This window comes from Stutzerimonas stutzeri (assembly GCF_019090095.1).
GTDB lineage: Bacteria > Pseudomonadota > Gammaproteobacteria > Pseudomonadales > Pseudomonadaceae > Stutzerimonas > Stutzerimonas stutzeri_AN.
Window position 1 is genome coordinate 2,035,758 of the sequence record NZ_JAGQFP010000002.1, and the last position, 56,757, is coordinate 2,092,514.

Here is a 56,757-nt window from a genome sequence, read left to right on the forward strand (position 1 = left end):
CGGCCGGGTCCTGGTCGAACGGGTCGAAGGCTTCTGCACGCCGGACGATTGGTTGCGCGCCTACACCGAGATCAACGAGTTCGAAGAGCAGCTGGTGGACGCGGGTGTGGTGGTGGTCAAGTTCTGGCTGTCGATCGACAAGGAGACTCAGCTCGAGCGCTTCAAGGAGCGGGAGGATACGCCGCACAAGCGCTTCAAGATCACCGAAGAAGACTGGCGCAATCGGGACAAGTGGGATGAGTACGGGCATGCCGTGGCGGACATGGTCGACCGCACCAGCACTGAAATCGCGCCCTGGACGCTGGTAGAAGCCAACGACAAGCGCTTCGCCCGGGTCAAGGTGTTGCGCACGCTCAATGAAGCGCTGGAAGCCGCGATCGGCTGAGCGGGCGGCGTGCGCGGGCGCACGATGGTCGACCATATCCCCGCTGAATGGTCGTCGCCTTCGGCGAATGGCTGGAACTATGCTCCGGCCATCGTCAACAGACGGGCCGCTCTCGACGCGACCCGCCCAACCATTCGAGGTATGCCATGCGTGAAGTAGTGATCGTCGACAGCGTACGGACCGGCCTGGCCAAGTCCTTCCGCGGCAAGTTCAACATGACCCGGCCTGATGACATGGCGGCCCATTGCGTCAATGCGCTGTTGTCGCGCAACAATCTGGACCCCAAGTTGGTCGAGGACTGCATCGTCGGCGCCGGTTCGAACGAAGGCGCGCAGGGCTACAACATCGGCCGCAACGTGGCGGTGCTGTCGAACCTCGGCATCCAGTGTGCCGGTATGACGCTCAATCGCTTCTGCTCCTCGGGCCTGCAGTCGATCGCCATCGCCGCCAACCAGATCGCCTCCGGCTGCAGCGACATCATCGTCGCGGGCGGGGTGGAGTCGATCACCCTGACGGCCAAGAGCAAGAACACCGATAACCTGTACAACCCGATCCTGCAGGAGCGGGTACCGGGTATCTATCACAGCATGGGCCAGACCGCCGAGCTGGTCGCCCGTCGCTACAACGTCACCCGTGAACAACAGGACCTGTATTCGCTGCAAAGCCAGCAGCGCACCGCACGCGCCCAGGCCGAGGGGCTGTTCCAGGACGAAATCGTGCCGATGAACGTCCGCTACTACACCGAAGACAAGAACACCGGTGAGCGCACCGAGCACGAGGGCGTGGTCGATCGTGACGATTGCAACCGCCCGGACACCACGCTGGAAAGTCTCGCGGGCCTCAAACCGGTATTTGCCGACGACGGTTCGGTGACCGCAGGCAACGCCTCGCAACTGTCCGATGGCGCTTCGATGACGCTGGTGATGAGCCTGGACAAGGCGCTCGAGCTCGGCCTCAAGCCCCGCGCGTTCTTCCGTGGCTTCACCGTGGCCGGCTGCGAACCGGAAGAAATGGGCATCGGTCCGGTGTTCTCGGTACCACGCCTGCTCAAGGCGCGCGGTCTGCAAGTCAGCGATATCGACCTGTGGGAACTCAACGAGGCCTTCGCCTCGCAGTGCCTGTACTGCCGCGACACGCTGGAAATCGACAACGAGAAGTTCAACGTCAACGGCGGCTCGATCTCCATCGGCCACCCGTTCGGCATGACCGGCTCGCGCACGGCGGGGCACCTGGTGCGCGAACTTCAGCGCCGCAACCTGCGTTACGGCGTGGTGACCATGTGCGTTGGCGGTGGCATGGGCGCCGCGGGGCTGTTCGAAGCCGTGCGTTGAGGGCGGAAAGCGTACAGGGGGTTGGTACGTGCCGGTTCAACCCTCCTTGGAGCACTGTGCGGTGGGCGGAAGCATCTCGACGATGCGCCTCGGCCCTACGCCTGCGCTGCGTGAATCGGCTCGTGGGAGCGGTCTCGACCGCGAAACAGCCGGGCTCTGGTGCAATCATTCGCGGTCAAGACCGCTCCCACGCGTACCTCTGCCGTTGTCTGGCAGGTCTCTGGCCTGAAGCCCTGCTCACATAAAGCTGGGCTTCAGGCCACCGTAACGGCGTGGCAGACGGGCAGCACGTCGTTGCCCGTACGTGAATCGGCTGGTGGGAGTGGTCTCGACCGCGAACAAACCGGGCTCTGGCGCAATCCAATCGCGGTCAAGACCGCTCCCACGCGCATCCCTTGGTAATCAGCTACGGCTGGACTCCAGCATCGTTTCCGGGCGCACCCACTGGTCGAACTCCTCGTCGCTCAGATACCCCAGGGCCAGCGCCGCTTCGCGCAGCGTGGTGCCTTCGGCATAGGCCTTCTTGGCGATTTCGGCCGCCTTGTCATAGCCAATGTGCGGGTTCAGCGCAGTCACCAGCATCAACCCTCGCTCCAGATGCTCGGCCATCCGCGCCTTGTCCGGCTCCAGGCCGACGATGCAGTGCGTATTGAAATTGCGGCAGCCGTCGGCCAACAGGCGAACCGACTCCAGCATGTTGTGCACGATGACCGGCTTGAACACGTTGAGCTGCAGATGCCCCTGGCTTGCGGCGAAGCCGACCGTGACGTCGTTGCCCATGACTTGGCAGGCAAGCATGGACAGCGCCTCGCACTGCGTCGGATTGACCTTGCCCGGCATGATCGAACTGCCCGGTTCATTGGCCGGCAAGCGCACCTCGGCGAGGCCGCCGCGCGGACCGGAGCCCAGCAACCGCAGATCGTTGGCGATTTTCATCAGCGTCGTGGCCAGGGTTTTCAGCGCGCCGGACAGCGTCACCAGCGGCTCATGCCCGGACAATGCCGCGAACTTGTTCGGCGCCGAGACGAACGGCAGGCCCGACAGCGCGGCCAGTTCGGCGGCGATGGCGTCGGCGAAGCCGTGCGGCGCGTTGAGTCCCGTGCCGACGGCCGTGCCACCCTGTGCCAGTTCGAACACGGCCGGCAGCGCGTGGCGGATGGCCTGCTCGGCGAGATCCAGCTGCGCCACGAATGCCGACAGCTCCTGGCCGAAGGTGACCGGCGTCGCGTCCATCATGTGGGTGCGCCCAGTCTTGACCAGATCGCCATGGCGGGCTGCCTGCTCGGCGATACCGCCGGACAGCTCGGCGATGGCGGGCAACAGGTCGTGATGAACAGCGCGGGCGATGGCGATATGCATGGCCGTCGGGAAACAATCGTTGGAGCTCTGCGCGCGATTGACGTGGTCGTTGGGGTGCACCGGGCTCTTGCCGCCACGTGCGCCGCCGGCCAGCTCGTTGGCGCGTCCTGCGATCACCTCGTTGACGTTCATGTTGGTCTGGGTGCCGCTGCCGGTCTGCCAGACCACCAGCGGAAACTGATCGTCATGCTGGCCGCGAAGCACTTCGTCGGCCGCCTGTTCAATTAGCCGCGCGATGTCTGGCGGCAGGTCACCGATGCGATCGTTGACCCGGGCTGCGGCCTTCTTGATCAGCGCCAGGGCGTGGCATACGGCCAATGGCATACGCTGCTCGCCGATGGCGAAATTGCTCAACGAGCGCTGGGTCTGCGCGCCCCAGTATGCCTGTTCCGGTACTTCGACCGGGCCCAGGCTGTCGGTTTCGGTGCGGGTCATGCCGTGCTCCATCGATTGGGTCTTCCCGTTAGGTCGCCTTCCAGCGGCACTGGTTCAATCAGCCGGGCGGGCTGTTCCTTGAGCGATTGGAGCTCCGCGCGCAGAATGTGTCCACTGTGACCCCTCTTTCGTTCGGCAAGGATTACCCCATGCATATTTTTCGTACCCTCGGCCTCTGCAGCGCGCTCTCCATGGCACTGCTCGCGGGCCAGGCGAACGCCGACAGTGCCAATCACGCGGCCCAGGCCGAGCGCTTTCTGGAGCTGGTCAATGCCGATCGCCTCTCGGTGCCGGTCTACGCCCAGGTGCAGCACATGTTCGCTGAACGCTTCGAGCAGACCCAGGCGCCGGAGAGCAAGCGGGCGCTGCTCGAGCGTTACCAATCCAAGGCCGATGCCGCGCTCGACAAGGCGATTGGCTGGGAGCAGGTCAAGCCCGACCTGGTTGCGCTGTACACCGAGACGTTCAGCGAACCGGAGCTCACGCGACTGAACGAGTTCTACGAATCCGAACTGGGCCAGAAGATGCTCAAGCAACTGCCGCAACTCAATGCCCGCTCGGCTCAGGTGACCCAGGCCAAGCTGGAAAGCGCCGTGCCCCAGGTGAACAAGCTACTGGCTGAGATGACAGCCGAACTCGACACCCAGAACCAGAAGAAGCCTTGAGAGAGCCTTGCCCGCCATGTCCAAACTATTCACGATCGAAAATACCCTGCAGTCCGCTCTGCAGCCGGTGTATCTGCAGGTGCTGGATGAAAGCCACATGCACAGCCGTGGGCAGGAAACCCACTACAAGGCGGTCATCGTCAGCGAGCAGTTTGCCGGTCTCAATGCGGTCAAGCGCCACCAGAAGGCCTATGCCGCCATGGGCGAGCTGATGCAGCAGATCCATGCGCTCGCGCTGCACACCTACACCCCCGAAGAGTGGGCGAAGCAGGGCGCGGCGCCCGACTCGCCGGTCTGCGCCGGTGGGCATAAATAAGCGTCGAGCGAACCGCCTGGCTGGCGCTTGAAGCCTGCCACGCGTTTGTTGATAGAATGCGCGCCGCGCCGGCTCACGCCGGCGTTGTCGTTTTCGTGTTCCCGGTCCGCCCTTTGACAGGCCGTTGAAAAAACGTAGGCGAGGCAGGCAAGACAAGGCGAAAAGACCCGAGGAAGCGGAGTTTACGAGTGTAAATGAGCATTCCGAGGCCTTTTCAACGCGGTCTTGCCAACGCAGGTAGTTTTTCAACGGCCTGTTTGGGTGACCACTGGAGGAATAAACCCGCATGACCCAGAACATCGTCGTCGCGGCGCTGTACAAGTTCGTCTCCCTGCCGGACTACGTCGCCTTGCGTGAACCCCTGCTCGACGTCCTCAACGCCAATGGCATCAAAGGCACGCTGCTGCTGGCCGAGGAAGGCATCAACGGCACGGTATCCGGCAGCCGCGAAGGGATCGACGCGTTACTCGCCTGGTTCGGCGCCGATGCGCGCCTGGCCGATATCGATCACAAGGAATCCTATTGCGATGAGCAGCCGTTCTATCGCACCAAGGTGAAACTGAAAAAGGAAATCGTCACCCTGGGTGTGCCAGGCGTGGACCCCAACCAGCGGGTCGGCACCTACGTCGAGCCGAAGGACTGGAATGCGCTGATCGCCGATCCCGAGGTGCTGTTGATCGACACCCGTAACGATTATGAAGTGGCCATCGGGACCTTCGAGGGCGCGATCGATCCACAGACCAAGTCGTTCCGTGAATTCCCCGACTACATCAAGGCGCACTACGACCCGGCCCGGCATAAGAAGGTCGCGATGTTCTGTACCGGTGGCATCCGTTGCGAGAAGGCCTCCAGTTACATGCTTGGCGAAGGCTTCGAGGAGGTTTATCACCTCAAGGGCGGCATCCTCAAATACCTGGAAGAGGTCCCCCAGGAAGAAACTCGCTGGCGCGGTGACTGCTTCGTTTTCGACAACCGCGTGACCGTACGCCATGACCTGACCGAAGGCGACTTCGAACAGTGCCATGCCTGTCGCACGCCGATCTCGCTGGAGGATCGCCAATCGGAGCACTACGCTCCAGGCATCAGCTGCCCACATTGCTGGGATAGTCTCAACGAGAAGACCCGCCACAGTGCCCGTGAGCGGCAAAAGCAGATCGAGTTGGCGCTCAAGCGTAACCAGCCGCACCCCATCGGTTACAACTACCGCAAGCAGGGTGCGTAAGCGACACCGCTTGGCCAGATGATGGCGCGCAGTTCGCGCTCCACACGACAGAACCGGAGCCCGAAATGCGCAGCCGACTGATCTATGTGATGGACCCGATGTGTTCCTGGTGTTGGGGGTTCGCGCCAGTGGTGCACGCCCTGATCGAGCAGGCGCGCAGCAAGGGCGTCGAGGCCGATCTGGTGGTCGGCGGCCTGCGCCAGGAGCGCACCGCGATGGACGCGGCCGCCCGCGAACGCACCCATTCCTACTGGCATGCGGTGCACGAGGCGAGCGGCCAGCCCTTCAATTTCGACGCGGGACTGCCGGACGGTTTGGTCTATGACACTGAGCCGGCGTGCCGGGCCCTGGTGGCGGCGCGTAGCCTCGACCCCAAGTCGGCCTGGGTCCTTGCCGGTCTGATCCAGCAAGCGTTCTATGTCGAGGGATGCAATGTCACGCTCGTGCCGGAGCTGGTGCGGCTCGCCGAACGGGCGGGTATTCCCCGTATCGAGTTCGCCGACCGCTTCGACTCGCAGGCGGTGCGCGATGCCACCGTGACGGACTTCGACTGGGCGCGCAATCTTGGAATCGCCGGCTTCCCCACCTTGCTCGCTGAGCACGGCGGACAGCTGGCGTTGGTCACCAACGGGTTCCAGCCGCTCGACGCACTGTCGCCCCTGCTGGACCGGTGGCTGGATCACAATGCCCATGCCTGATCAGCTCAGTTGGGCGGAGATCCGTCGCCTCGCGCTTCACCATCGCAAAGCGCTGATTCTCGCCAACCTGGTCGCAGTACTGGCGACGCTGTGCAGCGTTCCGATCCCCTTGCTGCTGCCGTTGCTGGTCGATGAGGTATTGCTGGGTCAAGGCGATACCGCGTTGCAGGTGATGAACACCGTCTTGCCTGACGGCTGGCAGACGGCGGTTGGCTACATCGGCCTGATGCTTGTCGCGACCTTGCTGCTGCGAGCCTGCGCGCTGATTTTCAACGTGCTGCAGGCGCGTCTGTTCGCCCGATTGTCGAAGGATCTGGTCTATCGCATCCGTATCCGCCTGATCGAGCGGCTCAAGCGCATCGCCCTGAGCGAATACGAGAGCCTGGGTGGCGGGACGGTGGCCGCGCACCTGGTCACCGATCTGGAAACCATCGACAAGTTCATTGGCGAGACCCTCAGCCGGCTGTTGGTTGCCGTGCTGTCGATCGCTGGCACGGCGGCGATCCTGCTGTGGATGCATTGGCAACTGGCGTTGCTAATCCTGCTGTTCAACCCGCTGGTGATCTACGCCACGGTGCAGCTGGGCAAGCGCGTCAAGCACCTGAAAAAGCTCGAGAACGACAGTACCTCACTGTTCACGCAGGCGCTCACCGAAACCCTGGACGCCATCCAGGAGGTGCGTGCCGGGAATCGCCAGGGATTCTTCCTCGGACGTCTCGGGCTGCGGGCGCGGGAAGTGCGCGACTATGCCGTCGCTTCGCAATGGAAAACCGACGCCTCGAACCGGGCCAGCGGCCTGTTGTTTCAGTTCGGCATCGACATCTTCCGCGCCGCGGCGATGCTGACCGTACTGTTCTCGGACCTGTCGATCGGGCAGATGCTGGCGGTGTTCAGTTACCTGTGGTTCATGATCGGCCCGGTGGAGCAGTTGCTCAACCTGCAGTACGCCTTCTACGCAGCCGGTGGTGCGCTGAGCCGCATCAACCAACTGCTCGCACGGGCGGACGAGCCACAGCACGCCGGCGGCCAGGATCCTTTCGCTGGGCGCGAGACCGTCGACATCGAGGTCCAGGGGCTGCGTTTCGCCTATCAGGACGAACCGGTCCTGGAAGGTCTGGATCTCTCCATCGCGGCGGGTGAAAAGGTCGCCATCGTCGGCGCCAGTGGCGGCGGCAAGAGCACGCTGGTGCAGCTGCTGCTCGGCTTGTATCAACCGCAGGCCGGGCAGATACGCTTCGCCGGTATCGACATGCGTGACATCGGTCTGCCTACCGTTCGCGATAACGTTGCCGTGGTGTTGCAGCATCCCGCGCTGTTCAACGACACGGTACGTGCCAACCTGCTGATGGGGCGCGAGCGCGACGATGCGGCGTGTTGGCATGCGCTGGAGATCGCTCAGTTGGCCGAGACCATCCGCCAGCTGCCTGCGGGGCTCGACAGCATCGTCGGTCGGTCCGGTGTGCGCCTGTCCGGCGGGCAGCGGCAACGTCTGGCGGTGGCGCGCATGGTGCTGGCCGAGCCCAAGGTGGTCATCCTCGACGAGGCCACCTCGGCCCTGGATGCGGCCACCGAATATGCGCTGCATCAAGGGCTGAATCGCTTCCTGCAAGGGCGGACGACACTGATCATCGCCCACCGTCTGTCCGCGGTGAAACAGGCCGACCGCGTGCTGGTATTCGATGGTGGGCGCATCGCCGAACAGGGCGGCCATCAACAGCTCATCGCCGACGGCGGGCTCTACGCCAAGCTTTACGGGCACCTTCAGCAGCATTGATCGTGAGCCTCGAATCCGGCTCGAAGGTGGCTAACTGCTATTAAATCCTGATTAAATTGCTCCGCTTTGGCATTCAACTTTTGTCGTAAGCGGCCGACTCCATGAGCGCGCATACTTTTTAAGGATTTTCTGATGCAGCCCCTCGATCTATTCGCCAACCTGTCCATGGGCAAGAAGTTGCTGCTTGGCTTTGCCCTCGTCCTGCTGCTGACGCTGGGTGTCGCCGGAACCGGTTTCCTGACCGTCAACTCGATTCTCGATCGGTCCTACCAGGTCAATCAGCTATCGCGCATCAACGCCGCGATTCTCGAGGCGCGCGGCCAGGAGCGCGACTACGCGCTGACCCGAAGCGAGGCGTCCGCCCAGGCATTGCGCGGCACACTCGAGCGGCTGAACCGCGAGCTGGATGCCTTGGACGGCCTCTCCGAGCAGGAGCAGGAAGCGGTGCAGCAGATCCGCCGCAGCGCCGCCGTTTATGCCAAACAGTTCGATGAGTACGGCGTGCTGATCAATCGTGGCCAGTCACTTCGCGCACGCATGGACGACACGGCGCAGAAGAGTCGCGAGGAGTTCGAATACATCGAGCTGGACATGTACGACGCCGTGCGCGTGTTGCGCCTGCAGGGCGATCACCTGAGAGGCAGCGATCCGCTGACCATTGCCGAATCCGCATCTGGCCTGACGAAAAAGATCCTCGATCTGCGCACCTTCGAAAACATCTTCATCAACAACAACGCCCAGGCGGCGGTGGATTCCTGGAACGAATCCTTCGAAGACGTGACCACCATCGGTAACAGCCTGAAAAACTGGCTCGATGACGAGCAGAAAGCGACCATGGATGGCGCTCTTGCCGCGCTGGCCAGCTACCAGCGGGCATTCAACGAGTTCCGCAGCAATCGCGGCGCCCGCGTCGCGCTGGAACAGGAGATGGTCGGCCAGGCGCAAAGCGTCGTCGATGCGGCAGGCAAGATGATGGCCGATGCGACCGCAGCCATGGAAACCCAACGCAGCAGCGCCTACATGCTGCTGGGGATCATCACCGTGCTGGCCGTGGTGATCGGCCTGGCGGCCGCGGCAGTCATCTCGCGCATGATCGTTGGGCCGCTGCGCTACACCGTGCAGCTGGCTCAGCGGGTGGCGGACGGTGATCTCAGCCAATCCGAAACCGTCACTCGACGTGATGAACTCGGTCAGTTGCAGCAGGCGATGTATGCCATGACCGGAAGCCTGCGCGGCCTGATCGGACGGATCGGCGGCGGCGTCGGCCAGATCGCCGCGGCGGCCGAGCAGCTGTCGGCGGTAACCGCCCAGACCAGCGCCGGTGTGCAGAAGCAGCGGGAAGAGACCGATCAGGTGGCGACTGCGATGCACCAGATGGCCGCGACCGTGCAGGAAGTCGCCCAGAATGCCGAGCAGGCATCGCTTGCGGCTCGTCAGGCCGATCAACAGGCGCGTCAGGGTGATCGGGTGGTTCAGGAAGCCATTGGCCAGATCGGCAACCTCTCCGGTGAGGTCGAGCATTCGGCCCAGGCGATCGAAGAGCTGAACGCTGAAAGCGGTCGCATCGGCAGCGTACTGGAGGTGATTCGTGCCGTCGCCGAACAGACCAACCTGCTGGCGCTCAACGCTGCCATCGAGGCCGCACGCGCAGGCGAACAAGGCCGGGGCTTTGCCGTAGTGGCGGACGAAGTCCGTGCATTGGCGCGCCGCACGCACGATTCCACCGAAGAGATCGAAGGCCTGATCAGCAACCTGCAACAGGTGGCGCAGAAGGCGGTCGAGCAGATGCAGACCAGCCGCGACCTGACGCAACGCACCGTCGATCTGGCCGGCGAAGCGGGTGTGGCGCTCGGGCGCATCACCGAATCGGTCTCCACCATCGAGCAAATGAACCAGCAGATCGCGGCGGCAGCGGAAGAGCAGAGCGCCGTAGCGGAAAACATCACCGAGAGCGTGACGCGCGTCCGGGATATCGGCGAGCAAAGCGCCAGCGGCAGCGAGCAGACCGCTGGCGCAAGTGCCGAATTGGCGCGCCTGGGTGTGGAGTTGCAAGGGCTGGTGGCGCGCTTCCGCATCTGAGTTTCAGCTCCGTTCGTATCGAGCCCCGGTCATGCCGGGGCTTTGTCGTTTCTGGCGCTGAACTCCATCGATCTACCGGCGATCTAGTACAAGACGCGGCTGCGGTCGCCTGTTCTGGAGACGCCCCTTGAAAGCCTCATCGCAGATTGCCAACCGCTCCTGTCCCGGGAGTGCCTCTTCATGAAACCCACTGCATTCGCCACTGGCGAATCACGCCTGCGCCAAGCGATCGGCGGGCCGGCACTGTTTCTGTTCATCCTCGGCGATGTGCTGGGCGCCGGCGTCTACGCGCTGGTCGGCAAGATTGCCGGCGAGGCCGGGGGGGCCGTCTGGGTGCCGCTGCTGGTTGCGCTGGGTTTCGCGATGCTGACCGCCGCGTCCTATGCCGAGCTCGTCACCAAATATCCCCGCGCGGGTGGCGCGGCGGTCTTCGCCGAGCGCGCGTTCGGCAAGCCGTTACTGTCCTTTCTGGTCGGCTTCTGCATGCTCGCTGCCGGTGTGACCAGTGCCGCCGGCCTGTCCCTGGCCTTCGCCGGCGACTACCTGAGCGCCTTCATCGAGACCCCGGCAGTGCCGACTGCGCTGGTATTTCTCGGCGTGGTTGCACTGCTCAATGCACGAGGGATCAAGGAGTCGCTCGGGGCCAATACGGTGATGACCGTGATCGAGGTGTCGGGCCTGCTGTTCGTCGTCGTGCTGGCGGCGCGTTTTCTGCTGAGCGGGCAGGGCGAGCCTGCTCGGGTGCTGGCGTTCGCACCCGGCGTATCGCCCGCCATCGCGGTGCTGGGGGCGGCGCTGATCGCGTTCTACTCGTTCGTCGGCTTCGAGGTGTCGGCCAACGTGGCCGAAGAGGTCAAGGACGTCCGCCGCAACTACCCACGCGCGTTGTTCGCTGCGCTGCTGACTGCGGGCCTGGTCTATATGGGCGTTGGCATGGCGGCGACCGCCGTGCTCGCACCCGCTGCGCTGAGTGAATCGTCGGCGCCCTTGTTGGATGTGGTACGCGCAACCGGCTATGCGGTCCCGGACTGGCTGTTCGCCGCCGTGGCGCTGGTTGCGGTGGCCAACGGCGCGCTGCTGACCATGATCATGTCCAGCCGGCTGGCCTATGGCATGGCCGATGAAGGGTTGCTGCCGTCGGCGCTGACGCGGGTTTTGTCGAAGCGGCGCACGCCCTGGCTCGCCATTATCGTCACCACCGTGCTGGCGATGGCGCTCACCGTGACCGGCACGCTGCGCGCGCTGGCCGAAACCGTGGTGCTGTTGCTGTTGTTCGTGTTCATGAGCACCAACGTGGCGGTACTGGTGCTGCGCAAGGACAAAGTGGCTGCGCCGCACTTCCGCACCCCGACGATCCTGCCGTACCTGGCCATCGGCTCCTGCCTGGTCCTGCTGTCTCAGCAGAGCGCCGGCACCTGGTTGCGTGCGGCCTTGCTGATGGCTGTGGGTGCAGCGCTTTACGGTCTGGGCCGCTGGCAGCAGCGCCGCCGCTAGCGACTCTGCAACTCAGCAGCCCATTGCGCCAGCGGGATCGGCTGGTGCTGCGTCCAGATGCGTTGCCAGAGCTGCTCGAGCTTGCTGGTGTCGCCGCGCTCGGCCGGCCAGCGCTCGACGACCGGCGTCAGCCTCCAACCTGGCCCCTCACGCTCGGCCAGGGCAAAGCGGAAGGGGTGGTAGCCGGTCATGCCAAGCCGCAAGTCGGTCACCAGCAGGTGCCGGTCGACCTCGTCATAGCGCAGCACGCCGCCAGTGAACCAGTTCAACCGGGCATGCTGCGGGGACGCCGCTAGCGCCTCGGCAAGCGCCGGATGGCGGGGCAGGCGAATCAGCTCGGGCGGATCGACATCGAACCAGCTTACCAGCGCCTCGTAGTAATGGTCGCCATCGAGGGCGATCACCCGCCAGAGCAGGCTGTTGAACGGCGTCGGCGTACTGAACACCTGGCTGGGGTGAATGCCCGATGCCGCCATCGCGGCGTCCACGCGGTGCTCTGCCAGCTGTTTGCCGGCCAGGGTGAAGGCCAGGTACAGCGAAGACAGCACCAGCGCGATCGACGCCCAGCGTGGGCGGCGTCCTTTCAGACCGAAGGCGGCACCGGCGAGGACCGCCCCGAGCAGCGGCAGGCTGTAGAGCGGATCGATGATGAACACGCTGGACCAGGCCACGGGCGGCGTCGGCAGCGGCCAGAACAGCTGCGTGCCATAGCTGGTGAAGGCGTCGAGCAGCACATGGGTGATCAGCACCAGCCAGATCGTCAGAAGCAGCCGGCCGCCGCTGTAGCCAGGGTCGGGTCGTATGCGTCGAGCCAGCCAGGTCAGCGCCACGGCCAGCAGGCTCAGGGTGAACAGCGAATGGCTGAAGCCACGGTGATAGGTCATCTGGGCCACGGCGTCGCCATAGTCGATGACCACGTCGAGGTCCGGCAAGGTGCCGAGTACGGCGCCATACAACAACGCCTTGCGTCCTTGCCAGCGGCCCAGCAAGGACGCCTGGACCGTGGCGCCGAGCAGCGCCTGGGTGATCGAATCCATAAGGGGTTCCGTCTGTACCGGTTGGCCAGGGAGCCAAGGTAGCCGAACCGGCCGGCCGCCTGTGGCGCGAAATCATATAAAAACGTGTCCGCGCTGCCCGGCTCGTGGACAATGGGCATTCATTCCAGACGCAGAAGGGCCGATGCTCGAGATATCCAACAGCGTCCAGCTGCCCGACAGCGAGATCGAGTTGACCGCGATCCGCGCGCAGGGCGCCGGCGGGCAGAACGTCAACAAGGTATCCAGCGCGCTGCACCTGCGCTTCGATATCAATGCCTCGTCGTTGCCGCCGTTCTACAAGGAACGTCTGTTGGCGCTGCGCGACAGCCGGATCACCGGTGATGGGGTGATCGTCATCAAGGCCCAGCAGTACCGCACTCAGGAGCAGAACCGCGCCGATGCTCTGGCGCGCCTGGCCGAACTCATCCGCAGTGTCGCCAAGGTGGAAAAGGCCCGCCGCCCGACGCGCCCAACGCTGGGCTCGAAGAAGCGGCGTCTGGAAGGCAAGAGCAAGCGCGGGGCGATCAAGGCAGGGCGCGGCAAGGTGGACTTCTAGCCAGGTCCGGACAGGGCGTCAGGGCGTCCCGCCTAGCCCGTGCCGGTGCGCGGCTCGACGATATCGTCGTCGAGCACATCGTCGTCCAGCGAGTCGCGGGTTTCGCTGCCCTTGTCCTCGCCCTCCGGGGTATCGGGCATCAGCTCCAGCACGGTGTGACTGGTGCGCAGAATGGGCGTGAAATGCCCGTGCGGCTCGGTAACCAGGTCGACCACGCGGCGCGAGCGGTACCAGGAATAGAACGCCAGGAACGCCAGGGTAACGGCGAAGAACACCGGCAGTGCCTTCGGCCCGAAAAAGCTCATCAGTCCCCCGGCGACCACCGGGCCGAAGGCGGCACCGAAGCCGTTGGCCAGCAGCAGGCCGCTGGAGCCGGACAGAATCTCATCGGGGTGCAACTGATCGACCATTTGCGCGACGGCGATCGAGTAGATCGAAAACGCCAGGCCGCCCCAGAGGAACATCATCCCCAGCAGCAAGGGGCCAGACGTCAGCGGGGTGATCAGGCCGCCGAGCACGGCGGCAATAGCCACGACGCAGAGCATGACCTTGCGACGGTCATGTTTGTCGGAGAACAGCCCGATCGGCCATTGCAGCACGGCGCCGCCGAGGATGGTCACGCTCATCAGCAGACCGACGCCGGAGGCATCGAAGCCACTCTGCGAGGCATAGACCGGCGCCAGGCCCCAGAACCCGCCAAGCGTCAGGCCGGAAATACCCGCCGCCATCAGCGGCAAGGGCGCGATACGGGCCAGCTGCAACAGGTCGGTGGCCGGCATGTCGGGCTGCGCCGGCTGCGCCTGACGCGTCAGGGTGACCGGCATCAACGCGGCACAGATGAGGATCGCCGCCAGCGCGAACAGCGTGAAGTTCATCGGGCTGTCGAGGCTCAGCAGCTGCTGGGCCGCCGCCAGCGAGCCAAGGTTGACGGCCATGTACAGGGCGAACACCTGGCCGCGCTTCTCACCGCTGACCTGTGCGTTGAGCCAGCTCTCGATGACCATGTACAGCGTGACCAGCGCCACCCCGTACATCAGTCGCAGCACCAGCCACACCCACGGGTTGACGATGATCACGTGCAGCAGCACGGCCACCGACGCCAGCGCGGCGTAGAAGGCGAAGGTGCGAATATGGCCGATCCGGCGGATCAGCGACGGCGCCAGCCAGGTGCCAATGAGGAAGCCGGCGAAGTAGCCCGACATCAGCAGGCCGATCAGGCCGGTCGAATATCCCTCGGCAACGCCACGCAGCGTCAACAGCGTATTCAGCAGGCCGTGGCCGAGTAGCAGTAAGGCAACACCGGCCAGCAGCGAACTGATCGGGGCTAGTAAGGACGTCATGGCAAACAACCTTAAGCAAGTAAGTCCATTTTTTTGGCAGAGTGCTCCGATCAGGAGTGCTCCACCGTGATCGTAATCAAGTGTATGAACGTCCGAGGCAGTGCCCATAGGGTGTGCCTCGGCGCATGCAGCTTGGGCAGCACTTTTCGCCGAGGATTCAAAACGAAGCGCATTTCCTGGCCCAAGACTGCGTACCTCATTGCCTTTGCCGCCCGACGGCAACGCCGCGCCGCGAAGCCGTGACGGCGCCAGCCGACCTTGCAAGCTTGGCCCAGATTAGCCGTGTTGTCCTGGGCGCAAGGTCGCGATCAGTGCTCGGACACTGCCGGGCAGGGCCTCGAGCTCGCGAACCAGGATGCTGCGTTCGCGGACGGCCCAGGGTTCGTCCAGTGCCACCAACGCCAGTTGCATGGTTCGGCTGTGCCGGCGCGCGGCGGATTCGGGAATGATACCGATCCCGACACCTGCTTCGATCATCCGGCATACGGCTTCGAAACTGGACAGCTGAATCCGCAGCGACAGGGTACCGCCGAACTTTTCGACCTGATCGCGCAGAAAGCTGAGCAGCGTGCTGCCTTCGTGCAGGCCGATGTGCTGATAGCTGAGCGTCTGACGCAGCGTAACCCGAGGCAGCGTCGCCAACGGATGGCCCAGGGGCACCGCCAGCAGCAAGCGGTCAGTACTGAAATGCAGCGCCTGCAACCCCTCGGCCTGCACCGGGCCGGCGATGATACCCATGTCGGTGCTGCCGTCCAGTACACCGCGCACGATGTCCCGGCTCAGACGCTCCTGCAGGTCCACCGTCACCCCGGGGCGCTCGGCGAGAAAGCCGGCGAGTACTTCCGGAAGAAATTCGGTGACGGCGGTGGTGTTGGCGAAGATGCGGATATGCCCGGTCGAATCGGTACTGTATTCGGTGAACTCGCCCTTCAGGTAGTCGACCTGGCGCATGATCAGCCGGGCATGTTGCAGCAGCTTCTGCCCGGCCGGTGTCAGCGCCACGCCACGGCTGTCGCGGTAGAGCAGGCGGCTGCCGAGCTGTCCTTCGAGCGCCTTGACCCGGGCGCTGGCCGCCGCCGGTGACAGGTGCGCCCGACGCGCGCCCTGGGTCAGGCTGGGCGACTCGGCAATATGGATAAACAGGCGCAGGTCGGAGAGATCGAAGTGCATCGCGGTGTTCGCTGACGGGATGTAGCGTTCAGCTTAGCCGAACGCTGCTGTCAGTAAATGCCAATTCCCGAACGCGGCCAGCCGACGCATTCTACGGCAACACCACGGAGCCGGAGCCTGCGATGACCGATGTAACCGCCTGGATAGGTCGCACCGAAGAGGTCCACGACCAGCTCAGCCGCAACCTGCTGATGCGGATCGCCGCGACCTTGAATGAGCCCACCCCAGGCCATGGCGAACCGTTGCCACCGCTGTGGCAGTGGTGTTTCTTCCAAGAGCCCTTGCCCGAAAGCGGCCTGGGCGAGGACGGCCACCCGGCACGCGGCGGCTTCCTGCCGCCGGCTGACAACCGCAACCGGATGTGGGCCGGTGGCCGCGTCGAGTTCTACGAGCCTCTGACGGCTGGTGCCGAGGCGACGCGGGTGTCGACCATCAAGCACATCGAGGAAAAACAGGGGCGCACCGGCGCGCTGCTGTTCGTCACGGTACAGCACGAATACCGGCAGGAGGGGCGTCTGGCGATTCGCGAAGAACAGGACATCGTCTACCGCGAGCCGAGTCCGCCGAAATCCAACAGTGGCGAGCCGATGATCGCCGGCCATTGGCGCGAAGCGGTAGCGCCGACGCCGACGCTGCTTTTCCGCTATTCGGCCGTGACCTTCAATGGCCATCGCATCCATTACGACTGGCCCTATGTCACCGAAGCCGAAGGCTACGCCGGGCTGGTCGTTCACGGTCCGCTGATCGCCACGCTCAACTTGCGCGCCTTCTGCCGCGCCCATCCGGACGCCCGCCTGCGTCGCTTCGCCTATCGCGGCCTGCGCCCGCTGACGGTACCGCAGCCGTTCGAAGTGGGCGGCCGCATCGTCGAGCCGGGCGAGGCCGAGCTCTGGGCCGGCGATCACAACGGTCTGGCGCAGAGGGCTGAAGTGGAATTCGAGTGACGTGTATGGCGGGACTCCGGCCCCTCACCCTAACCGTCTCCCCAGGGGGGGCGAGGGGACTGATCGGTGTCCGGCTTCTGGATCGGTGACACGCGATGCCGTCTGCCCAGGCATGACTTCCGACGTACACCGGATAGCTCCCTCGCCCCTCTGGGGAGAGGGGGCGCCCTCTCTAACAACGAGAACGTATCGAGATGACGACGAATCACAACTACCAAGGCGCCAGGCACGAAGAACTGAACTTCATCCGCGAAGGCGTGCGCGCCCTCTGCGCCGAATTCCCCGCCGACTACTGGCGCAAGCTCGACGAGGAGAAGGGCTTCCCGGAAGCCTTCGTCAAGGCGATGACCGAGGCCGGCTGGCTCTCAGCGATGATTCCAGAAGAATTCGGCGGCTCGGGCTTGGGTCTGGCCGAAGCCTCGGTGATCCTCGAGGAAGTGAACCGCTGCGGCGGTAATTCCGGCACCATCCACGGGCAGATGTACAACATGTTCACCTTGCTCAGGAACGGTAGCGAGGAGCAGAAGCGCACCTACCTGCCCAAGCTGGCCAGTGGTGAGTTACGTCTGCAGTCCATGGGCGTGACCGAGCCGACCACCGGCACCGACACCACCAAGATCAAGACCACGGCGGTGAAGCAGGGCGACAAGTACGTCATCAATGGCCAGAAGGTGTGGATCTCGCGCATCCAGCATTCGGACCTGATGATCCTCCTGGCGCGCACCACGCCGCTGGCCGAGGTGAAAAAGAAGTCCGACGGCATGTCGATCTTTCTCGTCGACTTGCGTGAGGCCATCGGCAACGGCCTGACCGTGCAGCCGATCGCCAACATGGTCAATCACGAGACCAACGAGCTGTTTTTCGACAACCTGGAAATCCCCGCCAGCAGCCTGATCGGCGAGGAGGGCAAGGGCTTTCGCTACATCCTCGACGGGCTGAATGCCGAGCGCACCCTGATCGCCGCCGAATGTATTGGCGACGGCCGCTGGTTCATCGAGAAATCCGCGCAGTACGCGCGCGACCGTGTCGTGTTCGGCCGGCCCATCGGGCAGAACCAGGGGGTGCAGTTTCCCATTGCCGAGGCGCACATCGAGGTGGAAGCCGCCGATTTGATGCGCTGGCGCGCCTGCGAGGAATACGACAGCGGGCGCAACGCCGGAGCGGCGGCCAACATGGCCAAGTATCTGGCGGCCAAGGCCAGCTGGGAGGCCGCCAACGCCTGCCTACAGACTCACGGCGGTTTCGGCTTCGCCAACGAATACGACGTCGAACGCAAATTCCGCGAGACGCGGCTGTACCAGGTCGCGCCGATTTCCACCAACCTGATCCTGTCGTACGTGGCTGAGCACCTGCTTGAGCTGCCGCGCAGTTTCTGACGCTGCCAACAGGCGATGCATCCGAGCGGATTCGGGCAGACGCGTGGAAAAGGCTTCGCCGTTTTCCACCCTACGGCGGCAGGTTTGTAGGGTGGATGTCGCGAAGCACTTCCACGCGGGCTTTGATCAAGGAGAAACCATGCAAATCGACCACCTCGACCATCTGGTCCTCACCGTCGCCGACCTCGACGCAACGGTCGACTTCTACACCCGCATGCTCGGCATGCAGGCGGTGACCTTCGGCGAAGGGCGCCAAGCGCTGGCGTTCGGCAACCAGAAGATCAACCTGCACCAGGCAGGCCGCGAATTCGAGCCCAAGGCCGAGCGGCCCACGCCGGGTTCGGCAGATCTCTGTTTCATCGTCGCCACACCACTAGAGCAGGTGATCGCGCATCTTGAGGCGCAGCAGGTCGCTATTGTCGAAGGACCGGTCAAGCGTACCGGAGCCACCGGACCGATCCGCTCGGTGTACCTGCGCGACCCCGATTCCAACCTTATCGAACTGTCCAACCTGATGGAGCCCGGCGCATGAGCCAGCACACCCAGGCGTTGACTGAATTCCTCGCCGGTTTGACCTACGAGCAAATCCCTGACGCCGTCCTGGCGCGCACCGAGGATTTGTTCCTCGACTGGCTCGGCTCGGCGCTGGCCGGCGCAGGCGCGCATCCGATTCCCCTGTTCGAGCGCTACGCCGCCAAGATGGGCCCGGTCGATGGCCCGGCGCGCATCCTGGTCAATGGCCAGAGCAGCTCGGCCTATTTCGCCGCGCTGGTGAACGCCGCCAGCTCGCACCTGGTCGAGCAGGACGACCTGCACAACAGCTCGGTGCTGCACCCGGCGACGGTGGTCTTTCCCGCTGCGCTGGCGGCGGCGCAGGATCTCGGCAAGTCCGGCCGGGAGCTGTTGGTGGCCTCGGTGGCTGGTTATGAAGCCGGCATTCGTATCGGCGAGTTTCTCGGCCGCTCGCATTACCGCATCTTTCACACCACCGCGACGGTCGGCACCCTGGCCGCGGCAGTGGCCGTCGGCAAGCTGATGGCCTTCGACCAGCAGCAGTTCACCCATCTGCTGGGCAGCGCCGGTACCCAGGCCGCCGGACTCTGGGAATTTCTTCGTGACGCGGCGGATTCCAAGCAGCTGCATACCGCCAAGGCGGCTGCCGATGGCCTGCTCGCCGCCTACCTGACGGCCGAGGGCCTGACCGGCGCGCAAAACATTCTCGAAGGCGAGCAGGGCATGGCTGCGGGCATGTCCAGCGACGCCGATCCGTGCAAATTGTCGGATCGCCTCGGCAGTCGTTGGGCACTGGCCGAGACGTCTTTCAAGTTCCACGCCTCCTGCCGCCATACCCACCCGGCCGCCGATGCATTGCTCGAGCTGATGCAGCGCGAAGGGCTGCGTGCCGAGGACATTGCGTCGGTCACCGCCCACGTGCATCAGGGTGCCATCGATGTGCTCGGCCGCGTGAACGTTCCGCAGACAGTGCATCAGGCGAAGTTCAGCATGGGCACGGTGCTCGGCCTGATCGCGTTGTATGGCAAGGCCGGGCTGACCGAATTTCATAGTCATGCGCTCAGCGATCCGCGTGTTGGCGCGTTCCGCGAGAAGGTCGCGATGACTCTCGATTCCCAGGTGGATGCCGCCTATCCCGCGCGCTGGCTCGGCCGTGTGACGGTCGAGACGACCGACGGCCGCACGCTGCACGGCGCCATCGACGAACCCAAGGGCGATCCGGGCAACACCCTGAGCCGCACCGAGCTGGAGGACAAATTCCGCCGCCTGGTGCAGTTCTCCGCTGCGCGCAATCCCTCTGAGGCAGACGAAATGATCGAGACCGTCTGGCGGCTGCGTGAGGTCGACGATCTGGGCGTTCTGCGGTGAGTGGGTAGGGTGGGCTTTAGTCCACCGGCAGGCAGATTGGTGGGCTGAAGCCCACCCTACATGGCTGGCCTGACTCGTAAGGTGGATGACGGCGAAGCCTCATCCACCAACGTGGGGCCAGAGTCCCCAGGGGCTTGAACAAACGCGTGGAAATGGCTCCGCCGATTTCCACCCTACGCCGAATGTGCAGGAACCGAACATGAACGACACTCAAGCCAAACCCCGCCCGCTCGACGGCATCACCGTGGTCAGCCTCGAACACGCCATCGCCGCACCGTTCTGCACCCGTCAGTTGGCTGACCTCGGCGCGCGGGTGATCAAGATCGAGCGGCCGGGCGCCGGTGATTTCGCGCGCGGTTACGACGAGCGCGTCGATGGCCTGGCCTCGCATTTCGTCTGGACCAACCGCTCGAAGGAGAGCGTGACGCTGGACATCAAGCAGGCGGCCGCCAACCAGGTCGTCGATCGGTTGCTGGCCAAGGCCGACGTGCTGGTGCAGAACCTCGCGCCGGGTGCTGCCGCGCGCATGGGGCTGTCGTTCGAGGCGCTGCATGAGCGCTTCCCACGGTTGATCGTCTGCGATATCTCCGGGTATGGCGTCGGAGGCCCCTACGAGCAGAAGAAAGCCTATGACCTGCTGATCCAGAGCGAGGGCGGCTTCCTCTCGGTTACCGGCGGGCCGGGCGACGACCAGATGGCCAAGGCCGGCTGTTCGATCGCCGATATCGCCGCCGGCATGTACGCCTACACCGGCGTGCTCTCGGCACTGATGCTGCGCGACAAAACGGGCGAGGGCAGCCGCGTCGACGTTTCCATGCTGGAAAGCCTGGTCGAATGGATGGGCTACCCGCTGTACTACGCCTACGAAGGCGCACCGCCACCCCCGCGCGCCGGTGCCGCGCACGCGACCATCTACCCCTACGGGCCATTTCCGACCGGCGACGGCGGCACCGTGATGCTGGGGCTGCAGAACGAGCGCGAGTGGCTGCTGTTCTGCGAGAAGGTCTTGCTGCAGCCAGCGCTGGCCTTCGACGAGCGCTTCTCCAGCAACTCGCTGCGCTCGGCGCATCGCGAGGAACTACGCGCGATCATCGTCGCGTCGTTCGCCGAACTCAGCGCAGAGCAGGTGATCGAGCGCTTGGACGCCGCGCCCATCGCCAATGCGCATGTCAACGACATGGCGGGCGTCTGGGCGCATCCACAGCTCAAGGCTCGCCAGCGCTGGAGCCAGGTCGGCAGCCCGGCAGGAGAGCTACCGGCGCTGTTGCCGCCGGGAAGCAACAGCGCCTTCGCGCCGCGGATGGACCCGATTCCGGCACTGGGCGAGCACACCGAGCAGGTGCTGGCCGAGCTCGGCTATTCGCCTGACGAAATCCAGCGCCTGCAGGGCGCGCGATGAGCGTGTCGATGACGCCTGCAGGCTGGCGAAACGAGCGCAGCTCTGGCTGGGCAGGCCTGTTAACGAGCCAAACCGCGCCTGCCACGCCATGCGATACGCGGACGCGCGCTTGCCCCCGTCCGAATCGCCTTGCTGGCGAGCCGGGACCGAGATGCACCGCCGCGCCGGGACCCCAGGCGAACCGTGCCCGCCAAAGACTGGATGAACTCAAGGAACTGCCATGAATACTCGCACCATTCGCTCCGCGCTGTTCGTTCCGGCAACCCGCCCTGAGCGTATCCCCAAGGCACTGGCAAGCGGCGCCGATGCGGTGATCGTCGATCTCGAGGACGCGGTCGCCGACGGCTTGAAGGCCGAGGCGCGTGGGCATCTCGATGCCTTTCTCGCCGCCAACCCCGACGCTCAGGTCCTGGTGCGCATCAACGCCGACGGCCACGCGCAGCAAAGCGAGGATCTGGCGGTCTGCGCGGCCCGGCCCGGCGTCATCGGCGTATTGCTGCCCAAGGTGGAACGCGCCGCCCAGGTGGTGACGGCGGCAGGATGCGGCAAACCGGTCTGGCCCATTGTCGAGAGCGCCAGGGGGCTCGCCGCGCTGCCTGAGATCGCCGCGGCCAAAGGCGTCGAGCGGCTTTCGTTTGGCGCGTTGGATCTCGGGCTGGATCTTGGTCTGGCCAGCGGCACGGCTGCGGCCGAACGCGTCCTCGATCAGGCGCGTTATTCGCTGCTGCTGCACAGCCGGCTGGCCAATCTGGCGCCACCACTGGACAGCGTCTTTCCCGATATCCGAAATCTGGACGGGCTCGCCCGATTCGCTGCCGACGCCCGCGACATGGGCTTCGGCGGCGTGCTGTGCATTCACCCCAGCCAGGTGGCTGTGGTGCACGAAACGTTGATGCCCAGCGCTGACGAACTGGCCTGGGCGCAACGCGTCCTCGCGGCCGGTGCGTCAGGCGAGGGCGTCTTCGTGGTCGATGGGCAAATGATCGATGCACCGGTCATCGGCCGTGCCCGTCGCCTGCTGCAACGTGCCGGGCAAGCGGTCCCCTGACCGCGACGCGGTGCCCGCAAACGTACCAACCGACAAAAACAAGAGGGGTACTTTCATGCTGAGTAACACGCTCAAGACACTCGCCTGCGCGTTTTCTTTTTCCATCGCCGCTCTGGCGCATGCCGAGCCCATCGTCATCAAGTTCTCCCATGTGGTGGCGGACAACACGCCCAAAGGGCAGGGCGCGTTGTTGTTCAAAAAGCTGGCCGAAGAGCGCCTGCCGGGCAAGGTGACGGTGGAGGTCTACCCGAACTCCTCGCTATTCGGCGACGGCAAGGAAATGGAGGCGCTGCTGATCGGCGATGTGCAGTTGCTGGCGCCTTCGCTGGCCAAGTTCGAGCAGTACGACAAGTCGATTCAGATCTTCGACCTGCCGTTCCTGTTCGACGACCTGGCCGCTGCCGACCGTTTCCAGAGCAGCCCGCAGGGCAGGGCGCTGCTGACCGCCATGGAAGACAAGAACATCACCGGCCTGGCCTACTGGCACAACGGCACCAAGCAGATGTCCGCCAACAAGCCGCTGCGCGAGCCCAAGGACGCGCGCGGGCTGAAGTTCCGCGTGCAGGCCTCGCGGGTACTGGAGGAACAATTCAAGGCGGTGCGGGCCAACCCTCGCAAGATGAGTTTCGCCGAGGTCTACCAGGGCCTGCAGACCGGCGTCGTCAACGGCACCGAGAACACCTGGTCGAATTACGAAAGCCAGAAGGTGCATGAGGTGCAGAAGTACATCACCGAGTCCGACCACGGCCTGATCGACTACATGGTGATCACCAACACCCAGTTCTGGAAGGGCCTGCCGGATGACGTGCGCAGCGAGCTGGAGCAGGTCATGCAGGAGGTAACCGTCGAGGTGAACCGTCAGGCCGATGAGCTGAACCAGAAGGCCAAGCGCACGATCGCCGAGTCGGGCAAGACCGAGATTATTCGGCTGACCCCGGAGCAGCGCGGGGAATGGCGCGAAGCGATGCGGCCCGTGTGGAAAAAGTTCGAAGGCGAGATCGGCGCGGACCTGATCGAGGCGGCCGAGGCGGCGAACCAGCCCTGATCGAGCTTGGCCAACCCTTGGCCGGGTTGCTCAGCGCTACCTGCCGAGCGTTCTGTTGAAACCTGGGTGCGAGACCCGCTGAGTCCGGCAAGCTGGCCTCGGTTCGCCGCTACGTTCGGACGAGGGTCAGTGGCGGGGGCCTTCGTCCGGCATGCTCATCAGCTGCCGTTCCATGTTCCAGTCGAACGGCTCGTCGTTTTCCTCGGCTTCGTAGCGGCGCTCTTCCAGGCGCTGGAAGATCTCGATCTCTTCGTCCGGCATGAAGTGCAGGCAGTCGCCGCCGAAGTACCAGAGCAGGTCGCGTGGCACCAGGTGGGCTATCTGAGGGTAACGATGGAAGACCTGGCAGATCATGTCCTGACCCATGTGCCGCTCTTCCGGCACGTTCTTCAGGTTCATGATCAGCTCGTCGAAGCGTTCGAGAAACAGCGCATGGCTCTCTTCCGAGACCTGTTCGGTCTCGCCCATGGCAAGCAGGATGCCGCGCAGATGGGCCAGAAGAGCCAGGTTGTGGTCGTGATAAGGATTGGCCATGGTTCACCTGTGTCGATTGGGCGCGCGATTATACGGGCGCCGGGATTAATTGGGGCGTGTGCTGTTGACTCGGCGGGCCGCCCTGGGTTCGGTATCCGCCCGGGGCGATCGCCGGACGGTAGGCTGAGGAAGGCTCTAAGCTGCTGGTTCAAGCAAATCGGCGACGACAATCCGGCAGGGCTTCTCGCGTTTGCAAGAGGCCTGACGGGGTGTCGTGGCTTGCCGTCTGAACTGCGGGGGTCAGCGAACTTTCCCCTCGCTTGGCTCCAGTTGCTCCTTGGCAAAATCGTCGACGCTGATGACCTTGCGCCGCGCCGCTTCGGCCGCGGTGAGTTGCTCGGCTTCCGCGGCGTCCAGCACGCCGGCAGCCAGGGCCGCGCTGATCAGATCCTGGTTCGCGGCTGGCTGGAATGCGCCGCTTTTCAGCGTCTGGTGGATTTTCCTTTGCAGTGGCTGGGCGGCAGCCAGCGCGTCGTAGGCCTCGCGCAGCGCGCCGAAGGCCTCCTCGGCACCTTGCGGGCGATACACGCCGTCGAGTATCTGCTCCAGCGCCGGGTCGCCTTCCGGACGGCCGAGTATGGCCGCGACTTCAGCGTCCAGCTCGTCGGACGGCCCCTTGTGACGCGCCCCGAACGGGAAGACCAGCAGCTGCAGCACGCCGCCAAGCAATCGGTTGGGGAAGTTGCTCAGGGTGTCGGCCAGCGCACGCTCGGCCTTGCACAGGCAATCTTCCAAGGCCCAGCGCAACAGCGGCGCCTGCTCGATCGGATGGCCGAGGTCGTGATAGCGCTTGAGCGCGGCGGACGCCAGATACAGGTGGCTGAGCACGTCGCCCAGCCGCGCCGACAGGCGTTCGCGACGCTTGAGCTCGCCGCCCAGCAGCATCATCGACAGGTCGGCGAGCATCGCGAAGGCGGCGGCGATGCGGTCCAGCGCACGAAAGTAGGGCCGCGTCAGGCCCGTGCCCGGTGCCTTGCCAAACAGGCCACAGGTCAGGCCGAGCACCAGGGTGCTGGCCGTGTTGCTGACGGCGAAGCCGATATGTTGCATCAGCAGCGTGTCGAACTTCTTCACCGCTTCGTCACGGTCGGGTTCATGCACCAGTTCCATCTCGCGCAACACGAACGGATGGCAGCGGATCGCCCCCTGACCGAAGATCATCAGATTGCGCGAGAGGATGTTGGCACCCTCGACGGTGATCGAGATCGGTGCCGACAGCCACAGCCGGCCCAGGTAGTTGTTCGGCCCCATGATGATGCCTTTGCCGCCGTGGATATCCATGGCGTCGGTCACGCACGCGCGGCCCCGTTCGGTCAGGTGATACTTGAGGATGGCCGAGAGCACCGAGGGCTTCTCGCCCAGGTCCACCGCGTTGGCGGTCAGGATGCGTGCGCTGTCCATCAGCCAGGCGTTGCCACCGATCCGCGCCAACGGCTCCTGAATGCCTTCGAAGGCGGCCAGCGGCACGTTGAACTGCTCACGGATCTGCGCATAGCGGCCCGACACGTAGCTGCAGGTCTTCGCCGCACTGACGCCGGTGGCCGGCAGCGAGATGGAACGGCCCACCGAGAGGCAGTTCATCAGCATCATCCAGCCTTTGCCGATCATGTGGCGCCCGCCGATGATGGCTTCCAGCGGTACGAAGACGTCCTTGCCCCAGTTCGGCCCGTTCATGAAGGCGGCGCCGAGGGGAAGGTGACGGCGGCCGATCTCGACGCCGGCGGTATCGGTCGGGATCAGCGCGAGGCTGATGCCTAACTCTTCCTCGTCACCCAGCAGATGCTCGGGATCGTAGGTCTTGAAGGCGACGCCGAGCAGGGTGGCGACCGGGCCGAGGGTGATGTAGCGCTTCTCCCAGTTCAGGCGCAGGCCGATGACTTCTTCACCTTGCCACTGCCCTTTGCAGATCACACCGCTGTCGTTCATGGCGCCCGCATCGGAACCGGCGTAGGGGCCGGTCAGGGCGAAGCAGGGAATATCGGTGCCGTTGGCCAGGCGTGGCAGGTAATGGTTGCGCTGCTCCTCGGTGCCGTAGTGCAACAGCAGCTCGGCGGGGCCTAGGGAGTTGGGGACCATGACGGTGCTGGCCAGATCGCCGCTGCGAGTGGCCAGCTTCATGACCACCTGAGAATGTGCGTAGGCGGAAAAGCCCTTGCCACCGTATTCCTTGGGAATGATCAGGGCGAAGAAACCTTCCGCCTTGATGTAATCCCAGGCCTCCTGCGGCAGGTCCAGGCGCTGGCCGACCTCCCAGTCGTTGACCATCGCGCATAGCGTTTCGGTGGGCCCGTCGATGAACGCCTGTTCTTCCTCGCTGAGCGTCGCCTTGGGATAGCCGAGCAGGGTGTTCCAGTTCGGTCGCCCGCTGAACAGCTCACCGTCCCACCAGACGCTACCGGCGTCGATGGCATCGCGCTCGGTGTCGGAAATCGGCGGCAGGACCTTCTTGAACCAGTCGAACATGGGGCCGCTTAAGTACTTGATGCGCAGGTCGGTCACCAGCAGTGGCACCGCGACGGCGATCAGCAGGAGCCAGAGAATCAGCATCAGCCAAGCCGGCGTTTCGTCTGCGGCGCCCATCAGCAGCAGATATCCGGCGACAATCGCCAGCGCCGGCACGGGCGAGACACGCAGGTGAGCGATCACGGCGATGCCGAGCAGTAACACGAGCAACCAGAGCAGAGTCATGGAGTTTTCCTTGTTAGGCGTTTGGCGTCTTGGTTGAGCATAGGCACTGCGTCCGGGGCGGTGAAGGGACTGTTTGCCGCGATTGGTTTCAGATAATGACCGGAACGGTGGGGGTGAGTTCTGACGTTGCCATTCGCCGCGGGCTCGCGGTTCCCCCGAAGATGTATGGGTAGTGGGGTTCGTGGGTGGCTGCGTTCGGGGCGAAAGTTTGGATTGGCGTGGCCGCCATTCGCCGCGGGGTCGCGGCTCCCACATAGAGAAGGGGGCGGGAGCTGGGCGTTGTGGGTGGCTGCGTTCGGGGCGAAAGTTTGGATTGGCGTGGCCGCCGTTCGCCGCGGGGTCGCGGCTCCCACACAGAGATGGGGGTGGGAACTGGGCGTTGTGGGTGGCTGCGTTCGGGGCGAAAGTTTGGATTGGCGTGGCCGCCATTCGCCGCGGGGTCGCGGCTCCCACACAGAGATGGGGGTGGGATCTGGGCGTTGTGGGTGGCTGCGTTCGGGGCGAAAGTTTGGATTGGCGTGGCCACCATTCGCCGCGGGGTCGCGGCTCCCACACAGAGACGGGGGTGGGATCTGGGCGTTGTGGGTGGCTGCGTTCGGGGCGAAAGTTTGGATTGGCGCGGCCGCCGTTCGCCACGGGGTCGCGGCTCCCACACAGAGACGGGGGCGGGAGCTGGGCGTTGTGGGTGGCTGCGTCCGGGGCGAAAGTTTGGATTGGCGCGGCCGCCGTTCGCCACGGGGTCGCGGCTCCCACACAGAGATGGGGGTGGGATCTGGGCGTTGTGGGTGGCTGCGTTCGGGGCGAAAGTTTGGATTGGCGTGGCCGCCATTCGCCGCGGGGTCGCGGCTCCCACAGTGCTGGGGGCGGGAGCCGGCCGTTGTAGGAGGCCCGACCTCGGGCCGAAGCTTGGCGGCGCAGTTGCAATTGCCTCGCGCCGCCCTTATCTAGTCTCAATCTCCCTGCGTTGTGTGCATTCCCCTATGAGTACTGCTCTATCCATTCGGCAGTTGACCAAGATTTACGGAAACGGCTTCGAAGCGCTCAAGGGCATCGACCTCGATGTGTCAAAAGGCGACTTCTTTGCCTTGCTGGGCCCCAACGGCGCTGGCAAGTCCACCACCATCGGCATCCTCTCCACGCTGGTGAACAAGACCAGCGGCACGGTGAACGTCTTCGGGCATGACCTCGACCGGGATCCCGGTGGTCTCAAGCGTTGCCTGGGCGTGGTCCCGCAGGAGTTCAACTTCAACCAGTTCGAGAAGGCCTTCGACATTCTGGTGACCCAGGCCGGCTACTACGGCATCCCGTCGAAGATCGCCAAGGAACGCGCCGAGCAGTACCTCAACCAGCTCGGGCTGTGGGACAAGCGTGATGTGTCCTCGCGCATGTTGTCCGGCGGCATGAAACGCCGCCTGATGATCGCGCGGGCACTGATTCACCGTCCGCGCCTGCTGATCCTCGATGAGCCCACCGCGGGCGTCGACATCGAGCTGCGCCGTTCGATGTGGTCCTTTCTCACGGAGCTCAATCGCGAAGGGATCACCATCATCCTCACCACGCACTACCTGGAAGAGGCCGAGCAGCTGTGCCGCAACATCGGCATCATCGACCATGGGCAGATCGTCAAGAACACCAGCATGCGCGAGCTGCTCAAGCAGCTGCACGTCGAGACCTTCCTGCTCGATCTGAAGGAGTCGCAGCTGGTCCCGCCGGACCTCGGCCCTTATCCGGCGAGGCTGGTTGACCATCACACGCTGGAAGTGCAGGTCGACAAGAGCCAGGGCGTGACGGACCTGTTTCGTATGCTGTCGGCGCAGGGTATCGAGGTGCTGAGCCTGCGCAACAAGACCAATCGCCTGGAGGAACTGTTCGTGTCGATGGTCGAGAACAACCTACCCAAGGGGGCCAAATGAACGCTGAATTCCGGCCCAATCTGGTTGCCCTGCAAACCATCGTTCACCGCGAGATCCGCCGCTACACCCGCATCTGGCCGCAGACCTTGCTGCCGCCGGCGATCACCATGGTGCTGTACTTCGTGATTTTCGGAAACCTGATCGGTTCGCGGATCGGCGAGATGGGCGGCTTCAGCTACATGGAGTACATCGTGCCCGGGCTGATCATGATGTCGGTGATCACCAACTCCTACAGCAACGTGGTGTCCAGCTTTTTCAGCAGCAAGTTCCAGCGTTCCATCGAAGAGCTGCTGGTCTCGCCCGTCTCGCCGCACGTGATCCTGATCGGCTTCGCGCTCGGTGGCATCACACGAGGTCTGGCGGTGGCGCTGATCGTCACCTTGCTGTCGATGTTCTTCACCGATCTGCAGGTGCATCACCTGGGCGTGACGCTGCTGGTGATCACCCTGACCTCGACGATCTTCGCGCTGGGTGGCTTTATCAACGCGGTGTATGCACGCAACTTCGATGACATCTCGATCATTCCGACCTTCGTGCTGACGCCGCTGACCTATCTGGGTGGCGTGTTCTACTCGATCAATCTGCTCTCGCCGTTCTGGCAGACTCTGTCGCTGGCCAACCCCATCCTGCACATGGTCAACGCCTTTCGCTACGGCATCCTTGGCGTGTCGGACATTCGCATTGGGGTCGCGATCAGCTTCATGGCCGTAGCGGCCGTCTTGATGTACCTGTTGTGCATCAGGTTGCTCAAGAGCGGCCGCGGCATGCGACAGTGACCGGCGGCTGGCGTATGGGCCGATGCTAAACGGGGCGGGAACCGATACACTTGCGGTCATTTTTCGTACAGGTTCCCGCCATGCAACACCCCGCCGAACGCTCACCGCTGGGCAAATCCAGCGCCTATATCGCGACCTACAGCCCTGAGCAGCTGTTCCCGATTTCGCGCGCGCCGAAATGGGCCGAACTCGGGCTCAGCGCCGACACCTTGCCCTATCACGGCGTCGATATCTGGAACTGCTACGAATTGTCCTGGCTGCTGCCGTCCGGCAAGCCGGTCGTCGCGATCGGCGAGTTCAGCATCCCGGCAGACTCGCCGAACATCATCGAGTCCAAATCCTTCAAGCTCTATCTCAACTCACTGAACCAGTCGGTGTTCGACAGTCGCGACGCGTTGGCAAAGGTACTGACGTACGACTTGTCGGCCGCCGCGGGCAAGCCGGTCGGTGTGCGGCTGCGGACGCTGGACGAAGTCGCGCAGGAGGGCGTCGTTCCGCCGGCGGGGCAGTGCATCGACGAACTGGACGTCAGCATCGAGCACTACGATTCACCACGGGCGCAACTGTTGAGCTGTGACCCGGAGCACCAGACGCAAGAATGGGTGCACAGCCATCTGCTGAAATCCAATTGCCCCGTGACCGGCCAGCCGGACTGGGGTACGGTCATCATCGGCTATCGTGGCGCGGCGCTGGACCGTGGCAGCCTGCTGGCCTACCTCGTGAGCTTCCGCCAGCATGCGGACTTCCATGAACAGTGTGTGGAGCGGATTTTCCTCGACCTGCAGCGCCTGTTGCAGCCCGAGTGGCTGACGGTTCAGGCTCGCTACGTGCGTCGCGGCGGGCTGGATATCAATCCCTGCCGAAGTACCCGGTCGGAATCACCGGATAATGGCAGGCTGGTTCGGCAGTAAAGAGAACGCCCGCGCGTGATGCGTCACGTACGGGCGTCGTTTTTGCTGGGAGCGGACGTCTCAGATGCCCATATTCGCCAGCGTCTGCATGATATTGCGCAGGGTCATCGCCGTGTTCGGGTGACTGACCTCGAACCGCTCGACTGCCAGGTTCACGCCGTCGACCAGCGAATCGTTCTGCTCGACCATCCCCTCGTTGGCCAGGCGTAGCTCGATGTCATGGGCTATCGCTTGCAGCGACGCGCGCTCTTCTTCCGACAGCGGTGCGTCCTGGGCCAGTTGACTACGCAGCTCGGCGAGCTGCGACTGCAGATCATGTTCCGGCATGTTGCTTCCCTCGATGTTTCGGGTGGCGAATTTGCCAGCGCTCGATATGAAGAAGGTTAAACCAGCGGGCTGGGCTTGTCCCGGCTTTGATCCGAGGACCGCCGGTGAAGTTCGCTGCCCGCGTGTCCGCCGGCTGCCGAAACGCCGGGGATTCGATTTATACTCCAGCGCTTTGTAGGCAGATGCCACCATTTCGGAACAAGGGGAAGGCCGCGATGCACATGATCGGCAAGGATTGGATCGGATATTTCAAGGTGGCCCTGGTGGGCGCGCTGGCGGTGTTTGGCAGCTCACTGCAGGCCGCCGAGGAGGATCCCTGGGAACGCGTGAACCGTGCGATCTTCCGCTTCAACGACACGGTCGATACCTACTCGCTCAAGCCGTTGGCTCAGGGCTATCAGAAGGTCACCCCGGATTTCCTCGAAGACGGCATCGGCAACGTCTTCAGCAACCTGGGTGATGTGGTGGTGCTCACCAATGATCTGCTGCAGGGCAAGGTTCGCGATGCCGGGATCGACACCAGCCGGATCCTGTTCAACAGCACTTTCGGCGTGCTCGGCTTCTTCGACGTCGCCACGCGTATGGGGCTGCAGAAGAACGATGAGGATTTCGGCCAAACCCTAGGCGCATGGGGCTTGGGTAGCGGACCTTATGTGGTGTTGCCGCTGCTGGGGCCGAGCACCGTGCGCGACGCCGCCGGGCGGGTGCCCGATGCGTTCCTGCAACCGTACCCTTATATCGATCACGTCCCCACTCGCAACGTGACCCGAGCGGTCAATGTGGTGGACTTGCGCGCGGGCCTGCTTTCGGCCGAGAAGATGATCACGGGCGACAAGTACATCTTCGTTCGTAACGCCTATTTGCAGAACCGCGAATTCCGCACCCAGGACGGCCAGGTCGAAGACGATTTCTGATCGTTGTTGCCCCGGCAATCGGCCGCGCCCAGCCGGTGGGCGCGTGCCATGCCTCGCCAACAGGCGATGCCGCTCAGTTCATCGAGAGGATGGCCAATCCCAGGCTCTGCCGGCCATCTTCATGCGTACCGACTCGTACCACCTCGGTTTCAGCGTCCAGCCCTTTGAGTTCGTTGTGTTCCGACGGGATATGGACGCTGACCTTGTCGCCCATTTGCAGGTTGGTCGCGGCGAGGACCTGCATACCAGTACTGGACAGATCCAGGCATACGGCGTCATAGCGCTGACTGCCCTGTGTCAGGGTGATCGCGGTTTCGATCTGCATGCGAATGAAATCGCGTTTTTCACTGTAGTCCCGATCATTCAGGGTCATTGTTTTCATCCTTTGGGTTCTGGTTGCACGCGTTCTTATAGCGCCCGTCAATTCGCTCTGTAAAGCACAGGCGGAGCGGCGGCGCCTGGCTTGAAACGCCGATCGTATGGGAGTACCGTCTGCGCCTTGAAAAGATCCCTTGCCCAGCGCTCGCGCGGGGCCGATGCTTTCGCCAACGTCCTGGCGATACCGCCTGGTAGGAACATGCACAACCCAAGCGCGACGCTGCTGATCATAGATGACGACGATGTGGTACGAGCCAGTCTGGCCGCCTATCTCGATGACAGTGGTTTCAAGGTGCTGCAGGCGCCTAACGGGCCGCGAGGCATAGAGCTGTTCGATGCCGAGCATCCCGATCTGGTGATCTGCGATCTGCGCATGCCGCAGATGGACGGACTGGAGCTGATTCGACTGATCAGTGAACGCCAGGTCGATCTCCCGGTAATCGTCGTTTCAGGTGCGGGCGTCATGAGCGATGCGGTCGAGGCGTTGCGTCTGGGGGCGGCTGACTATCTGATCAAACCCCTCGAAGACCTGGCCGTGCTCGAACACTCGGTCCGTCGAGCGCTCGATCGCTCACGGTTGCGGCTGGAGAATCGGCGCTATCGTGAGCAGCTGGAAACGGCGAATCGCGATCTCCAAGCCAGTCTCCACCTGTTGCAGGAAGACCAGGACGCCGGCCGGCAAGTGCAGATGAATATGCTGCCGGTGACACCCTGTGGCCTCGACGATTTCCAATTCGCTCACCAGATCATCCCCTCGCTTTATCTGTCGGGCGATTTCGTCGATTACTTTCGGGTGGACGAGCACCGCATCGGCTTCTACCTGGCCGACGTCTCGGGGCATGGCGCCTCCTCGGCGTTCGTCACCGTCCTGTTGAAGTTCATGACCACGCGCTTGTTGTATGAGTCCCGGCGGGGCGGGGCGCTGCGAGCGTTCAAACCTTCCGAAGTGCTCGATCACATCAACCGTGGGCTGATCAACTGCAAACTGGGCAAGCACGTGACCATGTTGGGCGGGGTGATCGACCAAGAGCGCAACATCTTGCATTACAGCATCGGCGGACATCTTCCGATGCCAGTGCTCTATACCGGCGGCGAGGCGCGCTATCTGGAGGGGCGGGGGCTGCCGGTTGGCCTGTTCGTCGAAGCCACCTACGATAATTACGAGATCGAGCTGCCAGCCTCGTTCAGCCTGACGTTGCTTTCCGATGGCATTCTGGACCTTTTGCCTGGGGAAACCCTCAAAGATAAGGAAGCAGGTCTGCCTGGGCTGGTTTGCGAAGCCGGCGGTACGCTGGAAGGGCTGCAGCGAGTGCTGGGTCTGGCCGATCTGGAGGATATGCCTGATGACATCGCGTTGCTGGTATTGAGCAGGAACCTTGCATGAGCACTGGTAAAATCCAGTTCGCCGAGCAGGATGGCACCTTCATCCTGAAGTTCGTCGGCGAGATACGACTGACGCTATGCTCGGCGCTCGACGCAACTATCGAGAAGATCTTCTCGTCGCTGAATTTCTCGGCGATCGTGATCGACCTTACCGAAAGCCGCAGTATCGACAGCACCACACTAGGCCTGCTGGCCAAATTGTCCATTCTGTCCCGGCAAAAGATCGGCATGTTGCCCACGCTGGTGACCACGCACGCCGACATCACCCGGCTCTTGCAGTCGATGGGCTTCGATCAGGTGTTCAACATCGTCGATCAGCCGTTGCCATCACCCGAGCAGCTGGCGGATCTGCCCAGCCAGGATCAGTCCGAAGAGGTCGTCAAGACCAAGGTCCTGGAGGCTCACCGTATTCTGATGAGCCTCAACGACTCCAACCGCGAGGCGTTTCGTGACCTCGTGACGGCGCTGGAACGGTCCTGATTCAGCACCTGGCATCAATCCTCAATCCGACTTGGATGTTCATGATTGCCGGCACCGGTTGCCGCTGAGGTGTGGTGCCGCTTCCTCGCCATGGCCCTGCCATGACTCGTCGCGGCGCCGCGACGTTCGACCCCGAACTCAGCCGCCGAGTAGCGCCTCGAGCTTTTCCTGGTCTCGAGCAAACTGGCGGATACCTTCGGCGAGCTTCTCGGTGGCCATCGGATCCTCGTTCAAGCCCCAGCGGAAGCTGTTCTCGTCCAGCGCAATGCGTGGCTCGGACGCACGTCCAGGTGCCAGCTTGCGTTCCAGCGGCCCTTCGGCCTGGGCCAGCTGGCCCAGCAGCTCGGGGCTGATGGTCAGGCGGTCACAACCGGCCAGCGCTTCGATCTGGCCGATGTTGCGGAAGCTTGCGCCCATCACGACGGTTTTATAACCGTGGGCCTTGTAATAGTCATAGATGCGGCTGACCGACTGCACGCCGGGATCTTCGTCGCCCGTATAGTCGCGGCCTTCATGCTTCTTGTACCAGTCGTAGATACGGCCAACGAACGGCGAGATGAGGAACACACCGGCATCGGCGCATGCCGCCGCTTGGGTAAAGCAGAACAGCAGGGTCAGGTTGGTCTGGATGCCGGATTTTTCCAGTCGCTCGGCGGCACGGATGCCCTCCCAGGTGGATGCCAGTTTGATCAGCACCCGATCGCGCGAGACGCCAGCTTCTTCATAGAGGCCAATCAGGCGTTCGCCGCGCTGGACCATTGCCTCGGTATCGAAGGAGAGTCTCGCGTCGACCTCGGTGGAGATGCGCCCGGGGATCAGTTTGAGGATTTCCTGTCCGACCGCCACGGCAAACAGATCGCAGCCCAGCCCGATGTCGCCGGCGCAGCGCGACATCGCAGCCTGCAGGTGTTCCGCGTAACGGGGCAGGGCGGCCGCCTTGAGCAGCAGGGAGGGATTGGTGGTTGCGTCTACCGGCTGCAGGCGGGCAATCGCATCGAGATCGCCGGTATCGGCGACGACGGTGGTGAACTGCTTGAGTTGTTCCAGTTTGGATGTCATGGGGCGCTCTATCCTCTGAGTTGACCTGACCTTACCCGAGGCCACCGAGCCACTCAACGGGCACCGGGGCGGGGGGACAGGACTTGGATTGAAAATGATCCCAGGTGTTCCTCGGTGAATGAATCAATGCCCCTCGAGCAGGCTGGTCGCCTGATCCAGCAGGGCCAAGGGGTCTTTGGTCTTGTGTATGTCTACCGAGAGCAGTTGGCGGAAGCGTCGAGCACCCGGAAAACCTTGGCCAAGCCCTAATACGTGACGGGTGACGTGATGCATCGACCCGCCCGCGGCCAGGTGGCGTTGAATGTAAGGGCGCATCCGTCTCAGCGCCTCGGCGCGGCTGATGGTCGGCGCGTGGCTTTCGAACAGTCTGGCATCGACCTGCGCGAGCAGGTACGGGTTGTGATACGCCTCGCGGCCGAGCATCACGCCATCGAAGCGTTGCAGGTGCGCTTCGCATTCCTCCAGGGTCTTGATGCCACCGTTGAGGATGATCTCCAGATCGGGGAAGTCGTCCTTGAGCCGCGCGGCGACGTCGTAACGCAGCGGCGGTACCTCGCGGTTCTCCTTGGGCGACAGCCCTTCGAGGATGGCGATCCGGGCATGCACGGTGAAGCTGCGGCAACCGGCTTCACGCACCTGCCCGACGAAATCGCAAAGCTCGGCATAGCTGTCGCGCCCATTGATACCGATTCGGTGCTTGACCGTCACGTCGATCCCGACGGCATCGCGCATGGCCTTCACGCAGTCGGCGACCAGTGCCGGGTGGCCCATCAGGCAGGCGCCGATCATGTTGTTCTGCACGCGGTCGCTGGGGCAGCCCACGTTGAGGTTGACCTCGTCGTATCCCGCCGTTTCGGCCATTCGCGCGCAGGTTGCGAGGTCGGCGGGCACGCTGCCGCCGAGCTGCAGCGCCAGGGGATACTCCAGCTCGTCATGACGCAGGAAGCGTTCAGTGTCGCCGTTGATCAGCGCGCCGGTCGTCACCATCTCGGTATAGAGCAGCGCATGTCGGGACAGCTGACGCAGAAAGAACCTGCAATGCCGATCAGTCCAATCCATCATCGGTGCGACGGAAAAACGACGGGACGGTGAAGGGAGGCTGGGGACTGGCCTGGGGCTAGGACTCATGCGGTATTCCGGTTGGATTCGAAGGTGCCGGCGTCGCGGCGCGACCGATTCAGCGCGCGGCAAGAAGCCGGAATGGCGCCGGATCGTCGGCGATTCGAATCAAGCACAATGGTCGGCAAGTTTATCAGAGAGCTGAACCCGCGCGGGTGGCGGCTGCAGTGCCTCGCCGCTGTATGGCTTACCACGCGCGGGACGCAGGGACCGGCCTATCGGCTAGGGTTGCATAGAGCATGCGGCCGGCTGATGCCAAGAGCGGTGCGGTTCTCGCCGGGACGGGCGGACGCCCTGTCCGTATATATGCTGCGGAGGTTGGCTGAAAAATGGGCGGCAGGCAGCAGAACGCTGGATCAGGCCAGGGCCACGGCGGTGGTCTCATGGCAATGGACGCTGCCGCCCAGGCTGCTGCGGCGGCGCTTGCAATGGGCGATCCGCTCGGTGCGCTTAAGCGGATCGCCCTGCGCGACGACGCGACAGCGCTCGCGCTTCGTGGCATCGCGATGGCTCAACTCGGAGAGTTCGTCCGCGCGAAAGCACTGTTCAGAGCCGCCGCGAACGCCTTCGGAATCGGCGCGCCGGTGCCGCACGCCCGTTGTCTCGTCGCCGAAGCCGAGGTGGCGCTGGCCGCACGCGACCTTGGCTGGCCGGCACGGGTGCTCACCGAGGCGAGGGAAACGCTCGAGACACATGGCGACCAGGCGAACGCCACTTATGCACGTCTGCTGGAGTTGCGTCATGGGTTGCTGATCGGTCGTGTCGAGGAGGCAGAGCGAGCGCTCCGTGAGCTGGACCCCGCCGTGCTGGCACCAGCGTCGCGGGCCATCTACGAGTTGATCATCGCAAGCCTGGCGCTTCGTGACTTTCAGGCTCGGCCGGCGCGGCAGGCGCTGGCCCGGGCGGAGCGTGCCGCGAAACAGTCAGGCATTCCCGCACTGGGCGCGGAACTGCGGCGCGCGATGGCGATGCTGGAGGCGCCCGCGGCTCGTCTGATCAGCACTGCCAGCGAGCGGTTGGTGCGGCTGGATGAGGTGCAAGGCATTCTGTCCTCTGGGTCAGTCGTTGTGGATGGCTGTCGTCATGTCGTGTGCAAGGCGGGCAAAGTTGTCTCGCTGGCGAGGCGGCCGGTGTTGTTTACGTTGATGCGCGCGCTCGCTGAAGCCTGGCCGGATGACGTCCCGCGAAACGCGCTGATCCAGCAAGCGTTTCGTACCAGGTTCGCCGACGAGTCGCACCGGGCTCGGCTGCGTGTGGAGGTGGGGCGCCTGCGGGCAGTGTTGAGCGCGCTGATCAGCGTGACGGCCACGAAGCGGGGCTTCAGGCTGACGCCGCTCGACGCGCATGGTGTTGTCGTATTGGCCCGTCCGGTCGAGGAACCCCATGCGGCGCTGCTCGCTTGTCTCGCGGATGGGCGTAGCTGGTCGAGCGCGGGGCTTGCCCTCGTGCTCGGCACCAGTCAGCGGTCGGTGCAACGCGCGCTGGGCACTTTGGCCAGCGCGGGCAAGGTACAGTCGTTCGGCACCGGCCGGTCGCGGCGCTGGATGGCACCGCCGATGCCCGGTTTCGCGACGACCTTGTTACTCCCAGGTGCAATGCTGATGTGAATAGGATTTCTCCACCAGCCAAAGGAGGAATAACGCAATGAAACGATCAGTAGCTCAGATCACTCGCGAATACGGGCCTTTTGCGGAGGTCGACAGCGTGCACGGCGTCAGCTTCGATGGGCGTCATGTCTGGTTTGCGAGCGGAGAAAAACTGCACGCGCTGGACCCGGCCAATGGCCAGACCCAGCGCTCGCTCGAGACCCGTGCGGACGCCGGTACGGCGTTCGACGGCCAGCACCTGTACCAGATCGCGGGCGATCGCATCCAGACACTCGACCTGCAAACCGGGGCTGTGCTCGCCTCGATTCCGGCCCCTGACGATGCGTCGGGGCTCGCGTGGGCGGAAGGGTCGTTGTGGGTGGGGCAGTATCGCGGTCGCAAGATCTACCAGCTGGATCCGCAGACCGGCACGGTGCTGCGCACCATCGAGTCCAACCGCTTCGTCACAGGGGTTACCTGGGCGGAGGGTGATCTCTGGCATGGCGTCTGGGAAGAGGGCGAGAGCGAGCTGAGGCACATCGACCCGACGACCGGAGAAGTGCTGAACACAGTGGAAATGCCTGAGGGAATCGGTGTGTCGGGGCTCGAATACGACGGCAACGGCGGTTTCTTCTGCGGCGGCGGTGGCAGCGGTAAAGTCAGGGCCGTCCAGCGTCCGCGCTAGCGTCGGCCTGCTTGAGCGCCGGAAAGCCCACCGCTGGGCTTTCCGGCTCGTTCATCCTGCCGGGGCCGCCGTCATTGCTGGATGACGTTGGCCAGGTTGCCGCTGCCATTCTGGACGATGCTGGCCGAAGCACCCTCGTAGGTCAGCGTCTCCTGTCGCAGACTCGCCTGGTTTGCGTCACCTGACTGGCTGATCAGCGCTTCATGGTTATGGAAGCCCTGATAGGCGTCGATCAGGTTGCTCGAGCCGATCTGTGCGATATCCAGACGGTTGTCATCACCGACCTGTGTGACCGTGACCTGGTTGTCGATGCCCTCCGAATAACCGTCGATGTGCGAGCCGTGCCCAGCGAAATGGGCGGTCAGCTCGTTGCCCGTGCCCCGCTGGGCATAGTTCAGCGTGCTGTAGCCGTCGCCAGCGCTGATCTGGGCGAGGTTGGCGGTGCCGGACTGATGGAGGATGACATCACCGGCGGGGTAGCGTCCCGACGTTTGTTGAATATCGGCCTGGTTGGCGACGCCGTCCTGCTCGACCGTAGCGGTCCCGCCTCCGAGGCCCGAGCTCAATTGCTGCAACTGCACCAGATTCGCGGTGCCGGTCTGCTGGACGTCCGCCGTGCTGAAACCGGTTTGCTCGACCTGCACGGTGTTGCCCTGCCCAAGGGAAACCACCTCCAGCTGGTTGTTGACCCAGGTCTGCCGGGCATCGAGCAGGTTGCCGCTGCCCTCCTGGCGGACCGTCGCGTTGGCGGCGAGGTCTCCCGAGTATTGGAGTTGCTCGAGGCGTGCGGCATTGGAGTCGCCTGACTGTGAAATCTCCGCGCTGCCGAGGCCGGAGGCGCTCGCATGGACCTGGTAGATCTCGGCGACATTCTGCACGCCGTTCTGCTCGATGCGCGCCAGACTGCCTTCTCCCGCATTGCCCGATTGATCGGTCAACGCATCGTTGGCCGTGCCGTTCTGGCGAATGAAGGATTGCTGCATCGTCCCGCTTTGTATCTGCTGCGCCACGTTATCGGTGCCGATCTGTTCGATCTCTGCCACATGCTCATTGGCCATGAGATTGCCGCTTATCACCAACAGGAGGGTGGCAGCGAGAGGCGTCATCTTGGACATTGGAATCTCCCATGCTCAGTGGATAGGGCTCCGTACACCAAAGAAGCGAAGCAATGAGAGTGTTGTTGAGTTGCCGCTGCCTCGAAATAGACCGAAGGGATCAAATGGCCGCGGGCCGGGTATTAGTACCGCGCCGGCACGTGGCGAGGTGGTGAAGCGGAGCAGCCTCATCGCGCCGACCATCGGCGTGCACGAATGGTCCGGCCACCGTTCGATATCGGTAGGGGCCACCAGGGCCTCGTTGCGAGGTGATGCATGCAAGGCGAAATCATGGTGGACACCGCGGTCTTGGCCGCAAACGATTCGGACGCGGATACCGTGCTGCCTGGAGATCCTGATGTCGCGAGCATTAACGACACGCCCATGTCGGATCCTGAAGACCCCGAGCTCAGCGACGAAGACATCGATCTGTTCGAAGACGATCCGAGCATTCCAACCGAGTAGCGGTGCACGGCGGCTTGCAAAAACGGCGTTCGTCGTACGCCAAGCCACAGCGGTCTGCCTGGCCTGAAATGCAAAAACCGCAGCCATCCGAGGGAGGGCTGCGGTTTGGTTGTCAGGCCGGTATCGACCTGAGCGGTGTCATGCGATCAACGGTTGAACGCGGCACCGGTGCCGACCACAGTAGCCGACGGCAGCAGTTGGCTGATGAAGCGGTTCCAGCGAGTGATCCCTGCTGGCCCGACGAAGACCACATCCTGCGGCTGCAGCGGGAAGCTCTTGGCCAGCGCAAAGGCGGTCGGCGAGGCAGCGTTCAGCTGGAATACCTTGGCCGGCTCGGTGGCAATGTTTTCCGCTCCGCGGATCACGTAGACCGCTTCGCCATCGGCGGTGTCCTGGCGAATGCCGCCGGCCGTGCCGATCGCGTCCATCAGGTTGTAGCTCGAGGCCTTGAAGTTGACCGCTTGTGGCTGAGTAACCTCACCCAGTACGTAGATCTTCTTCTGATCGTTGTAGGGCAGGTGAAGCTGGTCGCCATCTTTCAGATACACGTCGTTCAGCCAGGAATCCGGACGGTTCAGGTCGTCGAGATTGAGCATGTACTCGCGACCGTCGCGCTTGAGGATCAGACCGGACAGGTCAGCCGTAGCGGTATCGACGCCGGCCTGGCCAATGGCCTGGACCAGAGTCATCGGGGCGGTGGTGACAGGCACCTCGCCGGCGGTGTTGAACGCACCCGACAGTACGACGCGCTGGCTGCCATAGCGCAGCAGGGCGACGTCAACTTGCGGGCTGTCGATGTAGTTGGCCAGGCGACGAGCAATCTGGGCGCGCAGCTCTTCGATGGTGCGGCCAGCTGCTTCGATGTTGCCGATGTACGGATAGAACAGGGTGCCATCCGGGCGGACCAGGCGGCCGTTGGCGTCCAGCTGCTGTTGCGGGCCGGACGGCGCGGTCAGCTCGGGGTGATCCCAGACGGTGATGTAGAGAAGGTCATTTGGGCCGATGCGGTAGGCTTCGGGTTTGAAATCGAGCAGTTCCTGTTTGCTGGAGGTGCCCCGGTCGGAAGACAGTTCGCCTTTCAGGATTTCAGGCGTGATGCGGATCAGCTGTACGTTACCGTCCTGCGATTTCGCGCCGTCCTTGAACTCATCCGGGTCAAGGTACTGACCGGGCGAAAACACACATCCCTGGAGCGCCAGAACGGAAGAGAAAGCGAGAGCAAATATTGGTTTCATGGTTCTTCATCCTTGACGGAATAGTTGTTTTTACGAAGTGAAACGGCGGGATTCACTTTTAGCTGAAGGAGCGAGCTGATGGATTCGTCCGCTGCAACCGATGGGTGATCAGTTCGAAAGCGCGTGTGGACGATTCATTTCGCTGCTCCTGTTGTTGCTACCGCAAAGCGCTGGAAGCAGTACGTCTCCGAGATAGATCTGAGGACCGTTCCGTGTGAGTCATTGTTCAATTCGCTCAACCCGTCCACGCCTTTCGCAGGCCTCGGAACGGGTGCCTTGCTGCTCACAGTAGCCATAGACCGCTCCGTTTCATTGGGGTTCAAGGCGGTGCGCATAAATCGCGGCGGTGTTGGATGCGGGCTGGCGGGTTGGTCAGCCGAGCCTGTCTAGCGCGCTGGCTGAGCAACATTGGCCGCGTTCAGGGGGCCACCCGCTTGTCGTTCAAATAGCTGAAAACCGGGCGTCTCGAGCACCGAGGGCGACGCTGCGACGGTCGATCGGAAGGGCAGGGGGTATGCAAAAGGCGGCCAGCCAGGCCGCCATGACTACTGAAAATCACGAGGGCCCGGTCAGTTGGACGTCGGGTTTTCGATCATCCAGCGCAAGGTTTCGCGCAGTTCGATCTGGGGAAGATCGCCTATGAGCGAGTCCAGCTTCGTTCGACAGCCGAACAGGTTCTTGACGTCGGCACTGCGCACGAATGCCGGATTGACCCGGACTTCCAGACGATGGCCGGAAATGGCCGCGGCCTGCTGCAGCACGTATTCCAGCGTGTATGCCGAGCCCGAACAGATGTTGACGGTTTCGCCAATGGCTGCGGGTGTTTCGAGCAAGCGTCTGTAAGCCTGGACGACTTGGCGTACGTCGCAGAAATCGCGTGCGATATCCAGGTTGCCCAACTCGACGACCTCGGCACGACGACGTGTGTGCGCGACGATCTTGGGGATGAGAAATTGTTCGGCCTGGCCGATGCCGGTGTAGTTGAACGGCCGCGTGATGATCAGTGGCAACCTGCCGACATACAGTCTCGCCAGAAACTCCATGGCCGCCTTGCTCACGGCATAGTCGTTGGCCGGGGCAAAGGGGGAGGACTCGTCCAGTACGCCTTCGGTCGCATTGCCGTAGACGTTCGCACTGCTGGCCAGCAGCACACCTTCGACGCCCGTGGCGGTGACCCGTAGTGCCTCGAGTAAATGGCGCGTCCCGAGCAGATTGGCGTTGTAGATGGCGTCCGCATCGGTGTGCGCGACGAAAGACACCGCAGCCAGATGCACCACATAGGTCGGCCGGATTTCCAACAACAGCGTTCGCAGGGTCTCGGCATCATTCAGCGAACAGCAGTGAATGGCCGAAACCGCCGAAGGCAGCTCGTCTACGGGGCGACGATAGCTGAGGCCGTGAACCTCGTAGCCGTGGGCTGCGAGTTCTTCTGCCATATAGCGGCCGGTAAACCCGGTGACGCCGGTAATCAGCACTTTGCGCATGATCTTCCCGATAGGATGAATTCCAATTTCAGTGGAGCGCTCCATTCCAGGTATAGGCATGGGATGTTGCGTCCTGGTTACGGCTGCCCGACAAGCTATGAGGCTACTGTTCGCGCCGCATCTTCATTCGTTGGATCTGAAAAAAAAACGCAGCGGAGTCCGAAGGCAGGCTCCGCGCGGTACCACTGGCAGACCACGCACAGAAGCGCGTGCACGGTGCGCACCACGAAGGTGATGCACAGCCCGGCAGCTCGTCTCCGGCGCGGTGCCATCGATCGTCAGGCCGAAGCCGTCAGAAGGAAAAGCCCTGTTGATTGCGACGCAGGTCTGCGTCGACCATCATCCGGCACAGCTGCTCCAGCGTGGTCTTCGGCTCCCAGCCCAGCACGTCCTTGGCCTTTTGCGGATCGCCGATGAGCAGGTCCACCTCAGCAGGACGATAGAACTTGGGATTGACCCGCATGACGACCTTGCCGGTCGCTGCGTCGATCGCCTGTTCCTGTTCGCCAGTACCTTCCCACTGCAACTCGGTGTCGACCGCTTTGAAGGCCAGGGTCACGAAGTCGCGTACGGTTTCGGTGCGGTTGGTCGCCAGTACGAAGACATCGGGTTCATCGGCTTGCAGCATGCGCCACATACCCTCGACGTACTCCTTGGCATAACCCCAGTCACGCTTCGCGTCGATGTTGCCCAGCTCCAGCACATCCAGCTGGCCCAGCTTGATCTTGGCCACCGAGTCGGTGATCTTGCGGGTCACGAATTCGCGGCCACGCAGCGGTGACTCGTGATTGAACAGGATGCCACTGCAACCGAAGATGTCGTAGGACTCGCGATAGTTGATCGTCATCCAGTGCGCATAGAGCTTGGCGACGCCGTAGGGGCTGCGCGGATAGAACGGGGTCGTTTCGATCTGGGGGATGGCCTGGACCTTGCCGAACATCTCCGAGGTGGACGCTTGGTAGTAGCGAATCTTCGGATTGACGATGCGGATGGCTTCCAGCAGGTTCACTGCGCCCGCGCCGGTGATGTCCAGGGTGGTCAGCGGTTGCTCGAACGACACGCCAACGAAACTTTGCGCGGCGAGGTTGTATACCTCGGTGGCGCCGGAGCTTTCCAACAGCCGGATGCTGGAGGAGAGATCGGTGAGGTCGTATTCAACGAGATGCAGGTTGGGATGCTTGTCGATGCCCAACTCTTCGATTCGCCAGAAGTTTACCGAGCTGGTACGACGAAACGTGCCATATACGGTGTAGCCCTTCTCCAGCAGAAGTTCGGCCAGATAGGCGCCGTCTTGCCCTGTAATACCCGTGATGATCGCTTTCATTCTCTTCCCTGTTCAAGGTTAGGTTTTCAAGTTGCCGTTGCTTCGCTACGCCTGGCACAGGGCTCTGGGAAACAGCGAAGCACCGTTCGTAAACGCAGTGGTGCCACCTGAACGGCCGGGTTCGGCATGTCCCGATGGCGGTTTTGCCAGCCGGTCAGGATTGCTGCTTGGCCGGACTGGCTTTATGCCTGGCGCTCTTTTCCCGCAAAAAAGCGGGCACGATATAAAGCGCGTCGATCCAGTACCGCTTGGCCAGCCGGCGCGGCTCCATGCACATGCGGTGCAGCCATTCGAGTTTGTATTCACGCATCCACTTCGGCGCGCGCTTGATCGTGCCGGTCGCGAAGGAAATGGACGCGCCGATGCTGAAGCCCATACCGGTGCGCTCGTGCGATTGGGTCGCGGCCGCGAGGATTTCCCCGCGTGGCGTTCCCACGGCGTACAGGACCAGTTCCGATGGGTTTTCACGAACGAACTGCAGGCAACGCTGCACCTCGTCAGGCTTCTTGATAAACCCCATCGGCGGGTTGTAGTGATAGAGCTCGATACCGGGGTAGATCGCTCGCAGCTTGTCGGCTTCACTTTCCAGCGAGCCGATCAGCACCACACGCAGCTGCTCTTCGTCGGCCCATTTGAGAAGGTCCAGGGTCAGGTCGCTGCCGGGGATCGCCTCATCCAGATGCACGCCCAGGCGGCTCAGGAGCGACAGCAGGATACGGCTGTCACATAGCCTCCAGCGCGCCTTGGCGTAGGCATCGCGCAGCGCCTCGTCGTGCTCGAGTTGAACGAGGTGGTCGACATTCGGCGTTACTACAAACGAATAGGGTTGTTTGACGCCCTCACGGATGTAGCTCAATAACGTCTTTTTATTGCCGGAAAAAAAATCTATTCCGAACGCACTAGTATCATTTGACACTCATTGCTACTCCCTTGAAGGCGCCCTTGATTCCCGACCAGGCGAGGGCGGGATTTCTGAATTCCTTGAGTGTGGTAACAGCCGAAAGCAGGAATGCGGAAACAAGTGCGAAAACCGGTCCGTAGAATCGCTTGTTGAAGCGAGTGGCTGCGCGGTTGCGATAGTAATGATAAAAAGCCGAGCGGTTGCCGAGACTGAGCGAGCCATAGTGAAACAGGCGGCTTTGCGGAACTACCTGGATGGAAATTCCAAAACGTCTGGCGCGGTATTGCCAATCCACTTCTTCGAAATACATGAAGTAGCTTTCATCCATCAGACCGATTTCCTTGGTCAGCGCGGCTGAAAAGGCGAGGCTGCAACCCATGATGTAGTCCGGGTCGAGTTGCGGCGCCTGGTGTTGGAGTGCATCGACGCTCTGGTTCTTGCCCAGCAGGCGGGCCTTGCCGAGGATGGGGTACAACTTGCCTCCGCCATAACACTCCAGGCGCCCGGTGTCGGCACTCAATACCAGGGAACCCACGAACTGCCGGTCATCGCGCTTCAACGCTTCGAGCAACGGCGAAAAGGCATCGCTGTCGACATAGGTATCGTTGTTGATAACCCAGAAGTATTCGGGCTGGAGGTTTTCCATCGCCCAGCGCAAGCCGTAGTTATTACCGCCCGCATAGCCATTATTCTCGGGGTTGCAGAGCAACGTGACCTTGGCCGAAGGCTTTTCATCGAGCCATTGCTGCAAAGCGCGATCGGAGCCGTCCTGGGAGTCATTGTCAACGATGACGATATGGTCGATCGTCAAACAATGTTCGAGCAGGCTCTCAGCACAGCTGATAGTTTCAGTAGCAGCTTTGTAGTTGAGAATAAGTGCGACGTTCATGTACTCGTTCCTTGCTGCGAAGATGGCGTGCGCGGAGGGCATGTATAACGAAAAGCATCACGACGATTGGCTGCGCATATTCGAACAGGCCACTGAGCGGCCAGATCACGAACAGCGCCAGCATGACGGCGTAGTTGAAGCCCATATCCGGGTTGATGTTGCGGGCGATGCGCTGATAGACGAACAGCGACACGGGCACCACGAGGAAGGTCAGAAATCCGAAGCGGAACATGGTTCCGATGAACCCCACGTCGGAGAGGAAGAAATGTTCGCCGAAGTAGGGGATGAAGCCGTCCTGCCACATCAGTGACAGCGAACCGCTGGGCAGCCAGTTGACCAGGTCCAGGTGCCTGAAGATCGCAGCGATGGTGTAGGGGCGCACGCCATCGTCGACATCGCCTTCCAGGCTGTTCTGGTAGAACTCGATGTTCAGGCCGAGTGTCTGGAGCAGTTCCGGGTAGAAGAAGAATGGGGACAACAGCACACACAGCGAAGCCGCCCAGACGATCGCTTTTGCTCGCAGGCAGAACAGCGTGAACGCAAGGCAGAGCACGATGAGTTGGCGCGTCTGGGTGGCGAAAACCAGCGTCAGCAACAGAATGGCCGCCACGATGAGGTAGAGGTTGCGCTGTCGCGTTTCGCCGCTGATCGGTGACTTGCCTTTCGCCCAGATCTGGATGCAATAGAAGTAGGCGAAACAGAGCAGGAACGGGCCGATCGATGAGCGATCCGGGCGATCCCAGGCTGTCTGCTCCGTGCGCAGATCAGGCAGCATGCCGAACTTGAAGCTCCAGGACAGGACCGCAGCGATCAACGCGGCGTACAGGATCGAATGCTCGAACTGGCGCGTGGTCAGGCGCTTGGCGAGCAGCAGCAGCGGGACGAACCCGAATGCGAAGAGGATGCGCCTTTCTTCGATCAGACCGTATGCGATCGGCTGGCCGTAGGTGTAGTACGCGAATATCGCCGGCAGCACGGTGAACACGGCGAAGCTGTACAACGCGTAATACATCAAGACGCGGTACTCCCTGGCGGCATCCTCGGCCGCTGCGAGTACAAGCAGTAGCGCGCCGCCCAGGCAGACCGCCAGGTAGGCCTCGTTGAGAAACTTGAATCCGACGGGGTTGTGCGTACTGTCTCCGAACACGGAGAAATGCAGCATGAGCGCCAGCACGGTCAACGGCAAAAACAATAATTTCGAGCTGATGTTTGTCATCCCCTGAGTCCTTGGTGCTTTTCCATTCCTGATCAACTGCGCCGCAACAAACTCAAGCCATTCCACATTGCCATGCCGGTACCTTCGGTGCGCCGCTATGCAGTGAGTTGCTGCCCCGGCAGTGCAGCGAATCCGGGGCGATCGTGGCAAGCGACGCTTTCGATACCTTCGGGTCGTTCGAGTTCCACTCGTATTAAACCCGCCGATGCTTGGTCGAAGCGTTGGACAACGGCTAAGTGGCTGGGTTGCGTGCCGTTCGTGCAATTGCGATAAATTTCAGACGAGCTTCACACCTGTTTCCCGAGCGATCGCTTGGCTTAGCCCGAGGAGGGTTCCGGTTACCGACGTGGCGACGGTCCATAGCCTGTGCAGTCGTTGCCAATGTGTCGTTGCAGCACGTCCATCTGCGGCCGGTCCTTGCCTTCGATGGGCTCGATAGCCAGGACATACTTGCCCCAGCCTGGTCCGCCGGCCCAGTAGGCGCTGGGCACACAGTGCTCATTGAGATAGCCGAGCAGATTGTCCATCGCGACCAGCATGGTTTCGGAGTGCGCTGGAACGCCGTACTCGCCAAGAAACCCTTTGAGATTGTGCTGTTGCAGCCACTCGATAAAGGGTCTGGCACGCTCTACGCCCAGCATCGGATCGACGGACTCATCGTCGGCGTAACGCCCGGAGAAGTCCTTGTCCAGGTACAGGTGGCCTTCGTAGACGAGCTTGTTCGCCGGATCATCGAGCAGGAAGTCTTCGTTGACTTTGCGCCAGTGGAAAGCGCTGGACCAGCGGTCGCCCTCGACGAATATCAGTGTCTCCATGTCGACCTGGCGAATCGCATCCACGGCCGCCTGGGCCGCTGCCGGCCAGAGTCCTTTGGTGGAGTGGGGCTCGTTCATGATGTCGTAGCCCAGTAGAGCGGGGTGGCCCTTGAAGCGCTCCGCCAGCTTGCGCCAGACATTCGCGTAGGCTTCGTAGGGCACGCTGCCCGAGCCGATCAACTTGCCCTTGTAGCGGGCGTAGTTGTGCATGTCGAGGATGACTTTCTGATCGTACTTGGCCGCGTAATCGAGCGTGCGCTCGAGCAGGCGAACCTGATCGAAGTTGAGGCCCAGGTCCAGATCGTGCTGCAGCCGTTCCCAGATGAAGGGAAAGCGGATCAGGCGAATGTTCTTTTGCGCGTAATAGGCGAAGTATTTTTCATCCGGGTAGAAATAATGGGTGCCGAGCTTGCCGGGCGTAACATGTGGGGCGAAGTTGGCTGCCGACAGGTTGATGCCGATAAGGTCGATACCACTGCTTTTCTCGCTGGGCTGGGCCTGCGCCAGCACAGCACAGCCGGCCAGTGCCACGCCAGCGAGCAACCGTATCGTCGTAGTGGACAGAGGCAAAAGAATGCGACGTGCCATAGTGATTACCTTGATACCCAACGGCTCACTCTCGCGAAGCGAGATCAGAAGGGGCGCTGTATGACGGATGCGAACGGTCCGCCTGCCCGGCGCGGGCGGGCGAGTCGTCAATCAGGGAAAGGCGAGCATTGCCAGCGCTCCCGACATGCCGCGCATGTCGGGAAGCCGTGCCAGGGCGCTTATTTGCTCTGATAGTCGTATTGGTAGTAACCGTATTCGCTGTAGGTCGATGCCTTGCGCACCACGGCGTTGAAAATAACGCCCTTGACCAGCAATCCGTTCTGCTCGAGACGGCGCTTGGCGAATTCGATCTCCTTGACACCGTTCAGGCCGTAGCGAGTCACCATCATGGTGGTGCCCGCCTGACTGCCGACCAGCGCGGCATCGGTCACCGCGAGGATCGGCGGCGTATCGAAGATCACCATGTCGTACATGCCGCTGATTTCCTTGACGAAGCGAGAAAAGTTCTCGTGCATCAACAGCTCGGATGGGTTCGGCGGCAGCTGACCGTGGGCGATCACGTGCAGGTTGTTGAGCTGGGTTTTCTGAATGGCGTCGAACAGCGTGATGCGGCCGGAGAGGATGTCCGACAGGCCTTTTTCGCCCTGGCAGCGCATGACCTTGTGCAGGTATCCCTTGCGCATGTCCGCATCGACCAGCAGTACCTTCTTGCCCGACTGCGCGATGACGGCAGCCAGGTTGCTGGTCACGAAGGACTTGCCCACGCCCGGGCTGGGGCCGGTGATCATCAGGATGTTGTTCTTGGCCTCGATCATCGCGAAGTGCAAGCTGGTGCGCAGGCTGCGCATGGCTTCGGTCGCGAGATCGGCTGGGTCGTTGATCGTCAGCAGGTAAGAGGCACTGCTCTTGTCGCGCTTGTAGTTGGCCAGGCGTTTTTCCAACGCGCCCTGCTTTTCACTGAACGGAATAGCAGCGTACACGGGGATGCCGGAGCGCTCGATTTCCTCCGGGTTTTCCACGCCACGCTTGAGCGCTTCGCGAACATAGACGAAGACCGTGGCCAGGATGACGCCGAGCAGCGTAGCGGCGATGACGATCAGGGGCTTGTTCGGCTTGACCGGGTCGTCGATGTCGGCATCGGCGTGGTCGACGATACGAACGTTGCCCACGGTGCCGGCCCGGATGATGTCCAGTTCCTGGGTCTTGTTCAGCAGCATCGCATAGGTTTCGGACGACACCTCGACATCACGGGTCAGACGCAGCAGTTCCTGCTGGGTCGAGGGCAGCGTGCCGATCTGCTTCTCCAGCTCGGCTTTCTGGCTCTTCAGCTGGTTGATCTGATTCATCAGCGCCTGGAAATTCGGGTGCTGACGGGTGAAGCGGCGCTCCATCTCGGTGCGCTTGAGGTTCTGCTCGGAGATCTGCTTTTCCAGATCGACGATGCGATCGAGCACCGACTGGGTCTCGGCCGTGATATCCACGGAACGGTTGCCGGTCTGGTACTTGTTCAGGGCCGTCTGCGCCGCATCGAGCTTCTTGCGGACTTCTGGCACCTGCTCATTGAGGAATTCCAGGCTCTGGGTCGCTTCGGCCGCATTGCGGGCGATGTTCTGGTCGACATAACGCCGCGCGACTTCCTCGAGCACTTCGATGGCCTTGTCCGGATCGGTGCCTTCGAGGGTCACGGTGATGATGCCGGACTGCTTGCCGAGCTCACCGGCCGACAGGCGGTTACGGTAATCCTCGGTGGTCGCGTAGGTGCGGTTCTTGATGACCGTGAACGTGGTGCCGGGTCGAGCGTTGAGTTCGCTGACGGTAATGGCGTAGTCCGGCGTTTCGACCAGCTCGCCGACTACGCCCTGGGCTACCACTTCGCCATCGGGGTCACGAAGGATGAAACCATTGTTCTCTGCGGCTTCCAGGGTCAATTCTTCCCCGTGCATCTGGTCCGGCACGATCAGGTGCGTCACGCGCAGGGATTCGCCGCCCCAGGCGTAGGATTCGAACCCTTCGGGGTACCAGCCCAGCTCACCCTCGGTGGACGGTTCGAACTGGCGATAGATAAAGCCGCCGATCAGGGGGAAGTGGTGTGGCTCGATGATGATGTCGAGATTCAGCGCCTCGACCGTGCCGCCGACGACGGAGCGCGACTTGAGCAGCGCGATCTCGGTCTGCGCCGGTGATACCGCCGGGGTCGTGTTGACCACGTCGGTCAGGCTGGGCAGCCCGTTTTTCGGCTCGATCTGAATCATCGCGCCCGCCAGGTACACCGGTGTCGCCAGCAACGCATAGGCGACACCCAGGGCAGCGAAGAATCCTGTGATGGTCAGGATCAGGGCGCGGTTGTTGATGAAGGTGTCAAAGAGGTGGGCAAGGTCAATGTCCTTTTCCTCTTTGGTTTCATATATGGGGCGGGGCATGGTGGTCATTGAAGTTCCTTCTTCTTATTTCAGGTAAGGAAGCCAGCTTTCGACGGACTGCATCAGAAGGCTGTGAACATGTTCGAATGCGGGTTTGGATTGACGAAAAGGGTCGGGAATCTGCATGTCATCCAGCCACTTGCCTATCAGGAAGGTCTTGCCGTGGACCTCGGGGGCCATCTGGCGAATATGCTGGATGTGACTCTGCTCCATGGCGAGGATCAGGTCCGCCTGGTGCAGCATGTCGCTGTCAACCTGCCGAGCACGGTGGGCTCGGTGTTCCAGCCCGTGATCGGTCAGCACTTCATGTGCGGTTTTGTCCATAGGGTTGCCTACCAGTGCACCTATACCTGCCGAGCTGATGGTCAGCCCTTTTCCCTGGAGTCTGTGCAACAGCATCGCTTCGGCCGCCGGGCTTCTGCAGATGTTGCCGACACAGACAATCAATATGTTCTGAAACATGTCGCTTAGCCTCTCAGCCCTGAATTCACGGGCGGTTGGGCGCGCGTGTCACGGAACGCAAATCTGATATTCGCTCGTGTCATTAGTTCAATCGTCCTGCTGTGCTCGTGCGGGTATCGGGCGGGTCGCCCTGTAAGTCGCCGTCATGCAAGCAGCAATCAGTAAACGTCCTTGTTTAACAGCAGCGCAGGGATGGTGCGAGCGAGGATGTAGATGTCGAACCAGACCGACCAGCGTTCGATATAGTCCAGGTCGAACTCGACGCGTTTTTCGATCTTTTCGAGGGTGTCTGTTTCGCCGCGGTAGCCGTTGATCTGTGCCCAGCCGGTAATGCCTGGCTTGACGCGGTGGCGCGCGGAGTACTCCGACACGGCGTCTTCGAACAGCACGCCGGCGGCCTTGGTTGCGGTCGCATGGGGGCGCGGGCCAACCATGGACATGCTGCCGAGGAACACATTCAGCAGTTGGGGCAGTTCGTCGAGGCTGGTCTTGCGGATGAAGCGGCCAACGCGGGTGATGCGATCGTCGTCACGGGTGGTCTGGCGGTCGGCATTAGCGTCGCTGCGCTCGTGGTACATGGAGCGGAATTTGTAGACTTCGATCAGGCGGTTGTTGTAGCCGTAGCGCTTTTGCTTGAACAGCACCGGACCGCGGGAATCCAGCTTGATCGCCAGCGCCAGCAGCAGCATGACCGGGGCGGCAGCGAGCAAGGCGAGGCTCGACAGGATGATGTCTTCGATGCGCTTGAACATCGGCGACCAGCCACGCAGCGGCAGGTCGGATGCGATCAGCGTCGGCAGGCCGCCGACTTCGGTGATGCGCTTGTTGGCATGACGAAACGCGACCATGTCCGGAACCAGCAGCACGTTGACCGGCAACTTGCGCAGTTCATTGATGACTTGGCCGATACGGCTGTCGGCGAACCAGGGCAATGCGACCAGCACCTGGGTGACCTTTTCTTCGCGAATCATCTGCTCCAGGTCGCGGGTGTTGCCCAGCAACGGCAGGTCCGCAAGGGTCTTGGGCAGGCGCTCAAGACGGTCGTCGATGAAGCCGAGAACGCCGGTGCGGATGTCGCGATGGTGGGCCAGATACTCAGCCACACGTATGCCGTTGTCGGTGCCGCCCAGAATGACCGCATTCTGCAGATAGACGCCTTTGGCCATCAGGCGACGGAACAGCGCAAGCATCATCAGGCGCTCGGCGCCGAACAGCACGCCGCTGGTGACGAACCAGAAGGTCAGGTGCTTGGCTTCGAGATAGCTGAACATGCCCAGTCCTTGGTGCATGAAGATCAGCAGGCTGAACGCCGCGGCCCAGGCCACCAGCATTGTGCGGAAGCGCAGCAGCGTGCTGAACACCTCTTCGCTGTAGATGCCGACCGACTGGAAGATGACCACGCTGATGACGCCGAAGAACATCAGGAAGGTGCTGAAGGTCCCGCCGCCTACCGGCAATTCCAGCGGCAGAAACAGCAGCAACAGGACGCCGGGCAGCACGGAGGTGAGGCCGTGGATCAGGCGAATACTGGCTAGGAAGTAATCAACGAAACTGGGGTGGGCGTACTCAAGGGTTCCAACGGACTGTAAGCGCATACAAGGCTCCTTCCTACGGCTATTGCTAGCTCAATACTCGATTCGATCGCCGCGATCCGCGGTTCTGATGGCAGGCCGCTATCGCAACCTTCTGCTGGACAACTGCTCCGACCGTCTTCCTGGAAATGAGTTCACCCGAAAGACGTAAAGTCGCCTTCGGATGCCTAGAATTAAATGAACCGTGTAAACGACTGAAATTTAAAGAAAAACCGAATTTACCCGGTCGGTTTATCGTTTTTGCAGGCGCTCGATTCTGACCGATGGTCTGCGGCGCCTGCAGTCGGCTTAACCCTGCTGTGGGGCTACCAAGCCACAACTTTCCGGCGTTGCGGCGGGTCTTATCTGCGGTATTGAACGGGAAACGATTGGCATGAACACATCCAAGGCATTGCTGGTGCTCCATGGGAAACAAGCGGTCAACGAGGACCTGCGAGCCGCGGTCAGCGAATGGCGTCAACTGGGAAACGAACTGGCTGTCAGGGTGACCTGGGAGGCGGGTGATACCGCGCGGCTGGTGCGCGAGGCGCTCGATGCAGGCTATCGCACGCTGGTTGCCGGTGGCGGGGACGGCACCGTACGGGAAATGGCGCAGGCACTGCTGGCCAACGGGAGTGATGCGAGCATGGCCGTGTTGCCGTTGGGCACCGCCAACGACTTCGCGCATGCCGCGGAAATTCCGCTGGCACCGTTCGAGGCATTGACCCTGCTCAGCCGTGAGCCGGTGCCGGTGGATGTCGGCGAAATGAATGGCGAGCCCTTCCTCAACATGGCGACCGGTGGCTTCGGCTCGAAGGTCACGGCGACCACTTCCGAGGAATTGAAAAGGGTGCTCGGCGGGAGCGCCTATCTGCTGACCGGGCTGTCGCGTTTCAACGAACTGCGCGCTGCCTGGGGGCGGTTCGTCGCGCCGGACTTCGCCTGGGAAGGAGAGTTTCTCGCCCTCGGGATCGGCAATGGACGCCAGTCCGGTGGCGGGCAGCAGCTTTGCCCGCAAGCCTCGATCGACGACGGCCTGCTCGACCTCTGTATCGTGCCGGCTCCAGCCGATGCGGTAGGGACGCTCGGCACGCTGTTGAGCGGCGGCCTGCTGGGCATCGATACCGTTTCGGTGTCCGCGCGGGTGCCATGGCTCGAGGTTGAAGGGCCGGACGAAATCAGCATCAACCTTGACGGCGAACCCTGTGCGGCGAAATGCATGCGGTTCTCCGTAAGGCGCCGTGCGCTGCGGCTGCATCTGCCCGACGACAGCCCGCTGCTACGCGACGAACCCTTGCCGCGTGCTCAACAGCAGACTGCCTGATCCGTCGCGCTCGGCTTGAGCCGGGCGCGGTTTGGGGCGCCCGATAAATACTTTCCATGACGGATCAAGCGGGGACGTCTGCGGCCGATAGCTTCCTAGTTCCCTTATTCACAAGGAGCCCGCTATGGCCGGCATTCTAGAGTCAGTCGATCAACGCACCCGGTTGGTGGGGCAGAATCGCCTGGAAATCCTCATGTTCAGGCTTTCGGGCCGTCAGCAATTTGCCATCAACGTGTTCAAGGTGCAGGAAGTGGTGCAGCTGCCGAAGATGACGCTGATGCCGCACCGCCACGGGTCGGTTTGCGGGGTCGTCAATCTGCGTGGCCAGACGCTGCCGGTGATCGACCTGTCGCGCGCCATCGGGCTGCGACCACTGGTGCCGGACGAGCGCAGCACTATCATCGTGACCGAATACAACCGCTCGATTCAGGCGTTTCTGGTCGGCGGCGTGGATCGCATCCTCAATCTCAATTGGGAGGAGGTGTTGCCGCCGCCCTCGACCGCTGGACGTCAGCACTACCTCACCGCCATCACCAAGGTCGACGACGCATTGGTCGAGGTGATCGACGTGGAGAAGGTGCTGGCCGAAATCGTTCCCTATGACACCAGCATCTCGCCGGAGCGCCTGACCGACCCCGTGCTCGAACGCGCCAGAGGGCGTGAGGTGCTCTGCGTCGACGATTCGACAGTTGCCCTGGCGCAGCTGCGCGAAACCTTGAGTCAGCTCGGCATCACCGTCCATTCGGCGAGCGACGGCATGAAGGGGTTGAACAAGCTCAAGGCCTGGGCCGACGCCGGAGAAATCCTCACCGATCGATTGCTGATGGTGTTCACCGATGCCGAAATGCCGGAAATGGACGGCTATCGGCTGACTACCGAAATCCGCAACGATCCGCGTCTGCGGGACCTGTATGTGGTGCTGCATACCTCGCTGTCCGGCAGCTTCAACCTGGCGATGGTGAAGAAAGTCGGTTGCGACAACTTCCTTTCCAAGTTTCAGCCGGAGAAACTGGTGGATGTCGTCCGGGATCGCCTGATGCAGGACGAACCCCACTGACCCGCTAGCCGATCGAGGCCTCCGTATGCACCTGTCTTCGCTGTACCGCTTCCCTCTCAAGTCCGGTTCCGCTGAAGAGCTGACGGAGGCCCGATGCGACGCACTGGGCTTGGTCGGAGACCGCCGCTGGATGGTCGTCGACGCCGCGACCGGGAAGTTCCTGACGCAGCGTGTGTTACCGCGAATGGCATTGCTGAGCGCGTTATGGCGAGGCGACTCGACCCTGGTCCTGAGCGCGCCGGGCATGGAGCCGCTGCCGGTACCCGTCCCCGACGCGCAGAGCGTCGCGCTCGGAGTACTGATCTGGCGCGAAAGCTTGCAGGCGCCTGATGCGGGGGATGCCGCGGCGGAATGGCTTTCGCGGTTGCTCGATCGTCCTTGCCGGTTGGTGCATCTTCCCGCGCACCAGGGTATTCAGATCGACCAGGACTACGCTCACCCCGGTGAGCAGACGGCGTTCAGCGACGGCTTTCCGTTTCTGCTCATAGGTCAGCGCTCGCTCGACGATCTGTCCGCGCGCGTCGGGCAGTTGCTCGATACGAGGCGCTTCCGGCCGAACCTGGTGATCGCCGGTGCGGCGCCCTATGCCGAAGACCGGTGGCGGCGCATTCGTATCGGCGACATGACGTTTCGCGTGGTCAAGGCGTGTTCACGCTGCATCATCCCGACCATCGATCCGCTCACGGGCCAGCAGAGCCCCAACCGCGAACCCCTGACCACCTTGTTGAGCTATCGCAAAGGCGATGGCGGCGTGTTCTTCGGCCAGAATCTCATTGCCGAAGGTACCGGTGCGCTGAGCGTGGGGATGCCGGTCGAAGTGCTCGAATAGCCCCTTCGACAACTAATGACGCAACGGTGCCCGCCCTTGGAAGCGGACACCGTCAGCTCCCTGATCGAGTCGTCGCCGCCCAAGCAAGGGCGGCGTGGTGGCTTACTGACCGTCGAAATAGCGCTCGTGCCATTCGACCAGCGGTTGCGGCGCGTTGAGCTTCTTCCCGTAGATGACCGAGTAGGTCAATACGTTCTGTACGTACTGGCGGGTTTCATCGAATGGGATGTTTTCGACCCAGACGTCGACCGGCAGGTGTTCGGCATTCTTCAGCCACTGACGAACACGACCGGGACCGGCGTTGTAAGCGGCGGAGGCGAGCACCCGGTTGCCTTTGAACTGCCCGTAGATCTGGCTCAGGTAGGCGGCGCCCAGCTGGATGTTGACGTTGGGGTTGAGCGCCTGCTGCGGCGACTGCAGCGGTATGCCAAAACGCCTCGCCGTTTCCTTCGCGGTTGCGGGCATCAGCTGCATCAGCCCGGTGGCGCCGACGTGCGAGCGGGCGTCGGCCATGAACGCGCTTTCCTGGCGCGTGATCGCAAACACCCAGCTCGGATGGATTTCACGTGCTTTGGCCGCACTCACCATGCTGTTGCGGTATGCCATGGGAAAGCGAATATCGAGATCGTCCCAGTATTTCGCCTGGCTGATGGTCCGGATAGCAGGAAAGTACCACTCCATGTCGTAGGCGAGCCGTGCCTGGGCAACCAACTCGTCACGGCTGAACAGACGGCTCACGTGATACCACTCGCGGCGAGCGTCGACGATCTGGCCGCGGGCATGAAACTCCATGGCGCGTCGGATGCCGGCGGTGT

General features: G+C 62.7%; 51 protein-coding genes (2 of these 51 running past the window's edge). 29 read left to right on the plus strand and 22 right to left on the minus strand.

The window, feature by feature from the left end; all coding sequences use genetic code 11:
* On the plus strand, positions 1–385 hold the 3' portion of the coding sequence (pap, locus tag KVO92_RS19185) for a polyphosphate:AMP phosphotransferase (protein ID WP_217477098.1). 1,097 nt of this gene lie to the left of the window's left edge; 385 of the gene's 1,482 nt are visible here — the last part of the coding sequence; its start codon lies off the left edge, out of view; its stop codon occupies positions 383–385.
* 146 nt (positions 386–531) lie between these two features.
* On the plus strand, positions 532–1,716 hold the full coding sequence (locus KVO92_RS19190; RefSeq protein WP_217477099.1) for a thiolase family protein: 1,185 nt from the start codon (positions 532–534) through the stop codon (positions 1,714–1,716).
* Between the two features lie 402 nt (positions 1,717–2,118).
* On the opposite strand, the gene KVO92_RS19195 is transcribed toward KVO92_RS19190, so the two are convergent.
* On the minus strand, positions 2,119–3,510 hold the full coding sequence (locus KVO92_RS19195; protein ID WP_217477100.1) for a class II fumarate hydratase: 1,392 nt from the start codon (positions 3,508–3,510) through the stop codon (positions 2,119–2,121).
* A 149-nt stretch (positions 3,511–3,659) separates the two neighbouring features.
* Between KVO92_RS19195 and KVO92_RS19200 the strand changes: the two genes are divergently transcribed.
* The 7 genes from KVO92_RS19200 (at position 3,660) to KVO92_RS19230 (ending at position 11,758) form a co-directional block, all read left to right on the plus strand.
* Complete coding sequence (locus KVO92_RS19200; RefSeq protein WP_217477101.1) at positions 3,660–4,175, plus strand: DUF2059 domain-containing protein; 516 nt, start codon at positions 3,660–3,662, stop codon at positions 4,173–4,175.
* Between the two features lie 16 nt (positions 4,176–4,191).
* Complete coding sequence (locus tag KVO92_RS19205; RefSeq protein WP_217477102.1) at positions 4,192–4,491, plus strand: BolA family protein; 300 nt, start codon at positions 4,192–4,194, stop codon at positions 4,489–4,491.
* Positions 4,492–4,777: 286 nt separating this feature from the next.
* Positions 4,778–5,713, plus strand: coding sequence for a rhodanese-related sulfurtransferase (locus KVO92_RS19210; protein WP_217477103.1), 936 nt, complete (start codon positions 4,778–4,780; stop codon positions 5,711–5,713).
* Between the two features lie 65 nt (positions 5,714–5,778).
* Positions 5,779–6,411, plus strand: coding sequence for a DsbA family protein (locus tag KVO92_RS19215; RefSeq protein ID WP_217477104.1), 633 nt, complete (start codon positions 5,779–5,781; stop codon positions 6,409–6,411).
* On the plus strand, positions 6,404–8,185 hold the full coding sequence (locus KVO92_RS19220) for an ABC transporter ATP-binding protein (RefSeq protein WP_217477105.1): 1,782 nt from the start codon (positions 6,404–6,406) through the stop codon (positions 8,183–8,185). Before KVO92_RS19215 ends, KVO92_RS19220 begins: the two co-directional genes overlap by 8 nt.
* 132 nt (positions 8,186–8,317) lie before the next feature.
* Positions 8,318–10,264 (plus strand): methyl-accepting chemotaxis protein, encoded by a 1,947-nt coding sequence (locus KVO92_RS19225; protein WP_217477106.1) that lies wholly within the window; start codon positions 8,318–8,320, stop codon positions 10,262–10,264.
* Between the two features lie 180 nt (positions 10,265–10,444).
* Complete coding sequence (locus KVO92_RS19230; protein WP_217477107.1) at positions 10,445–11,758, plus strand: APC family permease; 1,314 nt, start codon at positions 10,445–10,447, stop codon at positions 11,756–11,758.
* On the opposite strand, the gene KVO92_RS19235 is transcribed toward KVO92_RS19230, so the two are convergent.
* Positions 11,755–12,795 carry a metal-dependent hydrolase gene (locus KVO92_RS19235; RefSeq protein ID WP_217477108.1) on the minus strand — a complete coding sequence of 347 codons (1,041 nt, stop codon included), beginning with the start codon at positions 12,793–12,795 and terminating at the stop codon, positions 11,755–11,757. The genes KVO92_RS19230 and KVO92_RS19235 overlap by 4 nt on opposite strands.
* A 142-nt stretch (positions 12,796–12,937) precedes the next feature.
* On the opposite strand from KVO92_RS19235, the gene arfB reads away from it, so the two are divergent.
* Positions 12,938–13,351, plus strand: a complete 414-nt coding sequence (gene arfB, locus KVO92_RS19240) for an alternative ribosome rescue aminoacyl-tRNA hydrolase ArfB (RefSeq protein ID WP_217477109.1) — start codon at positions 12,938–12,940, stop codon at positions 13,349–13,351.
* 32 nt (positions 13,352–13,383) lie between these two features.
* Here arfB and KVO92_RS19245 read toward each other — a convergent pair whose 3' ends face one another.
* Complete coding sequence (locus tag KVO92_RS19245; RefSeq protein WP_217477110.1) at positions 13,384–14,691, minus strand: MFS transporter; 1,308 nt, start codon at positions 14,689–14,691, stop codon at positions 13,384–13,386.
* A gap of 276 nt (positions 14,692–14,967) precedes the next feature.
* Positions 14,968–15,861, minus strand: a complete 894-nt coding sequence (locus tag KVO92_RS19250) for a LysR family transcriptional regulator (protein ID WP_217477111.1) — start codon at positions 15,859–15,861, stop codon at positions 14,968–14,970.
* A gap of 122 nt (positions 15,862–15,983) precedes the next feature.
* Here KVO92_RS19250 and KVO92_RS19255 point away from each other — a divergent pair, with 122 nt between their 5' ends.
* The 7 genes from KVO92_RS19255 to KVO92_RS19285 all read left to right on the plus strand — a co-directional run bounded on the left by KVO92_RS19255 (position 15,984) and on the right by KVO92_RS19285 (position 23,554).
* Entirely contained in the window at positions 15,984–16,805 is an 822-nt protein-coding gene (locus tag KVO92_RS19255; protein ID WP_217477112.1) for an FAS1-like dehydratase domain-containing protein, read from the plus strand.
* 194 nt (positions 16,806–16,999) lie between these two features.
* A complete protein-coding gene (locus KVO92_RS19260) occupies positions 17,000–18,181 on the plus strand; it encodes an acyl-CoA dehydrogenase family protein (RefSeq protein ID WP_217477113.1) in 1,182 nt (393 codons plus the stop codon).
* A 139-nt stretch (positions 18,182–18,320) separates the two neighbouring features.
* Positions 18,321–18,713: a VOC family protein gene (locus KVO92_RS19265; protein WP_217477114.1), complete on the plus strand. Its 393-nt coding sequence runs from the start codon at positions 18,321–18,323 to the stop codon at positions 18,711–18,713.
* Entirely contained in the window at positions 18,710–20,062 is a 1,353-nt protein-coding gene (locus tag KVO92_RS19270; RefSeq protein ID WP_217477115.1) for an MmgE/PrpD family protein, read from the plus strand. Before KVO92_RS19265 ends, KVO92_RS19270 begins: the two co-directional genes overlap by 4 nt.
* A gap of 199 nt (positions 20,063–20,261) precedes the next feature.
* Positions 20,262–21,461 (plus strand): CaiB/BaiF CoA transferase family protein, encoded by a 1,200-nt coding sequence (locus KVO92_RS19275; RefSeq protein WP_217477116.1) that lies wholly within the window; start codon positions 20,262–20,264, stop codon positions 21,459–21,461.
* Positions 21,462–21,681: 220 nt separating this feature from the next.
* On the plus strand, positions 21,682–22,509 hold the full coding sequence (locus tag KVO92_RS19280) for an HpcH/HpaI aldolase/citrate lyase family protein (protein WP_217477117.1): 828 nt from the start codon (positions 21,682–21,684) through the stop codon (positions 22,507–22,509).
* Between the two features lie 55 nt (positions 22,510–22,564).
* Entirely contained in the window at positions 22,565–23,554 is a 990-nt protein-coding gene (locus KVO92_RS19285) for a TRAP transporter substrate-binding protein (protein ID WP_217477118.1), read from the plus strand.
* A 126-nt stretch (positions 23,555–23,680) separates the two neighbouring features.
* Here KVO92_RS19285 and KVO92_RS19290 read toward each other — a convergent pair whose 3' ends face one another.
* A complete protein-coding gene (locus KVO92_RS19290; RefSeq protein ID WP_021208574.1) occupies positions 23,681–24,088 on the minus strand; it encodes a PA2817 family protein in 408 nt (135 codons plus the stop codon).
* 240 nt (positions 24,089–24,328) lie between these two features.
* Positions 24,329–26,776 (minus strand): acyl-CoA dehydrogenase, encoded by a 2,448-nt coding sequence (locus tag KVO92_RS19295; protein WP_217477119.1) that lies wholly within the window; start codon positions 26,774–26,776, stop codon positions 24,329–24,331.
* A 980-nt stretch (positions 26,777–27,756) separates the two neighbouring features.
* Between KVO92_RS19295 and KVO92_RS19300 the strand changes: the two genes are divergently transcribed.
* From KVO92_RS19300 to queF, 3 genes are all read left to right on the plus strand, one after another.
* Positions 27,757–28,689, plus strand: coding sequence for an ABC transporter ATP-binding protein (locus tag KVO92_RS19300; RefSeq protein ID WP_217477120.1), 933 nt, complete (start codon positions 27,757–27,759; stop codon positions 28,687–28,689).
* The gene (locus tag KVO92_RS19305) at positions 28,686–29,465 is read left to right on the plus strand and encodes an ABC transporter permease (RefSeq protein ID WP_217477121.1); all 780 of its coding nucleotides are present in this window, start codon (positions 28,686–28,688) and stop codon (positions 29,463–29,465) included. Before KVO92_RS19300 ends, KVO92_RS19305 begins: the two co-directional genes overlap by 4 nt.
* Before the next feature lie 80 nt (positions 29,466–29,545).
* Positions 29,546–30,376, plus strand: coding sequence for an NADPH-dependent 7-cyano-7-deazaguanine reductase QueF (queF, locus tag KVO92_RS19310; protein WP_217477122.1), 831 nt, complete (start codon positions 29,546–29,548; stop codon positions 30,374–30,376).
* 60 nt (positions 30,377–30,436) lie between these two features.
* On the opposite strand, the gene KVO92_RS19315 is transcribed toward queF, so the two are convergent.
* Entirely contained in the window at positions 30,437–30,703 is a 267-nt protein-coding gene (locus KVO92_RS19315) for a DUF4404 family protein (RefSeq protein WP_021208579.1), read from the minus strand.
* 215 nt (positions 30,704–30,918) lie between these two features.
* On the opposite strand from KVO92_RS19315, the gene KVO92_RS19320 reads away from it, so the two are divergent.
* A complete protein-coding gene (locus tag KVO92_RS19320; protein ID WP_217477123.1) occupies positions 30,919–31,617 on the plus strand; it encodes an MlaA family lipoprotein in 699 nt (232 codons plus the stop codon).
* Between the two features lie 73 nt (positions 31,618–31,690).
* On the opposite strand, the gene KVO92_RS19325 is transcribed toward KVO92_RS19320, so the two are convergent.
* Positions 31,691–31,990 carry a PilZ domain-containing protein gene (locus tag KVO92_RS19325; RefSeq protein WP_217477124.1) on the minus strand — a complete coding sequence of 100 codons (300 nt, stop codon included), beginning with the start codon at positions 31,988–31,990 and terminating at the stop codon, positions 31,691–31,693.
* Positions 31,991–32,194: 204 nt separating this feature from the next.
* Between KVO92_RS19325 and rssB the strand changes: the two genes are divergently transcribed.
* Together rssB and rssC are read left to right on the plus strand one after the other, a co-directional pair.
* A complete protein-coding gene (rssB, locus tag KVO92_RS19330; RefSeq protein ID WP_217477125.1) occupies positions 32,195–33,379 on the plus strand; it encodes a two-component system response regulator RssB in 1,185 nt (394 codons plus the stop codon).
* Positions 33,376–33,858: an anti-sigma factor antagonist RssC gene (rssC, locus tag KVO92_RS19335; protein WP_217477126.1), complete on the plus strand. Its 483-nt coding sequence runs from the start codon at positions 33,376–33,378 to the stop codon at positions 33,856–33,858. Before rssB ends, rssC begins: the two co-directional genes overlap by 4 nt.
* A gap of 138 nt (positions 33,859–33,996) precedes the next feature.
* Here rssC and tal read toward each other — a convergent pair whose 3' ends face one another.
* Together tal and dusA are read right to left on the minus strand one after the other, a co-directional pair.
* Positions 33,997–34,917, minus strand: coding sequence for a transaldolase (tal, locus tag KVO92_RS19340; RefSeq protein ID WP_217477127.1), 921 nt, complete (start codon positions 34,915–34,917; stop codon positions 33,997–33,999).
* A 123-nt stretch (positions 34,918–35,040) separates the two neighbouring features.
* Entirely contained in the window at positions 35,041–36,045 is a 1,005-nt protein-coding gene (dusA, locus tag KVO92_RS19345) for a tRNA dihydrouridine(20/20a) synthase DusA (RefSeq protein ID WP_217477128.1), read from the minus strand.
* 380 nt (positions 36,046–36,425) lie between these two features.
* On the opposite strand from dusA, the gene KVO92_RS19350 reads away from it, so the two are divergent.
* Both KVO92_RS19350 and KVO92_RS19355 read left to right on the plus strand, forming a co-directional pair.
* Positions 36,426–37,643: a helix-turn-helix domain-containing protein gene (locus tag KVO92_RS19350; protein WP_217477308.1), complete on the plus strand. Its 1,218-nt coding sequence runs from the start codon at positions 36,426–36,428 to the stop codon at positions 37,641–37,643.
* 37 nt (positions 37,644–37,680) lie between these two features.
* Complete coding sequence (locus KVO92_RS19355; RefSeq protein WP_217477129.1) at positions 37,681–38,307, plus strand: DUF5074 domain-containing protein; 627 nt, start codon at positions 37,681–37,683, stop codon at positions 38,305–38,307.
* A gap of 71 nt (positions 38,308–38,378) precedes the next feature.
* Here the strand turns inward: KVO92_RS19355 and KVO92_RS19360 are convergent, their stop codons facing one another.
* Entirely contained in the window at positions 38,379–39,422 is a 1,044-nt protein-coding gene (locus tag KVO92_RS19360) for a hypothetical protein (RefSeq protein ID WP_217477130.1), read from the minus strand.
* Between the two features lie 255 nt (positions 39,423–39,677).
* Between KVO92_RS19360 and KVO92_RS19365 the strand changes: the two genes are divergently transcribed.
* Entirely contained in the window at positions 39,678–39,866 is a 189-nt protein-coding gene (locus KVO92_RS19365; RefSeq protein ID WP_217477131.1) for a hypothetical protein, read from the plus strand.
* A 146-nt stretch (positions 39,867–40,012) separates the two neighbouring features.
* Here KVO92_RS19365 and KVO92_RS19370 read toward each other — a convergent pair whose 3' ends face one another.
* The 10 genes from KVO92_RS19370 to KVO92_RS19415 all read right to left on the minus strand — a co-directional run bounded on the left by KVO92_RS19370 (position 40,013) and on the right by KVO92_RS19415 (position 52,756).
* Positions 40,013–41,101: a polysaccharide biosynthesis/export family protein gene (locus KVO92_RS19370; protein WP_217477132.1), complete on the minus strand. Its 1,089-nt coding sequence runs from the start codon at positions 41,099–41,101 to the stop codon at positions 40,013–40,015.
* Between the two features lie 569 nt (positions 41,102–41,670).
* A complete protein-coding gene (locus KVO92_RS19375; RefSeq protein WP_217477133.1) occupies positions 41,671–42,585 on the minus strand; it encodes a GDP-mannose 4,6-dehydratase in 915 nt (304 codons plus the stop codon).
* Between the two features lie 292 nt (positions 42,586–42,877).
* Positions 42,878–43,909 (minus strand): GDP-mannose 4,6-dehydratase, encoded by a 1,032-nt coding sequence (gene gmd / locus KVO92_RS19380; RefSeq protein ID WP_217477134.1) that lies wholly within the window; start codon positions 43,907–43,909, stop codon positions 42,878–42,880.
* Between the two features lie 154 nt (positions 43,910–44,063).
* Positions 44,064–44,825 (minus strand): WecB/TagA/CpsF family glycosyltransferase, encoded by a 762-nt coding sequence (locus tag KVO92_RS19385; protein WP_217477135.1) that lies wholly within the window; start codon positions 44,823–44,825, stop codon positions 44,064–44,066.
* Positions 44,815–45,699 carry a glycosyltransferase family 2 protein gene (locus KVO92_RS19390; RefSeq protein WP_217477136.1) on the minus strand — a complete coding sequence of 295 codons (885 nt, stop codon included), beginning with the start codon at positions 45,697–45,699 and terminating at the stop codon, positions 44,815–44,817. The genes KVO92_RS19385 and KVO92_RS19390 overlap by 11 nt, the downstream gene beginning before the upstream one ends.
* The gene (locus KVO92_RS19395) at positions 45,659–46,915 is read right to left on the minus strand and encodes a hypothetical protein (RefSeq protein ID WP_217477137.1); all 1,257 of its coding nucleotides are present in this window, start codon (positions 46,913–46,915) and stop codon (positions 45,659–45,661) included. Before KVO92_RS19395 ends, KVO92_RS19390 begins: the two co-directional genes overlap by 41 nt.
* 338 nt (positions 46,916–47,253) lie before the next feature.
* Positions 47,254–48,318 carry a glycoside hydrolase family 5 protein gene (locus tag KVO92_RS19400; RefSeq protein WP_217477138.1) on the minus strand — a complete coding sequence of 355 codons (1,065 nt, stop codon included), beginning with the start codon at positions 48,316–48,318 and terminating at the stop codon, positions 47,254–47,256.
* A gap of 179 nt (positions 48,319–48,497) precedes the next feature.
* Positions 48,498–50,708 (minus strand): polysaccharide biosynthesis tyrosine autokinase, encoded by a 2,211-nt coding sequence (locus tag KVO92_RS19405; RefSeq protein WP_217477139.1) that lies wholly within the window; start codon positions 50,706–50,708, stop codon positions 48,498–48,500.
* Between the two features lie 15 nt (positions 50,709–50,723).
* Complete coding sequence (locus tag KVO92_RS19410; protein ID WP_217477140.1) at positions 50,724–51,161, minus strand: low molecular weight protein-tyrosine-phosphatase; 438 nt, start codon at positions 51,159–51,161, stop codon at positions 50,724–50,726.
* A gap of 158 nt (positions 51,162–51,319) precedes the next feature.
* Positions 51,320–52,756, minus strand: coding sequence for an undecaprenyl-phosphate glucose phosphotransferase (locus tag KVO92_RS19415; RefSeq protein WP_217477141.1), 1,437 nt, complete (start codon positions 52,754–52,756; stop codon positions 51,320–51,322).
* Positions 52,757–53,126: 370 nt separating this feature from the next.
* Here KVO92_RS19415 and yegS point away from each other — a divergent pair, with 370 nt between their 5' ends.
* The 3 genes from yegS (at position 53,127) to KVO92_RS19430 (ending at position 55,942) form a co-directional block, all read left to right on the plus strand.
* Entirely contained in the window at positions 53,127–54,056 is a 930-nt protein-coding gene (yegS, locus tag KVO92_RS19420) for a lipid kinase YegS (RefSeq protein ID WP_217477142.1), read from the plus strand.
* 124 nt (positions 54,057–54,180) lie between these two features.
* The gene (locus KVO92_RS19425) at positions 54,181–55,113 is read left to right on the plus strand and encodes a chemotaxis protein CheV (protein ID WP_217477143.1); all 933 of its coding nucleotides are present in this window, start codon (positions 54,181–54,183) and stop codon (positions 55,111–55,113) included.
* Positions 55,114–55,138: 25 nt separating this feature from the next.
* On the plus strand, positions 55,139–55,942 hold the full coding sequence (locus KVO92_RS19430) for an MOSC domain-containing protein (RefSeq protein WP_217477144.1): 804 nt from the start codon (positions 55,139–55,141) through the stop codon (positions 55,940–55,942).
* Positions 55,943–56,044: 102 nt separating this feature from the next.
* Here KVO92_RS19430 and KVO92_RS19435 read toward each other — a convergent pair whose 3' ends face one another.
* Positions 56,045–56,757: the end of a transglycosylase SLT domain-containing protein gene (locus KVO92_RS19435; RefSeq protein ID WP_217477145.1), read on the minus strand. Its footprint extends 1,216 nt past the window's final position; 713 of the gene's 1,929 nt are visible here — the last part of the coding sequence; its start codon lies beyond the right edge, outside the window; its stop codon occupies positions 56,045–56,047.

Coding starts and splice junctions, on each gene's coding strand:
- KVO92_RS19190 (WP_217477099.1), top strand. CDS start 532: ATGCGTGAAGTAGTGATCGTCGACAGCGTACGGACCGGCCTGGCCAAG.
- KVO92_RS19195 (WP_217477100.1), bottom strand. CDS start 3,510: ATGACCCGCACCGAAACCGACAGCCTGGGCCCGGTCGAAGTACCGGAA.
- KVO92_RS19200 (WP_217477101.1), top strand. CDS start 3,660: ATGCATATTTTTCGTACCCTCGGCCTCTGCAGCGCGCTCTCCATGGCA.
- KVO92_RS19205 (WP_217477102.1), top strand. CDS start 4,192: ATGTCCAAACTATTCACGATCGAAAATACCCTGCAGTCCGCTCTGCAG.
- KVO92_RS19210 (WP_217477103.1), top strand. CDS start 4,778: ATGACCCAGAACATCGTCGTCGCGGCGCTGTACAAGTTCGTCTCCCTG.
- KVO92_RS19215 (WP_217477104.1), top strand. CDS start 5,779: ATGCGCAGCCGACTGATCTATGTGATGGACCCGATGTGTTCCTGGTGT.
- KVO92_RS19220 (WP_217477105.1), top strand. CDS start 6,404: ATGCCTGATCAGCTCAGTTGGGCGGAGATCCGTCGCCTCGCGCTTCAC.
- KVO92_RS19225 (WP_217477106.1), top strand. CDS start 8,318: ATGCAGCCCCTCGATCTATTCGCCAACCTGTCCATGGGCAAGAAGTTG.
- KVO92_RS19230 (WP_217477107.1), top strand. CDS start 10,445: ATGAAACCCACTGCATTCGCCACTGGCGAATCACGCCTGCGCCAAGCG.
- KVO92_RS19235 (WP_217477108.1), bottom strand. CDS start 12,795: ATGGATTCGATCACCCAGGCGCTGCTCGGCGCCACGGTCCAGGCGTCC.
- arfB (WP_217477109.1), top strand. CDS start 12,938: ATGCTCGAGATATCCAACAGCGTCCAGCTGCCCGACAGCGAGATCGAG.
- KVO92_RS19245 (WP_217477110.1), bottom strand. CDS start 14,691: ATGACGTCCTTACTAGCCCCGATCAGTTCGCTGCTGGCCGGTGTTGCC.
- KVO92_RS19250 (WP_217477111.1), bottom strand. CDS start 15,861: ATGCACTTCGATCTCTCCGACCTGCGCCTGTTTATCCATATTGCCGAG.
- KVO92_RS19255 (WP_217477112.1), top strand. CDS start 15,984: ATGACCGATGTAACCGCCTGGATAGGTCGCACCGAAGAGGTCCACGAC.
- KVO92_RS19260 (WP_217477113.1), top strand. CDS start 17,000: ATGACGACGAATCACAACTACCAAGGCGCCAGGCACGAAGAACTGAAC.
- KVO92_RS19265 (WP_217477114.1), top strand. CDS start 18,321: ATGCAAATCGACCACCTCGACCATCTGGTCCTCACCGTCGCCGACCTC.
- KVO92_RS19270 (WP_217477115.1), top strand. CDS start 18,710: ATGAGCCAGCACACCCAGGCGTTGACTGAATTCCTCGCCGGTTTGACC.
- KVO92_RS19275 (WP_217477116.1), top strand. CDS start 20,262: ATGAACGACACTCAAGCCAAACCCCGCCCGCTCGACGGCATCACCGTG.
- KVO92_RS19280 (WP_217477117.1), top strand. CDS start 21,682: ATGAATACTCGCACCATTCGCTCCGCGCTGTTCGTTCCGGCAACCCGC.
- KVO92_RS19285 (WP_217477118.1), top strand. CDS start 22,565: ATGCTGAGTAACACGCTCAAGACACTCGCCTGCGCGTTTTCTTTTTCC.
- KVO92_RS19290 (WP_021208574.1), bottom strand. CDS start 24,088: ATGGCCAATCCTTATCACGACCACAACCTGGCTCTTCTGGCCCATCTG.
- KVO92_RS19295 (WP_217477119.1), bottom strand. CDS start 26,776: ATGACTCTGCTCTGGTTGCTCGTGTTACTGCTCGGCATCGCCGTGATC.
- KVO92_RS19300 (WP_217477120.1), top strand. CDS start 27,757: ATGAGTACTGCTCTATCCATTCGGCAGTTGACCAAGATTTACGGAAAC.
- KVO92_RS19305 (WP_217477121.1), top strand. CDS start 28,686: ATGAACGCTGAATTCCGGCCCAATCTGGTTGCCCTGCAAACCATCGTT.
- queF (WP_217477122.1), top strand. CDS start 29,546: ATGCAACACCCCGCCGAACGCTCACCGCTGGGCAAATCCAGCGCCTAT.
- KVO92_RS19315 (WP_021208579.1), bottom strand. CDS start 30,703: ATGCCGGAACATGATCTGCAGTCGCAGCTCGCCGAGCTGCGTAGTCAA.
- KVO92_RS19320 (WP_217477123.1), top strand. CDS start 30,919: ATGCACATGATCGGCAAGGATTGGATCGGATATTTCAAGGTGGCCCTG.
- KVO92_RS19325 (WP_217477124.1), bottom strand. CDS start 31,990: ATGACCCTGAATGATCGGGACTACAGTGAAAAACGCGATTTCATTCGC.
- rssB (WP_217477125.1), top strand. CDS start 32,195: ATGCACAACCCAAGCGCGACGCTGCTGATCATAGATGACGACGATGTG.
- rssC (WP_217477126.1), top strand. CDS start 33,376: ATGAGCACTGGTAAAATCCAGTTCGCCGAGCAGGATGGCACCTTCATC.
- tal (WP_217477127.1), bottom strand. CDS start 34,917: ATGACATCCAAACTGGAACAACTCAAGCAGTTCACCACCGTCGTCGCC.
- dusA (WP_217477128.1), bottom strand. CDS start 36,045: ATGAGTCCTAGCCCCAGGCCAGTCCCCAGCCTCCCTTCACCGTCCCGT.
- KVO92_RS19350 (WP_217477308.1), top strand. CDS start 36,426: ATGGACGCTGCCGCCCAGGCTGCTGCGGCGGCGCTTGCAATGGGCGAT.
- KVO92_RS19355 (WP_217477129.1), top strand. CDS start 37,681: ATGAAACGATCAGTAGCTCAGATCACTCGCGAATACGGGCCTTTTGCG.
- KVO92_RS19360 (WP_217477130.1), bottom strand. CDS start 39,422: ATGTCCAAGATGACGCCTCTCGCTGCCACCCTCCTGTTGGTGATAAGC.
- KVO92_RS19365 (WP_217477131.1), top strand. CDS start 39,678: ATGCAAGGCGAAATCATGGTGGACACCGCGGTCTTGGCCGCAAACGAT.
- KVO92_RS19370 (WP_217477132.1), bottom strand. CDS start 41,101: ATGAAACCAATATTTGCTCTCGCTTTCTCTTCCGTTCTGGCGCTCCAG.
- KVO92_RS19375 (WP_217477133.1), bottom strand. CDS start 42,585: ATGCGCAAAGTGCTGATTACCGGCGTCACCGGGTTTACCGGCCGCTAT.
- gmd (WP_217477134.1), bottom strand. CDS start 43,909: ATGAAAGCGATCATCACGGGTATTACAGGGCAAGACGGCGCCTATCTG.
- KVO92_RS19390 (WP_217477136.1), bottom strand. CDS start 45,699: ATGAACGTCGCACTTATTCTCAACTACAAAGCTGCTACTGAAACTATC.
- KVO92_RS19395 (WP_217477137.1), bottom strand. CDS start 46,915: ATGACAAACATCAGCTCGAAATTATTGTTTTTGCCGTTGACCGTGCTG.
- KVO92_RS19400 (WP_217477138.1), bottom strand. CDS start 48,318: ATGGCACGTCGCATTCTTTTGCCTCTGTCCACTACGACGATACGGTTG.
- KVO92_RS19405 (WP_217477139.1), bottom strand. CDS start 50,708: ATGACCACCATGCCCCGCCCCATATATGAAACCAAAGAGGAAAAGGAC.
- KVO92_RS19410 (WP_217477140.1), bottom strand. CDS start 51,161: ATGTTTCAGAACATATTGATTGTCTGTGTCGGCAACATCTGCAGAAGC.
- KVO92_RS19415 (WP_217477141.1), bottom strand. CDS start 52,756: ATGCGCTTACAGTCCGTTGGAACCCTTGAGTACGCCCACCCCAGTTTC.
- yegS (WP_217477142.1), top strand. CDS start 53,127: ATGAACACATCCAAGGCATTGCTGGTGCTCCATGGGAAACAAGCGGTC.
- KVO92_RS19425 (WP_217477143.1), top strand. CDS start 54,181: ATGGCCGGCATTCTAGAGTCAGTCGATCAACGCACCCGGTTGGTGGGG.
- KVO92_RS19430 (WP_217477144.1), top strand. CDS start 55,139: ATGCACCTGTCTTCGCTGTACCGCTTCCCTCTCAAGTCCGGTTCCGCT.